Below are 56541 nucleotides of genomic sequence, written 5' to 3'. Positions count from 1 at the left end.
GTGGTTGCCGTGCCGCCCAGGGGCCGGTGTCAGGGCTTCGGTGTGCGCAGGAGCGCTCCGATGTGTGCCGCCGCCGTCGACAAGTGGCGGCGGGCGTCGCGGAGTTGGTCTGTCGTCACGCCGTGGTCCCTTGCCGCGTCGCGGATGTCGTCGCGGAAGCGGTCGAGCAGGCGGTCCAGGTCGCGGGCCGGGTCGCCGCTGGAGGGCTCGTGGGCCCAGCTGGGTTCGTAGTCGGCGGGGAAGTCCTCCGGGGTGTCGGAGTAGTCGGGATGCTGCCGTGCCGACTTGGGAGCCCCTGTGTCCTGGCGGCCGAAGCCGAAGTCCCGGCCGAACTCCTTCCCGAAGTCCTTGCCGAAGTCGCCGAACTCCTTGGCCAGTTCCGTCAGGCCCTCCCGGACGCCCGTCGGCCAGTCACCGCGCACGAAGTGGTCCTGCACGTGTTCCTGGACCCGGCGGGCGATGCGCTGGACCTCCTCCTGGGCCTGCGCCCGGGCGCGGTCCTGTGCCTCCTTGGCCTGGCGTCGGGCACGCTGGGCCTCCTCGCGGGCGCGGCGGCTCTCGTCCTTGGCGCGGCGGGCCTGTTCCTTCCACTCCTGCTTGGCGCGGCGCATCTCCTCCTTGGCGGCGCGCCACGCCTCCTTGTCGGTGTACTCCGAGAAGTCGCCGAAGGGGGCGTCCGCCTTGGCGCCGTTCCCCTGGCGGGCCTCGGACGCCGCCGCCCGCATCTCGCGCCGCAGGTCGCCCGCCGCGCCGCGCACATCGGCCCGGATCTCGGCGGCGAGTTCGGCGACCGACTCCCTGATCTCCAGCTCCAGGTCGGCCAACTCGCCGCTGCGGTCGGCAAGTTCCGCGCGGCCGGCGTCCGTGATGGCGTACACCTTGCGGCCGCCCTCGGTGGTGTGGGTGACCAGGCCCTCGGCCTCCAGCTTGGCCAGGCGGGGGTAGACGGTGCCGGCCGACGGTGCGTACAGCCCCTGGAAGCGCTCTTCGAGGAGGCGGATCACCTCGTAGCCGTGGCGCGGGGCCTCGTCCAGCAGCTTCAGCAGGTAGAGACGGAGGCGGCCATGGGCGAAGACGGGGGGCATGTCAGAGCACCTTCTTGTCGGTCGTGCCGTCGGCCGGGGCGTGGGGCGGGGCGTCGGTCGGGTGATCGCCCTGGCCGGAGACGGAATTGTCCCCCGAGCTGTGCTGTGTGCCGCTCACCGGGTCGGCCGTCGGGTCCGCGGCGGGCTCCGGCTCCTCCCATGCCTCCGCCTCCCACGGCTCGTCCTCCTTGGGCGGGCGGCGCAGCAGGGCGATCGAGCCGGAGACGGTCGTCGCCCGGAGCTTGCCGGTGCCGGCGCCCAAGCGGCCGGTGACCTTGTGGGCGCCCCACTGGCCGTGGACCCGGAGGCCCTCGAAGGCGTTGGAGATCGTCCCGCTCGCGGTGTTGGCCTCGACGTCCGCGTCCGCCGGGGCCGGCAGGCGGATGGCGATCTCGCCGGAGACGCTGGTCAGCCGGACGTCGGTCGGGCCGTCCGGGTCGAGGTCGACGATCATGGAGCCGCTCACCGAGTCGGCCTTCACGGCGGAGCCGGAGCCCTCGACGACCGTGAGATCGCCGGAGACGGAGTTGAAGCGGAGGTCGCCGGTGACGGCCTGCGCCTCCAGGTTCCCGGAGACGGTGTCGGCGCGGACCGGGCCGGAGAGCCCGACGAGAGTCGTGTCGCCGGTGACGCCCTTGACGACCGACGGGCCCTGGATCCCCGAGACCACCGCCCCGGCGCCGACCACGCCCACCTCGACGCGGGTGTCGGCCGGCACCGCCAGGGAGACCACCGCGCTGCGCCGCCAGCCCTTGCGGTCGAGCCACTTGAGGAAGCCCTTCCAGGGCAGGTCGTCGTACGCCACCGTCAGTGTGCCGCCCTGTTGGGTCACCACCAGGGGTGGGCCCTCGATCTCGGAGACCTCCAGGCGGGCGGAACCTTCGTCCGTCCCCACGACGTTCACCGTTCCGTTGACGATGCGCACCTGGAGCTCGCTCACCGGCTCGTCGAAGGTGAGCTTCCTGGGCTCTGCTACGGACCACTCGGACATGTGCGGACCTCCTGGGCGACCGGGCGCGGCCGCACGGGCCGGACCTGAACACGACACGCCATATCGCGTCTTCTGCTAAACACGATATATCGCGGACGTCCAAAGTCAAGGCACTCGTTCTGGTGATCACAAATCACGTGAGGTGGACAAACCGGCCTAGCGTGTTCTCATGTCGACGGAAGAATCCAGGACCGCCCGCCGGGGCCGCCGTCCCGCCTCGGGTGCCCTGCTGCTCTGCCGCGCGGAGCCCGAGTCCGTCGCCTCCGCCGCCCAACTGCTGCGCGAGCCCATGCTGCTCGCGCCGGCCGGCGGTGAGTGGAGCGTGCTCGTCCCCGAGGGCCGGCCCTGGCAGGAGGGCGGCGAACCGGTCGACCGCGTCCTCACCGGCTGGGCCACCGCGCTGGCCGTCGGCACCTCCTGGCCCGTCCTCGCCCTCTGGTGGGACGCCGACCGCGCCGGATACACCCTCGCCTCCGGCTTCCGCCGCCCCGTCGGCTACATCTGGCTCGCCAACGGCACCCCGGTCGGCGAGGACGAGGCCATGCGTACCTTCGCCGGCCGGCTCGGCCTCGATCCGGTCCTGGACATGCAGTCCCTCGACGAGCTGACGCACCCCGACTCCGCGGCCGACGCACGGGCACGCATGCGTGGCCTCATCGCCGTCCTCACGCGCGCGGGCGTCTCCCTGCCCGACGGCCTCACCCCCGGCGACAGCGCCGACCGCCTCCACGAGGCCGCCCGCGGCCAGCCGCACGTCCGGATCGAGTGGTCCGGCTGGCGCGACGCCTTCCGCGCGGAACTCGACGCCGTCGAGGGCGGCCGCCTCGGCCCCTGGCTCCCCTGGGCAGGCGGCCCCAAGGCCCACGCGCTCGCCCTCGCCCAGGTGGCGGCCGGCCTGCCCCTCGCGGCCTGGGGCCTACGGCACCGCAGCGGTGGCTGGATCGTCGCGGGCGCGGTCCTGCTGGCGCACGGCGCGCTGGGGCTGGCGTACGAGGCGGTGCGGCCGCTGGACTGACGGTGCGGTGACGCGTGCGCTGTCTGCTGTGCCGACGGTGCGGTGACGCGTGCCGTCCCTGGACTGACGGTGCGGTGACGCGTGCCGTCCCTGAGTTGACAGTGCGGTGACGCGTGCCGTCCCTGGACCGACGGTGCTGCGACGCGCCGTCCGTCCGCTGGACCTACCGTGTGACGACGTGTATGCCGCCGGGCGGGCATCCGGCGTGCCACGCCCGCTGGACCGTAGGCCGACCGGACAGCCGTACAACGCGAAGGGCGCCCCGTATCAGGGCGCCCCGACAGGAGACGTCCGCCAGGGACGCCTCGCGCGCGGCCCCCCTCACGCCGAGGGGCCGACGACCGGTCCGCTACACGTCGTCGTCCTCGTCGTCCAGCCGGGCCAGCCACGTCGCCAGACGCTCCACCGGTACCTCGAAGTCCGGGTTCAGGTCGACGAAGGTGCGCAGCTGCTCGGCCAGCCACTCGAAGGTGATCTCCTCCTCGCCGCGCCGCTTCTCCAGTTCTTCGATGCCTCGGTCGGTGAAGTACATGCAGTGAGGATATGTCCTGCCCGCCACGCGTGCGTGCCCGGCCCAGGACGCGCGCGAGGTGCCGTCCGGCCCGTGGAACCCTGCGACTCGGCGGTGTGGCTGGCGAGTTGGCCGTGGACGCCGGAAGGCCCGGTTCCCTGTCGCATGGACGGGGAACCGGGCCTTCCGTTCAAGCCGGTTCAGAGGCTCGAGTCCGGATCGGGGACTCAGCCCCGATCAGAGACTCAGGCCTCGAACACCTCACGCACCAGCTGCTCCTGCTCGGCCTGGTGCCGCTTGGCGGAACCGACGGCCGGGGACGAGGAGTGCGGACGGGAGATGCGGCGCAGGCGCTCGCCGTGCGGGACGTCGGCGCCGACCGCCAGGTCCAGGTGGTCGATCAGGTTGAGCGCGATGAACGGCCACGCGCCCTGGTTCGCCGGCTCCTCCTGGGCCCACAGGTACTTCTCGGCGTTCGGGTACTTGGCGATCTCGGCCTGGAGCTCGGCACCCGGCAGCGGGTACAGGCGCTCGATGCGGATGATCGCCGTGTCCGTGACGCCGCGCTTCTTCCGCTCGGCCTCGAGGTCGTAGTAGACCTTGCCCGCGCAGAAGACGACCTTCTTGACGGCGGCCGGGTCGACCGACGCGTCGCCGATGACCGGCTGGAACTGCCCGGTCGTGAACTCCTCCGCCTTCGACGCCGCGGCCTTCAGACGCAGCATCGACTTCGGGGTGAAGACGACCAGCGGCTTGTGGTGCGGGTTGTGCACCTGCCAGCGCAGGAGGTGGAAGTAGTTCGACGGCGAGGTCGGCATCGCGACCGTCATGTTGTTCTGGGCGCAGAGCTGGAGGAACCGCTCCGGGCGGGCCGAGGAGTGGTCCGGGCCCTGGCCCTCGTAGCCGTGCGGGAGGAGCAGGACCACACCGGAGGTCTGGGCCCACTTCTGCTCGGCCGACGAGATGAACTCGTCCACGACCGTCTGGGCGCCGTTGACGAAGTCGCCGAACTGCGCCTCCCACATCACGAGTGCGTTCGGCCGGGCCAGCGAGTAGCCGTACTCGAAGCCCATGGCCGCGTACTCGGACAGCAGGGAGTTGTAGACGTTCAGCCGCGCCTGGTCCTCGGAGAGGTACTGCAGCGGCGTGTACTCCTCGCCCGTCTCACGGTCGATGATGACCGCGTGGCGCTGGCCGAACGTACCGCGCTGCGAGTCCTGGCCCGCCAGGCGGACCGGGACGCCCTCGAGCAGCAGGGAGCCGACCGCGAGGGTCTCGCCCATGCCCCAGTCGATGGTGCCGTCCTCGACCATCGACGCCCGGCGCTGCAGCTGCGGCAGCAGACGCGGGTGGACGGTGATGTGGTCGGGGATGTTGACCTGGGACTCGGCGATCCGCTTGACGGTCTCCGTGCTGACGGCGGTGCTGACGGCGACCGGGAACTCGGCCTGCGGGTCCGAGGGCACCGCGGCGGCCGGCTGCGAGGTGGCCTCGCGGACCTCCGTGAAGACCTTCTCCAGCTGGCCCTGGTAGTCCTGCAGCGCCTGCTCGGCCTCTTCCAGGGTGATGTCGCCGCGACCGATGAGGGACTCGGTGTAGAGCTTGCGCACCGAGCGCTTCTTGTCGATCAGGTCGTACATCAGCGGCTGGGTGAAGGCCGGGTTGTCCGACTCGTTGTGACCGCGGCGGCGGTAGCAGATGAGGTCGATCACCACGTCCTTGTTGAACGCCTGGCGGAACTCGAAGGCCAGGCGGGCCACGCGGACCACGGCCTCCGGGTCGTCGCCGTTCACGTGGAAGATCGGGGCCTCGATCATGCGGGCCACGTCGGTGGCGTACATCGACGAGCGCGAGGACTCGGGCGCCGCGGTGAAGCCGACCTGGTTGTTGATGACGATGTGAACCGTGCCGCCGGTGCGGTAGCCGCGCAGCTGCGACATGTTCAGGGTCTCGGCCACCACGCCCTGGCCCGCGAAGGCCGCGTCGCCGTGGATCGCCACCGGCAGGACGGTGAAGTCCGTGCCGCCCTTGTTGATGACGTCCTGCTTGGCGCGCGCGACGCCCTCCAGGACCGGGTCCACCGCCTCCAGGTGGGACGGGTTCGCGACCAGGGAGACCTTGATCTGCTCGCCGTCGAGGCCGGTGAAGGTGCCCTCGGCGCCCAGGTGGTACTTCACGTCTCCGGAGCCGTGCATCGACTTCGGGTCGAGGTTGCCCTCGAACTCGCGGAAGATCTGCGCGTACGACTTGCCGACGATGTTCGCCAGGACGTTCAGGCGGCCGCGGTGGGCCATGCCGATGACGACCTCGTCGAGACGGGACTCGGCGGCCGAGTCCAGCACCGCGTCGAGCAGCGGGATGACGGACTCGCCGCCCTCCAGGGAGAAGCGCTTCTGGCCGACGTACTTCGTCTGCAGGAAGGTCTCGAAGGCCTCCGCCGCGTTCAGCCGGCGCAGGATACGCAGCTGCTCCTCGCGCTCCGGCTTGGTGTGGCCGCGCTCCACACGGTCCTGGATCCACTTGCGCTGCTTCGGGTCCTGGATGTGCATGAACTCGATGCCGGTGGTGCGGCAGTACGAGTCGCGCAGCACGCCGAGGATGTCGCGCAGCTTCATCAGGGACTTACCCGAGAAGCCGCCGACCGCGAACTCACGCTCCAGGTCCCACAGGGTGAGGCCGTGCTCGGTGATGTCCAGGTCTGGGTGCTTGCGCTGGCGGTACTCCAGCGGGTCGGTGTCGGCCATGACGTGGCCGCGGACCCGGTAGGAGTGGATCAGCTCGAAGACACGGGCGGCCTTGGTGACGTCGTCGTCGTGCGAGGCGTCGATGTCCTTGAGCCAGCGGACCGGCTCGTAAGGAATGCGCAGGGCCTCGAAGATCTCGTCGTAGAAGTTGTTCTCGCCGAGGAGGAGGTTCGCGACCTGGCGCAGGAACTCGCCGGACGCGGCGCCCTGGATGACGCGGTGGTCGTAGGTCGACGTGAGCGTCATGACCTTGGAGATGCCCAGCTTGTTGAGCGTGTCCTGGGACGTGCCCTGGAACTCCGCCGGGTAGTCCATGGAGCCGACGCCCATGATGACCGACTGGCCGGGCATCAGACGCGGCACGGAGTGCACGGTGCCGAGGCCGCCCGGGTTGGTCAGGGAGACCGTGACGCCGGTGAAGTCGTCCATCGTCAGCTTGCCGTCACGGGCGCGGCGGACGATGTCCTCGTAGGCCTGCCAGAACTCGAAGAAGTTCAGCGTCTCGGCCTTCTTGATGGCGGCCACGACGAGCTGGCGGTCGCCGTTGGGCTTCACCAGGTCGATGGCCAGACCGAGGTTGACGTGCGGCGGCTTGACCAGCGTCGGCTTGCCGTCCTTCTCACCGAAGGACCAGTTCATCGACGGCATGGCCTTGATGGCCTGCACCATCGCGTAGCCGATCAGGTGCGTGAAGGAGATCTTCCCGCCCCGGGCGCGCTTCAGGTGGTTGTTGATGACGATGCGGTTGTCGAAGAGCAGCTTCACCGGGACCGCGCGGACCGAGGTGGCGGTCGGCAGCTCCAGCGAGGCGTTCATGTTCTTCGCGACCGCGGCTGCCGGGCCGCGCAGCGTGATCAGCTCCGGGCCGTCGGCGGGCGCGGCGGGCTCGGCCTTCTTCGGCTGAGCGGGCTTCGCGGCCGGGGCGGCAGCGGCGGGCTTCGCCGGCGCCGGAGCGGCGGCCGCGGGCTTCGGAGCCGCGGGGGCCGGCGCGGGAGCGGCAGGCGCGGCCGGGGCCGCCGGGGCGGCAGGGGCCGTCTGAGCCGTGGTGGTGTCTGCGGCCCCCGCGGCCGCAGTACCCGCCGGAGCCGAGGCGGCAGCCGCCCCCGGCTTGTAGTCGGCGAAGAAGTCCCACCAGGCGCGGTCTACCGAATTCGGGTCCTGGAGGTACTGCTGATAGATCTCGTCGACGAGCCACTCGTTCGGACCGAACGCGGCAGCGGGGTTCTTGCCCGCTTGGTCTGCGTCGGTCGAGATGCTCGATGCGTTACTGGGGGACTGTGGCGACACGGCGGCAACCGCCCTCTTCCGCTTCACAAGGTGATGGACAGCGGGAATAAAGGCTACGCCTCCATGGCCGGGAAGGTGAGGCCGAGCAAGGTCATCGTCGTGTAAGTCACATCGAACTGCGTGTTTCGTGCCTGGAAATGGCGGGAAACAAGCGTGGTTCCGGTTCAGATGGCTTCAGATGGGAAGGCGCGACCGCGACCCGGTACGCCGAAGGCGCGGGCCTGTACCTGATCACACGTGTCCGTCAGCCAGGACAGACGCGGATCTTGGGGCTCCGCTTCGAACTTTACGTCAACTTGGTACGGATGGCTGCCCTGGAAGCGTGACAAGAATCCGGCAACCCCGCTCGGATTCGGCCACGCCGATCCGGCCGCCGTGCAGATCGACGGCCCAGCGCGCGATCGCCAGGCCGAGGCCCGTACCGCCGTCGCTGCCCGGCCCGTGCGGCCGGCTCACGGCGCCCCGGTTGAACCGCTCGAAGACCCGGTGCCAGTCCGACCGCGGAATGCCCGGCCCCTCGTCCAGGACCTCCAGCACCAGCGACTCCGGATAGGTTCCGCGCCGCGCCTTGACCGTCACGCGGCCGTGCGGCGGGCTGTGCTTGATCGCGTTGTCGATGAGGTTGGCGACGACCTGGTGGATGCGCTCGGGGTCGGCGTGCGCGGTCAGCTCCGGCGGCGAGACGTCGAGGTGCAGATGGACGTCCGTACGGGTGTGGCTGCCGGAGCCCGACGCCATGCCCCCGCGCGCGGAGGCGACCATGTTGGCCTCCTTCAGCACGCCGGACAGGTACGGCCACACCTCGAAGCGCCGCATGCGCAGCGGTACGACGCCGTTGTCCAGGCGGGAGAGGTCGAGCAGCGTCTCCACGAGCCGGCCCAGCCGCTCGGTCTGCTTCAGCGCCGTGCGCATGGTCTCCGGGTCGGCCTCGGCGATGCCGTCGACCACGTTCTCCAGGACGGCCCGCAGGCCCGCGATGGGGGTGCGCAGCTCGTGCGAGACGTTCGCCACGAGCTCCTTGCGCTGCTGGTCCTGGGCCTCCAGCTCGTCGGCCATGCGGTTGATCGTCTCGGCCAGGTCGCCCAGCTCGTCCCGGCGGTTCTCACGGACCCGGCGGGTGTAGTCGCCGTGCGAGATGGACCGGGCCACCGCGTTCATCTCGTCCAGCGGCGCGGTGAGCGAATGCGCCACGAACTGCGTAATGAGCAGTGTGGCGATCATCGAGAAGACCGTGATGAAGCGCAGCTCCGTCTGGGTGCGCACCGCGATCACCGACAGCCCTGTGGTGATCAGGACCGCGATGACGACCAGCGCGCCCAGCTTGGTCTTGATCGAGAACGGACGTACGCCGCCCCAGGGCTCCCCGGGGCCTCTCCGCGCGGCCGGCCCGTCGCTCATGGCGTCGGTGTCTCCAGGGCGTAGCCCACGCCGTGCACGGTACGGATCCGCTCGGCGCCGATCTTCCGGCGCAGCGCCTTGATGTGGCTGTCGACGGTGCGGGTGCCGGAGGCGTCCGCCCAGTCCCACACCTCGGCGAGCAGCTGCTCACGGGAGAGCACCGCGCGCGGGGTGTTCGCCAGGCACACCAGGAGGTCGAACTCGGTCGGCGTGAGGTGAACATCCTCACTCCGGACCCGTACGCGCCGCTGCGCGTGGTCGATCTCCAGCTCGCCGAGCCGCAGGATGCCCGACCGCGGCGTGGTGGCGGCCAGCGCGGCCCGCTCCACGCGGCGCAGCAGCACGTGCACGCGTGCCGCCAGCTCCCGCATCGAGAACGGCTTCGTCATGTAGTCGTCGGCGCCGACACCGAGCCCGACCAGCATGTCGGTCTCGTCGTCGCGCGCGGTCAGCATCAGCACCGGCACCGGCCGCTGGGCCTGCACCCGGCGGCAGACCTCCAGGCCGTCGAAGCCCGGCAGCATGATGTCGAGGATCAGCAGGTCGGGCTGCCAGGCCTCGGCCGTGTCGACGGCCGCCGGACCGTCACCCGCGGTCTGCACGAGGAATCCCTCGGCGCGCAGGCGGGCCGCGATGGCGTCCACGATGGTCGGATCGTCCTCGACCACGAGGACCCGGCGCTGAGCACCAGGGGTCGCCGCCGTGCCGTTGTGGGAGGTGTGTGTCTGCTCCATCGCCCGCCCCAAAGTTGCTTTCCGGAATCCGTGGGGTGATTCCTACTGACTGGCTATGCCTGCGCATGCTTGCGATTGACGCTTGAATGATCCGCGTCAGAGAAGCAGAGTACGGGGAGTCACCGCGCCAGGGCTATCCAGGTCGGACGGCGAGGTGCACGACGTCCGGAACGCCCCGGGCAACGGGGATCTCTTCGGTACGCACCTGTTGGAATCCGGCATTACGCAAGGTTTCTTCGAATTCCGGAGAGGGCTGGGCCGACCATACGGCCAGTACCCCGCCGGGCCTCAACACCCTTGTGCAGCCTGCCAGTCCGGCGGGTGAGTACAGGCTGTCGTTGCCCTCGGTGACGGTCCAGTCGGGGCCGTTGTCGATGTCTAGACACAGTGCGTCATACGTGGCGGATGTCTCATGTACGTACGTCACGAGATCCGTTTCCAGAATCTTGGTGCGCGGGTCGGCGAGCGCACGGGCGGAGAAGTCGGACAACGGCCCGTCGAGATGCCAGCCGATAATCGCCGGCTCGCGCTCGACGACGGTGATCCGTCCCGGGCGGGGATCGGACGCGGCGTGTGCGAGCGAGAACCCCACGCCCAGCCCGCCGATCAGCACGTCGGGCTCCGGCCTGCCGACCAGCGCGTCGAGCGCGGCGTCGACGAGCAGCCGCTCCGAACGCCCGTCGGAGGTGTCCATCAGGAAGCAGCCGTTCGCGACGATCTGGAGCAACTCGCCGTGCCGCCGCAACACGACCTCGCCATAGGGGCCTTCGCGACGGTCCAGTACTTCGGGGATGTCGTACGAAGTGGGCATCCGGCCATCCTGGCAGCTCCCGCACGGCGGGCCGAGGGAATTACCTCGCAGGGTGAGCCCGTGAAGAAGGCTGACGCGCGGGCTTCTTGAGAGGTTGCTGAGAATCGGCTTCCGCGTGGCGTCGGTCACAGACACGGCTGGGTGGCGAGTCAAGGGTGAGGGAAAGGGAAGGAGCGCCTCACCTTGAAACGGACTGCGGCTGAGGATGCGACGGGCCCGACTCCGGAGCCCGCCTCTTCGAGCGCGGCCGCTCCTTGCGCCGACGCGTGCTTCCCGGACGTCGCCGGGCTGCTGGACGCGATGCCGCGGCAGCGCGGACCACTGACCGCCGCCGCGCCGCCTACGACGCCGCCGCCGGCGCCGGTTCGCGGTGAGACAAGTGCGCTCGCGACCAGCACGCCTACGACGAGCACGCCTACGACGAGCACGCCTACGACGAGCGCGCCTACGACGAGCGCGCCTACGACGAGCGCGCCTACGACGAGTGCGCCCACGACCAGCGCGCCGAGGACCAGTGCGCCCCGAGCCCGGTCCTTCCACCCCGGGCATCTGCTCCCCGCCCCCACCGGCACGCCGTTCACCTTCGCCTACGCCGCCGTCCTGACCGTCACCTCGCTGTTCGCCACGTACGCCGACCCCGCCCTCGTCCACGCCCTGCACCAGGGCTCCAGCACCGATGTGGCGCACCTCGTGCGGACGCCCGTGCTGGTGCTGCTCGCCAGCGCGTCGTGGGTCGCGGGCGGGATCGTGGCGCCGTACACGCTGTGCTTCCTGCTCGTACTCACCGCACTGGAGCGGCGGATCGGCGGCGCCCGCACGGCCGTCGTCTTCCTGTGCGGGCACGTCCTGGCCACCCTCGCGACCGAGGTCCCCGTGGGGCTCGCGGTCCTGGCCGGCCACCTCCCCGACAGCTCGCTGCACCGCCTCGACTACGGCATCAGCTTCGGCGTAGCGACGAGCATCGGCGCGCTGGCCGGGCTGCTGCGGCCGTGGCTGCGGTGGCCGATGCTGGTGCTGTTCGGCGGGCTGCTGATCCAGGACCTGCTCACTCTCGCCGACCCGCTGACCAGTTGGGGGCATCTGATCTCCCTGGTCGTCGGGGTCGGGATGTGGCCGGTGGTGCGACGGTGGGGCGCCTCGGGGTCGGTCGCCCCGACGGTCCGCAGCAGCCGGCCGTCCTGAGACGCGCGGAGCGCCCCCGACCACGCCTGGTGCGGGAAGGTCCCCGCTCCGGCAACCGTTTCACGGGTGGCACGTCCATCCGGGCCGTCCGCCGCCGCCCTCGAAGCCCCAGGTCACAGGCCGTTGAGAGCGTGATCGCTCACAGCGAACGGCGGTCGGGGAACATTCAAGGTCTCCCGTGCATTGAGTCGGCATAACTCAACTTGACTGCCGAAGGGGAGATCATGGGTTCGACGTCCACACCGCTCACCCTGCCTGTGCTGCCGCTCGACGACGAGGTCGTGCTGCCGGGGATGGTGGTCCCGCTGGACCTGAGCGACGCCGATGTACGTGCCGCGGTGGAGGCCGCGCAGGCCGCCGCCCGCTCGGAACCCGGCAAGCCGAAGGTCCTCCTGGTGCCACGCATCGACGGCACCTACGCGAGCACCGGGGTGCTCGGCACCGTCGAGCAGGTCGGCCGGCTGGCCGACGGTGACCCGGGCGCCCTGATCCGCGGTCGCGGCCGGGTGAAGATCGGCGCCGGGACGACCGGGCCGGGTGCGGCGCTGTGGGTCGAAGGCGCGCGGCTCGACGAGAAGGTTCCCGAGCCGCTGCCCGGGCACGTCGCCGAACTGGTCAAGGAATACAAGGCCCTCGCCACCGCCTGGCTGCGCAAGCGCGGCGCCTGGCAGGTCGTCGACCGCGTCCAGGCCATCGACGACGTCTCCGCACTCGCCGACAACGCCGGTTACTCGCCCTTCCTGACCACCGAGCAGAAGGTGGAGCTGCTGGAGACCGCCGACCCGGTGGCCCGCCTGAAGCTCGCCACCCAGCAGCTGCGCGACCACCTCGCCGAGCAGGACGTCGCCGAGACCATCGCCAAGGACGTCCAGGAAGGCGTCGACAAGCAGCAGCGCGAGTTCCTGCTGCGCCGTCAGCTGGAGGCCGTCCGCAAGGAACTGCGCGAGCTGAACGGCGAGAAGGAGGGCGAGGAGTCCGACGACTACCGCGCCCGCGTCGAGGCCGCCGACCTGCCGGAGAAGGTCCGCGAGGCCGCGCTCAAGGAGGTCGACAAGCTGGAGCGGTCGAGCGACCAGTCGCCCGAGGGATCGTGGATCCGTACGTGGCTCGACACCGTCCTCGAACTGCCCTGGAACGAGCGGACCGAGGACGCCTACGACATCCAGGGCGCCAAGGAGATCCTCGACGCCGAGCACGCCGGCCTGGAGGACGTGAAGGAGCGGATCACCGAATACCTGGCGGTGCGCAAGCGCCGTAGCGACCGGGGGCTCGGTGTGGTCGGCGGGCGGCGCGGCGGCGCTGTGCTGGCCCTCGTCGGCCCGCCCGGCGTCGGCAAGACCTCGCTCGGCGAGTCCGTCGCCCACGCCATGGGCCGCAAGTTCGTCCGCGTGGCCCTCGGCGGCGTCCGGGACGAGGCGGAGATCCGCGGCCACCGGCGTACGTACGTCGGCGCGCTGCCCGGCCGGATCGTGCGGGCCATCAAGGAGGCCGGCTCGATGAACCCGGTCGTGCTGCTCGACGAGATCGACAAGGTGGGCTCGGACTTCCGCGGCGACCCGGCGGCGGCTCTGCTGGAGGTGCTGGACCCGGCCCAGAACCACACCTTCCGGGACCACTACCTGGAGGTGGAGCTGGACCTGTCGGACGTGGTCTTCCTGGCCACAGCCAACGTCCTGGAGGCCATCCCTGAAGCCCTGCTCGACCGTATGGAGCTGGTCCGCCTCGACGGCTACACCGAGGACGAGAAGATCGTCATCGCCCGCGACCACCTGCTCCCGCGCCAGCTGGAGCGGGCCGGCCTGGAAAGGGACGAGGTCGCCATCGACGAGGGCGCCCTGCGCAAGCTCGCCGGCGAATACACGCGCGAGGCGGGCGTGCGCAACCTGGAGCGGTCCATCGCGAGGCTGCTGCGCAAGGTGGCGGCCAAGCACGAACTGGGCGAGCAGGAGCTGCCGTTCACCATCATGGACGGCGACCTGCGCGGCCTGATCGGCCGGCCGCACCACGTGCCGGAGTCGGCGCAGGATCCGGCCGAGCGGCGTACGGCCGTCCCGGGCGTCGCGACCGGTCTCGCGGTGACCGGCGCCGGCGGTGACGTGCTGTTCGTGGAGGCGTCGCTGGCCGACCCGGAGACGGGCGCGGCGGGCCTGACGCTGACGGGCCAGCTGGGTGACGTGATGAAGGAGAGCGCCCAGATCGCGCTGTCGTTCCTCCGCTCCCACGGCGCCGAACTCGAACTGCCGGTGGCCGACCTGAAGGACCGGGGCGTGCACATCCACTTCCCGGCGGGCGCGGTGCCGAAGGACGGCCCCAGCGCGGGCATCACGATGACGACGGCGCTCGCGTCGCTGCTGTCGGGCCGCCTGGTCCGCACGGACGTGGCGATGACGGGCGAGGTGTCGCTGACCGGCCGGGTGCTCCCGATCGGCGGCGTCAAGCAGAAGCTGCTGGCGGCCCACCGCGCGGGCGTCACCACCGTCATCATCCCCAAGCGCAACGAGCCCGACCTGGACGACGTCCCCGCCGAGGTGCTGGACAAGCTCGACGTCCACGCCGTCACCGACGTCCGCCAGGTCCTGGAACTGGCCCTGTCGCCGGCCACCAACGGCGCGGCGCCGGAGGTTCCGGTCGCGGCGTGACGACGTAGTCCAATAGCGGGCTCCGCCCGCGGGGACCGGACAGGCAAGGCCCGGGTTTTCGTGAGGGAGGCCCGGGCCTTCACCGTGCGGCAGGCCTTGACGGCCGTCCGTCAGGCCTGTCCTGCCGCAGGTCAGCCGTTCGCCAACGCCTGCACTCGGTCCAGCGCCCCGTTGAACTTGTTGTGGTCACCGACCGTCGGTCCCGAGGACGTGTACTGCCACATCGTGTAGTAGCTCCAGCCCGCCGGCAGTTCCCCCACCGTGGAGGCGTACCTGGCGATCCACAGCGGGTTGGCGGAGGCGAAGCCGCTGTAGTTGCCGGTGCACTGCTTCCACCAGCTGGTGGCCGTGTAGATGACGGCGTCGCGGCTGGTGCGGGCCTTGTACCGGTTCAGGAAGTCGCGGATCCAGGTGACCATCGCGCTCGGGGTCTTGCCGTAGCAGTCGTCGCCGTACGGGTTCCACTCGATGTCGAGGACGCCGGGGAGGGTCTTGCCGTCGCCGGACCAGCCGCCGCCGTGGTCGACGAAATAGTTGGCCTGGGTTGCTCCATTGGTGGTGTCCGGGGTGGCGAAGTGGTAGGCGCCGCGGATCATGCCGACCTTGTAGGAGCCGTTGTACTGCTGGGTGAAGTACGGGTTCGTGTAGTACGTCCCCTCGGTGGCCTTCGTGTAGGCCCACTTGACCCCGCTGGTCCAGAGGGTCGACCAGGCGACATCGCCCTGATGGCTGGAGACGTCCACGCCTTCCGTCTGGGCGGCCAGGAGGCCGGAGGGGAGGCCGTGCACGCCGTCGTGGGCCGCGACGCCCATGCCCATGTGGGCGGAGCCGCGGACCGGGATGTCGTCGTCGGCGGATGCGGGGGAGGGCTGTGTGGCCAGAGTGAGGGCGAGGACGGCGGCGAGCAGGAGCCCGGTGAGATGCGGGCGCCGGGGGCGGAGCGGTTCGGGTCTGTGCACGGGCATAGCGTGCCTCCGAAGGCTCGGTGGTGCTCGGTGGGGAAACGCGGGGCACGGGGGGTGGCGGCTGTGGCGTGCGCATGCCAGTCAAGCCTCAGGTAGAGAAGCCAGGCAGGGAGAAGCGCAGGTGGAGGGGGGTCCGGAGGCTGCCTTTGGTCTGAGCCTGCGAAATACTGGCGGAGCAGCGGCGATGACGGCGGTCGGCGGAAACTTTCAGGAACGGGAAACGCGAGGCAGGGGCTGACGTGCACGAAGAGGGAAGCGGCGACGGGCGGCGAGTCGAATCCGGGGGCGCCCCCTCTGGGGCCGCGTCCGGTGGCGGTATGGACCAGCCTGAATTCCTCGACCTGGAGCGCGAGTTGACGGTGCTGTTCCGGCGTGCCCGGGCCAAGCAGGGCGAGATGGCGCGCGCGGTCCATCCGGACCTGGAGTCGGCGGCGTACGGCCTGTTGGTACGGCTGGGTGAATCCGGGCGCCAGCGGGCCACGGAGCTCGCGGCCTACATCGGCGTAGGCAAGGCCACGATGTCGCGCCAGCTGCGCGCACTGGAGGACCTCGGCCTGGTCGCCAGGGAGCCGGACCCCGCGGACGGGCGGGCCTGGCTGGTGCACCTCACGGAGGAGGGGCGGGGCCGGGTCGAGAAGGTGCGCGAGGCGCGGCGGGCCCGGTACGTCGAGCAGCTGTCCCACTGGGACCGGCATGAGGTCGCGGAGCTGGCGCGGCTGCTGAACCAGCTGAACCGGGGGATGGAGAAGTAGGCCTGCCGGGCCGTTCAGTCTCCTGCCGGCGGCTCACGGCGCCGCGTACACGGCGGCTCACAGCTGCGCGTACACGACCGTCGCGTCGTCGTGCGTCTTGCTCCGCCCCAGATACGTCCGCTCCTCGGCGTCGGCCAGTTCCAGCGCGCGCACGCGATCCACCAGCGCCCGCGCCCCCTCCTTCCGTACGAACGTGAAGCAGTCCCCCCAGTCCCCCTCCCGGAACTTCTCCACCCATCGCGTCGCCCCGTCCGTCAGCCCGACCAGCGTCCGCACGTCACCCCGCGCCAGCACCCCCGTGATCGCCCGCGCCGCCACCGACGGATCCGCGGCGGCCGTGAAGAAGCCGCCCTCCTTGTTGCGGATGTGCGCGTCGATCAGCGCGTCCGTGGCCAGGGACGCCCGCGGCAGGCGCGCGAGGCGGTCGTCCAGGCAGGGCGTGATCGTGCCGTCCGCCGACTCCACCAGCAGCGCCGAGTCCGACAGGACCAGGTACTCCACGGTCTCCGCCGACCACCGCGCCACAGCCACTGTTGCCTGTGGGGTGCGTGGGTGAGAAAGGTCACAGGTTTCGCCATGGGCCTCAGCGGTACGTGCGATGGCGCGGGCCAACGCGTCGGTGAGGGGAACATCAGGGAGTGAAACGGTCAGTTCGGTCAGGGCTCCGCCGAGTCGTGCGGTGAACCAGGGCACGGAATGCAGACAGCCCGTCTCACCCCTCGGCGGGGTCACTCCGTCCAGGACCACCAGCGCGCCGCCCTGTCCCGAGGCGGGAAGAGCGACACTCGCGAAGTCCTCGTTGGGGCGGACCGGATCGCCGGGCTCCGAAACAAGCTCAGTTCGCATCCGGCCAGTCTGCACGAGGCCTTCACAAGGTTCGCAAAGGGGCTCCATCGGTTGCCGAATGGGTGCAGTCGCGCAGGTCAGACGCCTGATTTGGGGTGGAATGGCTGGCTCCGGCAAGGCGTGGCGGCGAATACTGCCATCGCCTGCCGCCGACGTCCAACCGGCCCGCCGCGCAAGGTGCATGGACGCGCCAGAGGAACTTGCCCGCCAACTCCCCTCCGGGGTTCACTCCTTCGGGTGGCGGGTCAGGTGATGCGCGGCCGTTGCCCACCGGCACTGGGAGGGTCGGGAACCGGTGAGGGCACCCTCTGCTCGAGCGCTGCATCCATCAGCGAGCTCCGCTCGCGGGCGCGAGCTTGGGGGAGGGGTGTACATACGGTCGGCGGTAGTTGACGAAGCGTCATCCGGACCCATGGGTATCACGAGTCAGGAATGCGAGCACCGGTGCAGAAGATGCGGCCTCGTCGCTCAGGCAAGCAGACGGCCTCCGCAGGGGGCACCCAGCCCACTCCCGGCACCACCACCGACGTCACACCCGCCGGCAAGGGGCGCCCGACGCACGTACGGAACCGCCTGATCGTCGCCGTGGCCGTCGTGGCCGCCGCCATCGCCGGGGCCGGCGTCCCCTCGGTCGTCACCGCCTCCGGGCAACTGCACGACTCCCAGAACCTGGTGACCCTCGCCGAGCAGACCGAGGACGCGCTCACCCTCGCCCACTCCCTCGCCGACGAGCGCGACGAGGTCACCTCGTACATCGCCGCCGGCCGCCCCAAGTCCAAGGCGCCCAGCGAGCAGCGCAGCGCCCGGGTCGACCGGCAGGTCGAGGAGCTGCGCGCCGACACCGACGCCCCCGCCTCGCTGCACGACGACCTCGACGGCATCGCGGCCGTGCGCCGGGCCGCGCTCACCGGCAAGAGCAGCGCGCTGGAAGCGCACGGCGCCTACTCGGCCGCCATCACCGAACTCCACCGGCTCGCCGAGCGGCTGGCCGAGCAGATGCCGCCGCGCGCCGGTGCCGGCGCCCATGCGCTGGCCGAGCTGGACTCCGCCGTACAGCAGGCCGCCGCCGCCCGTGGGCTGCTGCTCGCCGCCCTCAGCGTGCCGACCACCACCGAGACCGTCATCGACCCGGTCACCGGCCTCCCGACCACGCAGAAGACCTCCTCGGACGCCGACGCCAAGCAGCGCGCCGCCCTCAGCGCCGCCGCCCAGCAGGCCCGGCTGCGCTCCGACGCGGCCCTCGCCGACTTCCGCGACACGGCCCCGAAGAGCGCGCGCACCTCGTACGACTCCACGGTCACCGGTCCCGAGGTCGAGACGGCCGAGCGCTATCTCACCGCCCTCACCGACCAGGCCACGCTCTCCGACCGTGACCTCGCCACCAACACGCAGCGTGCCGAGGGCGCCCTGTCGGCCCGCGTCGACGCCATGCGCGGCGTCGAGTCCGCCCTCTACGACCGCCGCACCAAGGACCTCGAACAGCTCCGCGACGACGACGTCACCGCGCTGGAGATCCGCATCGCGATCCTCGGCGCCCTCATGCTGCTCGCGGTCGGGGTCGCCACGGGCATGGCCCGCAGCCTCACCCGCCCCCTCGCCGTCCTCCGCCTCGGCTCCGCCCGGCTCGCGAAGGCCGAGGACCCGGCAGCGGAAGAGCCCGTCAAGTTCACCGGCCGCAAGGACGAGTTCGCCCAGGTCATCGACTCCGTCAACGCCCTGCACGCACACGCCGTCGCCCTCCACGAGCGCATCACCACCCTGGAGTCCGACCGCAAGCACCTCGTCGGCCAGCGCCAGAAGATGGCCGACGCCCGCGAGGAGCTGCGTGCCGAACTCGCCGCCTCCGCCGCCCAGATGGAGCGCCTGCGGGACACCATCGGGTCCACCTTCGTGAACCTCGCGCTGCGCACCCTCGGCCTCGTCGAGCGCCAGCTCGCCGTCATCGAGGGCCTGGAGGAGCGCGAGCAGGACCCGGACCGGCTCGCCACGCTCTTCAAGCTCGACCACTTCGCCACGGTCATGCGCCGGCACAGCGAGAACCTCCTCGTCCTGGCCGGCACCGAGCACGTCCAGCAGCACGCCGGGCCGGTACCGCTCATCGACGTGGTCCGTGCCGCGGTGAGCGAGATCGAGCGGTACGAGCGCGTCCGCATCGCCGCCCTCCCGCCGCACGCGCACGTGGCGGGCTTCGCGGCCGACGACCTCTCCCACCTCCTGGCCGAGCTGATGGAGAACGCGACGTCGTTCTCCCCGCCCGACCTGCCCGTCGAGATCTCCGGCTGGCTGCTGGAGAACGGCGAGGTCATGCTCTCGGTCCAGGACGAGGGCATCGGGATGACGGGCAACCGCCTGACCCGCCTCAACTCCCGCCTCGCCGACTTCGACCCCGAGGCCTCCTACGACCAGGAGGGCGAGGACGGCCTGGGCCTCGGCCTGTACGTCGTCGCCCGCCTCGCCCACCGGCACGGCATCCGCGTCCAGCTCCGCGAGCAGAAGCAGGGCGGCGTCGCGGCGGTCGCGGTCCTGCCCAAGGGCCTCCTCGCCGCGGCCCTTCCGGCCGCGGTCCCGTCCCAGGCGCCCCACCACACCGGCACCCACAGCTTCTCCCTCCCCGGCGCCGACGCGGAGGCCAACTCCAACGTCCTGCGCGGCCGCTCCAAGGGCGGGGACCCGCTGGTCGCGCTGGCGGAGAAGGCCGTACGGGAGACGGGCGACGCCGAGAAGGACGTAGCCGGCAAGGACGTACCGGAACCGGAGACTCCTGCCGAGACCACCATGGAGCTCCTGATCCCGGAGCAGTCCGCGGCACCCTCCCAGGAGACGGTGACCGAGGAGGCGCGGGCGACGGAGGAGGCGCCGGCGGCCGACCCCTATGCGATCGGCCCGGACACGCACGAGCGTGCTCGGGACGAGGGGGAGGAGCCCGAGGAGCGGGTGACCGACAAGGGCCTGCCGAAGCGCACCCCGAAGATCACCGCACCCGCCCAGGCCCCGCGACAGCGGACCGGGGGCGTCGACGCCGAAGCCCTCCGCAGAAGGCTCGGCGGCTTCCGCCGGGGAGCCGAGGCCGGCTACCGCGACGTACAGGCGGAGATCGCCGAACAGACCAGCCAGAACGAGACACCCAGCACATCCAGCAGTGAATCCGAAGCAGCCACGGGGGGCACAGTCGAGGAGGCAAGCAGTTGACCGCGCCCAGTACCTTCGGACTGAGCAGTGAAGCCCGCAACCTGCACTGGTTGCTGACGAATCTGGTCGAGGAGGTGCCGGGCATCCAGTCGGTCGCAGTGGTCTCCTCCGACGGCCTGCTCCTGCTCTCCTCGGACCACGCCCGAAACGCCCAAGCCCGGGAGGCCAGGAACGACAGGCCCACCGGCCCCCGCGGCTCCTCCGCCGACCTCGCCACCATCGTCTCCGGCATCGGCAGCCTCACCATCGGCGCGGCGAAGCTGATGGAGTTCGGCGGCGTGAAGCACACGATGATCGCGATGGACGAGGGCAGCCTGTTCGTGATGTCCATCAGCGACGGCTCCCTGCTCGGCGTGCACGGCTCCGCGGACTGCGACATGAGCGTGGTGGCCTACCACATGGCGCTCTTCGTCGGCCGCGCCGGCCACGTCCTCACTCCCGAACTCCGCAGCGAGCTACGGAAATCCCTCGAGACCGCGTCGGCAGGGAGTACCCGATGAGCAACGCCCCGAGCAGCAGGTCCCAACTCCCCGTCCGCGGCGGCGACCGCAAGCCCGCCCGCGTGCGCCCCTACTCGCTCACCGGCGGGCGCACCCGCTTCGGCCACGTCCTGCTCGTCGAAACGTTCGTCGGCAGCACCGCCGCGCTGGAGGCGCCCGAGGAGCGCAAGGAACTGACGAATGGTTCCCTCACCACCCGGGTCATGCCGGAGATGCGGGCCATCGTCGAACTGTGCCGCCGTATGCGCACGGTGGCCGAGATCGCCGCGCTGCTGAAGATGCCGCTCGGCGTGGTCCGCGTGCTCCTCAGCGACCTCGCGGACCAGGGAAAGATCCGTGTGTACGGCACCGGAACCGGCCACGGCACGGGCCGGCCGGACCGCGCTCTGCTGGAAAGGGTGCTGAGTGGACTCCGTCGTCTTTGAGAACATCGGTGAAGCCACTGATGAGGATCTGAAGTCCTGGCAGACGGACCGCACCCGAGCCCCCATCGCCACCAAGATAGTCGTGGCCGGCGGCTTCGGCGTCGGCAAGACCACGCTGGTCACCGCCGTCTCGGAGATCACGCCCCTGCAGACCGAGGCGTTGATGACCGAGGCGAGCGAGGAGACCGACGACCTCACCTCGACGCCGGGCAAGCTGACCACGACCGTGGCCATGGACTTCGGCCGCATCACGCTCGACGACGACCTGGTGCTCTACCTGTTCGGCACACCGGGCCAGCAGCGGTTCTGGTTCATGTGGGACGACATCGTCCGGGGCGCGATCGGGGCCGTCGTCCTGGCCGACACCCGCCGGCTGAAGGACTGCTTCCCGGTGCTGGACTACTTCGAGAGCTCCGGGCTGCCGTACGTCGTCGCGGTCAACCACTTCGACGGCAGTGAGCTGTTCGAGGCGGAGGACGTGCGCGAGGCCCTCACCGTTCCCGCACACATACCTGTCATGATCATGGACGCGCGCCGCCGGATCTCGGTCATCGAGACCCTGTTGTCCCTGGTCGGACACGCGCTGGACGTCACCCCGGAGTAGTCGTCCCCGAGCAGTCCCCGATCCCTGTAGGAGACACCACCCGCATGCGGAAGATACTCGTCGTCGGAGCCGGCCAGTCCGGACTCCAGCTCGCCCTCGGACTCCAGTCGCACGGGTACGAGGTCACCCTGATGTCCAACCGGACGGCGGACGAGATCCGCTCCGGCCGGGTCATGTCCACGCAGTGCATGTTCCACACGGCACTGCAGCACGAGCGCGATCTCCAGCTGAACTTCTGGGAGTCCCAGGCCCCGAAGATCGAGGGGCTCGGCGTCTCCGTGGCGGCCCCCGGTTCGTGGGGCGAGGGCCCCGCGGCCCGCGCCATCGACTGGGTGGGGCACCTCGGCGGGTACGCGCAGTCGGTGGACCAGCGCGTGAAGATGGCCGGGTGGATGGAGACGTTCGCACAGCGCGGCGGACAGCTGGTCATCCACGGCGCGGCCGTCGGCGACCTCGACTACTTCTCCCGTACGTACGACCTGGTGCTGGTGTCGGCAGGCAAGGGCGAGCTGGTCCAGATGTTCGGGCGGGACCCGGAGCGGTCGCCGTACAGCGAACCGCAGCGCGCCCTGGCCGTGTCGTACGTCCACGGACTGGGCCCGCGCCCGGAGCACCCGGACATGGAGGCCGTCCGCTGCAACCTCGTCCCGGGCGTCGGCGAGCTGTTCATCATGCCGTGTCTGACGACCTCCGGACGGGCGGACATCCTGTTCTGGGAGGGCATACCCGGCGGCCCGCTCGACGTCTTCGACGGCGTGAAGGACCCGGCCGAGCACCTCTCCCTGACCCTGGGCCTCATGGAGAAGTACACGCCGTGGGAGCACGCGCGGGCGACCAAGGTGGAGCTCACGGACGCCGGCGGTGTGCTGAGCGGGCGGTACGCGCCGACGGTGCGCAACCCCATCGGCCGGCTCCCGGGCGGCGGGCTCGTGCTGGGTGTGGCGGACGTCGTCGTGGCGAACGACCCGATCACCGGGCAGGGCTCCAACTCCGCGTCCAAGTGCGCCGCCGCCTACCTCGCCTCGATCCTCGAGCACGGGGACAAGGAGTTCGACGAGGCGTGGATGCGCGCCACCTTCGACCGGTACTGGGCCACGGCACAGCACGTCACCAAGTGGACGAACGCCATGCTGGCGCCGCCGCCGGAGCACATCCTGAACCTCATCGGCGCGGCCGGCCAGCTGCCGCCCGTCGCCGACCGGTTCGCCAACGGGTTCAACGACCCGGCCGATTTCGAGAACTACTTCTATGAGCCGGAGAAGACCGCGGCTTACCTCGCTGAGGTTTCCGGTTCCTGACCTCCGGGCGTACGGCGCCCAGGACCGGGTTCGACGCGATCGGGGAGATCTTGATCTTCTCCCCGGTGCGCGGCGCCTGGATCACCTTGCCCTTGCCGAGGTACATGGCCACGTGGGTGGCGTCCGGGAAGTAGACGACCAGGTCGCCGGGGCGCAGTTCGGTCAGCGGGATGCGGTCGAGCTGCGCCCACTGCTCCTGGCTCGTGCGGGGGATGCGGGCGCCGGCGTGGGCCCAGGCCTTCGACGTCAGGCCTGAGCAGTCGTACGTCCTGGGGCCCTCAGCGCCCCACTGGTACGGCTTGCCCAGCTGCCGCTTGGCGTAGCGCATGGCCCGGCGGGCCTCGGGGGACGGCTTGTGGTCCTCCTTGGCGAGGGCGCCGGACGCCATGAAGGCCCGTTGGGCTTTCCTGGTGTCCTTCTTCTCGAACTCGGCCAGGGCCGTGAGCTGTTCGGCGGTGAGCGAGGCCAGCAGCTCCTCCACCTTCTTCAGGCGCTTGTGTACGGTGTCCCGGTCCTTCTTCTGCCGTTCAGCGAGGGCGAGTTGGTGGTCCAGGGCCCTGCGGGCCTTGCGGGCCAGCTCGTCGGCCTTCCGTTCGGTGCCGGTCAGGCGGCCGACCGTTTCGGCGCGCTCGCGGGACAGCCGGGAGATGACGTGACCCTGCTCCAGGGCGCGCTGGGGGTCGCGGGCCAGGAGCAGGCGGACGTACGGGGAGACGTCGGTGGTGTTCTGGTACTGCTGGCGGGCCAGCCGGCCGGCCGCGCCGCGGCTGTCGTGCAGGGAGAGGCGGGCGCGGGCCAGAGCGGCGTCGAGGCGGGTCACCTCGGCGCGCTGTCTGCGCAGCTTCTCCTCGGTGGCGTTGTAGGTCTCCGTGGCCTGCTCGGTCTCGCGGTACAGACGCTGAAGATCCGTCAGAAGCGCGGCCGTGGATCGCTCTTGTGGCTCCTGCGGTTCGGGGGCCGCCGTTGCGGGTGTCGGTGCGAGGAGCGTGCAGGCCGTCGTCGCTGCCGTACACGCCAAACGCCATAGCCTTCCTGACACGTCATCACCTCCGGTACGGAGAGGCTCTCTGCTCCGCACCGCGAGCATCAGGCGGGCGCGCCGGGTTCGCGCGGCAGGTGTGCGCGGGTCGGCGTAACGGGGTCACCCGTCGGTGTCGTCCGGCTTGCCCTGCGGCGTGGCGTCCGGCTTGTCCGGCTTGGACCACGGCCAGTTCAGACGGCGGCTGTGCCTGCCTTCGGGGTCGTAGGCGTATTTCCAGCGCTGGGTGAGGCCCGTGAGGCCCGCGGGGGCGCCCTGCGTCCGGGGGACGCGGCGGTAGACGAGGACCGTGGGCGGGCCGCCGTGCGGGTCGGGGACGGGGATGCGGTACGTCTTGGGCGGATGGCCCGTGATGCCCAGGAGCACCGGGAGCACGCGGCCGTCCATGGGGCCGCCCTCGAAGGGGGTGTCTTCGCTCTTCACGGGACCAGTGTCAGCCATCCGCCGCGAGCTTCTCGGCCAGCGCGGCGGTCTGTGGATCCCGGGAGGCCGTGACCGAGAGGACGGCGATGAACTGGTCGACCAGCCAGTCCCGCAGTTCCTGTACGGGGGGCTGCTTGTCCTCGTCGAGCCAGATCAGGGAGGCCGCCTCCACCGCGGTGATCCACATCCGTACGGTCATGCGCAGGCGGAGGCCGGGATCGGTGACCTCCAGGTGGCTGAGGATGTGTTCGGCCGCGGCGCGGCGCACTCCGTCGACGATGGCGGTCGTGCGGGAGGTCTCCACGACGCTGCCGCCCTGGAGCAGGGCGCTGAAACCCGCGTCGTGCTCGTCCACGAAGGCGAGGTAGCGGTCGAGGGCACGGGAGAGGCGGGCGAGGAGGGGGCCCTCGCGGGGCTCGTCGAAGCACTGCTGGAGTTCTTCGGCGGCGGACCTCAGGGCAGCCTCGTACAGCTGCTGCTTGCCGCCCGGGAAGTACCGGTACACCAGGGGCCGTGACACCCCGGCCGCCTCCGCCACGTCGTCCAGGGAGACGTCCTCGGGGGCGCGGTGCGCGAAGAGGGTGAGCGCGGCGTCGAGGAGCTGGATGCGGCGTTCCTCGACGCTGAGGCGGCGGTACGCGGGGGCGGCGGACATGGGATGAAGCCTAGTCGCCGTGGGGGGTGCGGGGATCTGGCGGCTGCGGGTCCGTCGTGGCTGGTCGCGCAGTTCCCCGCGCCCCTCAGGGCGCTGCAGCGCCGTCCGCCGTCCGGCTCACGCCAGCAGTCCCGACGACCTCCACAACCGCCGTCCCACCCCCCGCAGCACCCCGATGTCGTCCAGGAAGTCCGTCAGCTTCTTCGCCCCCGTCTGCATGACCTCCCGCCGATGCCCGCTCGCCTTCACCTGCGCCATGGCCTCCCGCTTGTCCAGCCCCACGTTCGTGTAGACCTCGGGATTCACGAAGGCCACGGAGAACACCCGCGCGAACTCACCGGAGGTGACCCGCGTGAACTCCTGCGACCACTTCGGCGCCGTCACCATCTGGCGGCGCAGCTCCTCACGGGCGTAGCGGACATGGCGGGCCTCCTCCACGACGTGGATGCGCGTGACGCCCCGGATCAGGGGCTGCACCCGCTCGTCCGGGAACGTCAGCCGCTGCATCCAGTCGAGGACCTCCTCACCGAGCAGGGTCGCCGTGAAGGAACCGGGGGTGGTGGAGATCGTCTTGAACAGGCGGCCCAGGTTCTGGTGGACGCGGCTGACGGGGTACCAGGGCGTCCCGCCATGCGAGATCAGGCGCGCGAACATCTTGGAGTGCCGGCACTCGTCCTCGATCTCGGTGAGCGCGTAGCGGACGTGGGCGCTCGTCGCCGCCTTGTCGTAGATGTGCCGGACCAGCAGCTGCATGAGGATGATCTCGAACCAGATCCCGAGCGAGGCGAGCGCCGCGGCCTCGTGCTGGGAGAGGAGGATCCGCTGTTCCTCGCTCATCCGCTTCCACAGCGGGGTGTCGTAGAGCGAGACCAGTTCCGGCGGCCAGAACCACTTGCCGTCCTCGAAGGGCGCGTCCCAGTCCAGTTCCTTGTCGGGGTCGAAGGAGTGCTTGGCGGAGGAGGCGAGGAGGCGTTCGGCCACCTGTTCGCGGTCCTTGAGCAGGCCGAGTGCGTCGCGCAGGCCGTCCAGCGCGTCGGCTTCCGTCAGGGTCGTCATCGGTCCTTCACCTCGTTACCGGGGGTACGTCGTCCGGTCTTATGAGACTGCTTGTCAGCAAGGTCGTCAATCCCTCGCGCAAGACTTGTTGACCGCGCGTCTACTACGTGTGAGCCTGCGGAACATGCCGACTTTCGACCTGTACGCCACAGATCCGGGAGACCCCCTCTGGCAGGTGCCGGCGACCGGCGCGGCACGTTTCGGCTGGGAGTACGACGACGGCCGCGACCGGCTGCTGGCCCTGTACCAGAAGGGCAAGGACAAGCAGTGGGACGGCCAGAAGCGCATCGACTGGGAGCTGGAGGTCGATCCGTACGACCCCCTCGGCACCCCCGACGAGTCCATGTCCCTGTACGGCACCAGGTACTGGGCCAAGCTCACCGACGACGACAAGGGCGAGCTGCGGCAGCACTACGCCTCCTGGCAGTTCAGCCAGTTCCTGCACGGCGAGCAGGGCGCGATGGTCTGCGCCGCGCGGATCGTCGAGTCCGTCCCCGACCTCGACGCGAAGTTCTACTCGGCGACCCAGGTCATGGACGAGGCCCGGCACGCGGAGATCTACGGCCGCTTCCTGCACGAGAAGGTCGGGATGCTGTACCCGATCAACGACAACCTCCAGTCGCTGCTGGGCGACACGCTGCGGGACAGCCGGTGGGACATGCCGTATCTCGGCATGCAGGTCCTGATCGAGGGCCTGGCGCTGGCGGCCTTCGGCATGATCAGGGACACGACCGACAAGCCCCTGCCGAAGCAGATCCTGGCGTACGTCATGCAGGACGAGGCCCGGCACGTGGCCTTCGGGCGGATGGCGCTGCGGGACTACTACAAGCAGCTCACCGACGCCGAGCTCCGCGAGCGGGAGGAGTTCGTCATCGAGGGCTGCTGTCTGATGCGCGACCGGCTTCGGGGCGTGGAGGTGCTGGAGAACTTCGGCATCCCGACCGCCGAGGCCGAGGAGTACAGCGAGCAGTCCGAGTTCCTCGCCCTGTTCCGCCGGCTGCTGTTCTCCCGCATAGTCCCCTGCGTCAAGGACATCGGGTTGTGGGGCAAGCGCCTTCAGCAGGCCTATGTCGACATGGGCGTGTTCGAGATGGGCGACTCGAATCTGGACCTGCTGATGGCGCAGGACGAGGAGATCGCCGAGCAGCTCGACGCCGAGCGGTTCGCCGTGGAGGAGCGCGAACGGGTCGCGGAGGTCGCGGACGCCATCGAGGCGGGGGCGGAGAGCTGACCGGCCGACGGGGCTCCGAGTCCTGCCCGGAGCCCCGGTTACCGCCGGCCCGGTCCTCCTAGACCGAGCAGCCCAGCCCGTCCGGCACCTCGCCCAGCACGGGCTCCGCCCCCTGTGGCGGGAACGACGTGCGCAGGGTGAAGGCGTACGGGGTCGGGCCGTTGGTGCGGAGGTGGAGGAGGCGGGACTCGGCCTCCGCGACCGTCGGGCGGTGGCCCGCCGGGACCCACCACAGGGCCGTCATCGCTTCCTGCACCCGTTCGAACCACTCGCGCCGGCGGGCCAGCATCTCGCGGTGCCGGCCCTGGTACATGAAGGCGGTCAGGGCGTTCGTGTCACGCCACATCGTCAGGTTGATGATCAGCCAGGAGTCGCCGAAGACGGAGATCTCCGTGGCGTCGCCGGAGTCGTCCTGCAGCCGCCAGACGTAACCGTCCGCGGCCTCGGCGTCGGCGTTCACCGGGTCGAGGTTGTCGACGAAGTCCTTCAACTGCGGGGAGTCCAGAGGGGCCTTGAGGCGGGCGATGTTGACCTGGGCGAGTTCGTAGGCGGCTTCCGGTGCGGTCGATGACGTCATGGCCCGAACGATAGGTCGGGCGCGGGCGGCAGGCCCAGGGGCCGTCTCAGTACGTGGGCACATGTCCCCTTTCACAGGGGGGACGGCGACGTCGTGAGTACCTGTCCACGGCTGTCTTACGTAGGGGAAACCGTGCCCTGACCGGCCCGCCCGTAGCGTCGTGGGGCATGACGGGGAATGTACTGACCACCCTCCGCTCGACCGTCCGCCGCCCTGCCGCGCTTCCCGGCTGGCACTCCATCCGTGGCCGTATGGCCATCGTGCTGGCCGTTCCGACCTGCCTGCTGCTCGCCCTCATCGGGCTCGGCGTCGCCGACCGGGCCGCCGACTGGTCCGCCGCCCGGGGGACCGAGGCGCATGTCGGGGTGCTGTTGCGGGCACAGGAGCTGGTCCGGGAGGTGCAGCGCGAACGCGGGCTGACCAATGGGCTGCTGGGCGGCGAGAAGGAGTATCGCGACGACGTGGTCGCGCAGCGCGGCCGTACCGACGCGGCGCGAGAGGCGCTGAGTACCGCGCTCGACGAGGAGGGCGGTGCGCTGCCCGGTGCCGCGGTCTTCGCCCTGCGGGCCGCCGACGGCCCCCTCGCCGCCCTCACCGCGACGCGTGAGGACGTCGACGCCGGTACCGCCGACCGTGCCGCCACCCTGCGGACGTACACCAAGGCCGTCACCGCCCTCGTCGACGCCGAGTCGGCCGGTGCCCCCGACGGCGACCGGCGAATCGCCCAGGGTGTGCAGGCGCTCCAGGCGCTCGCCCGGGCGACGGAGGCCGTCGCGCTCGAACGGGGTTCGCTGAACGGGGTGTTCGCGGCCGGGCGGTTCCGGTCCGGGGAGTACCTCGACTTCACGGAGGTCCGGGCGACCCGGGTGGCCGCTCTGGGGCAGTTCCGGCAGCTCGCCGGTGCGGGCGAGGAGGCCGCACTGGACGACGCGTTCGGTACGGGCGCCGCGCGCCGGGTCGCCGGGTACGAGGCGCGGGCCGAGCGGGGTGCCGACGGGTCCGCGCTCGCCGTGGCCCCGGCCCGCTGGTGGGCCGACATGACGACCCTCGTCGACGATCTGCACGCGGTGCAGCGGGCCGTCGGGGACGACGTCCGGGCGCGCGCCGCCGACGCCGGTTCGGCCGCCACCCGGCAGCTCGGCGGCTTCCTCGCCCTCGGGGTGCTGATCCTCGGTGTGGCCGTCGCGCTCGCCGTCTTCTCGGCCCGCTCCATCACCCGGCCGCTCGGCGCCCTCGCCGACGAGGCGGACGCCGTCGCCGGGACCCGGCTGCCCGAGGCCGTCCGGCGGATCCAGCAGGCCGACCCGGACAAACCGTTCTCCGACGAGGCTGAGCGGCCGCAACTCCCCGGCGGCGCACGGGAGATCAGCCGCCTGGCCGCCGCCCTGCGCAACGTCGAGGACACCGCCGTGGGCCTCGCCGCCCAGCAGGCCGTCCTGCGCCGCACCAGCACCGAGTCCCTGGCCAGCCTCGGCCGCCGCAACCAGAGCCTGCTCAACCGGCAGCTCGGCCTGATCACCACCCTGGAGAGCCAGGAGCTCGACCCGGACGCCCTCGCCGAGCTCTTCGAACTCGACCACCTGGCCACGCGGATGCGCCGCAACGCCGAGTCGCTCCTCGTGCTCGCCGGTGAGGAGTCGCCGGCCCGGTCCTGGAAGGGCACGGTCGCCGTCGCCGACGTGGTGCGGTCGGCCGTGTCGGAGGTCGAGCAGTACCGGCGGGTGGCCGCGGTGGACATCCAGCAGTGCGGCGTCCGCGGCCACTGTGTCGCCGAACTGTCCCATCTCCTGGCCGAGTTGGTGGAGAACGCGCTGATGTTCAGCCCGCCCAAGCAGCCCGTGGAGATCTACGGCTGGCGGGACGGCACCGAGTACTGCCTGGCCGTCGTGGACCGGGGGATCGGCATGACCCCGCAGCGCCTGGCCGAGTCCAACGCGGTCCTGTCCGGCAGGGGCGACTCCCTGCACACCGCCCCCACCCGGTTCCTCGGCCACCACGTCGTCGGCGCCCTCGCCGCCCGCCTCGGCGCCCACGTCGAACTCCGGCCCACCCAGGGCACGGGCGTCACCGCGTACGTCGCCCTGCCGGCCGCCCTGATCCAGGAGCCGACGTCAACGGCCGTCGCCCGAGGGTGACTTCAGCACCGACTCCATCACCGCCCGGGCGATCGGCGCCGCGTCCCCGCCCCCGCTGATCTCCCCCCGGTCGGCGTCCGCGTCCTCCACCACCACCGCGACCGCGACCTTGGGCTCCAGGTCGTGGTCGCCCCGCGCCCAGGAGACGAACCAGGCGTATGGCGTCCCGGAGTTGCCCAGGCCGTGCTGGGCCGTGCCGGTCTTGCCGCCCACCGTCGCGCCCGGGATCCAGGCGTTCGTACCGGTGCCCTCCCGCACCACGTCCACCATGAGCTCCTTCAGGCGAACGCTCGTCGATGGGCGCATCGCCTGCCGCATCGGACGCGACCCGGCCGTCGCCACCGTGGAACCGCCCGCCCGCATCGTGCGCTCCACCAGATACGGCGACCGCACCTGCCCGCCGTTGGCCACCGCCGCCGCCACCATCGCCATCTGCAGCGGGGTTGCCCGCGTGTTGTACTGCCCGATCGACGACAGGGCGAGCTGCGCGCGGTCCACCTTCGAGTCGAAGGTGCTCTCGGCGACCGAGAACGGGATCCTCAGATCCGGGTCGTTGAACCCGAAGGCCTTCGCCGTCGCCGCCATCCGCTCCGCCCCCACCCGCACCCCCAGCCGGGCGAACACCGTGTTGCACGACCACTCGAACGCCTTGCGCAGTGGAACGTCCTTGCAGCCCTCGGACGGGTTCGTCAGCTTGGTCCTGGTCCCTGGCAGGCGGTACGGATCCGGGGAGCGGGTCGGCTCGTCCAAGTCCTCGACCACGCCCGCGTCCAGCGCCGCCGCCGCGGTCACCACCTTGAAGGTCGACCCCGGCGGATACGTCTTGCGCACCGCGCGGTTGAGCATCGGCTTGTCCGGATCGCGGTTCAGCGACTCCCAGGACCGGGGCACCGACGAGCCGTTCCCGGACAGCACGGACGGGTCGTACGACGGGGCGGACACCAGGGCCAGGATCCGCCCGGTCGACGGCTCCACGGCCGCGACCGCGCCCTTGCGGCCGGCCAGCCCTTCGAACGCCGCCTCCTGCGCACCCCGGTGCAGGGTGGTGACGACATCGCCGCCGGGGTGCCGGTCGCGGGCCGAGCCGTTCCACACCGGGAACGGCGACAGCAGCGGATCGGTGCCCGACAGGATGGCGTCCTCGGCGTGCTCCAGGAAGGTCGTGCCGTACGTCTGCGAGGCGAAGCCGGTGACGGGGGCGTACATCGGGCCGTTGGTGTACGTCCGCTCGTAGCGCAGGTGCTCGCCGGTGTCCCGGGATCCGGTCACCGGTTCGCCGCCGACCAGGATGTCGCCGCGCGGCTGCCCGTAACGGGCGATGGTGGTGCGGCGGTTGGCGATGTTGTCGTCGTAGGTCCGGGCCTGGAAGACCTGGATGCGGGTGGCGTTCACGAGCAGCGCGACCAGCAGCAGGGCGCAGAAGAAGGCGGCGTGCCGGATGTGCCGGGTCATCGGGCGGCCTCCGCACGGTCGTCGTGTCCCGTCACCACGGCGGGCTCCCCGTCCCTGGCGGCCTCCCCGTCCTCGGGCAGGTCACCGGGAACGTCCTTGGGGATGCCGAACCGGCTCCGCGCCCGGTCGCTCAGCCGGATCAGCAGCGCCACGATCGCCCAGTTGGTGACCACGGACGAGCCGCCCTGCGCCAGGAACGGCATCGCCATGCCGGTCAGCGGGATCAGGCCCGTCACCCCGCCCGCGATCACGAACACCTGCAGCGCCACGATCGAGGCGAGCCCCACCGCGAGCAGCCGTCCGAAGGGGTCGCGCAACGCGAGCCCCGCCCGGAAGCCGCGCTCCACCAGCAGACCGTAGAGGAGGAAGATCGCCGACAGCCCCGCGAGGCCCAGCTCCTCCCCGGCGGTCGCCAGGATGAAGTCCGACTTGGCCGCGAAGCCGATCATGATCGAGTGGCCGACGCCCAGTCCCGTGCCGAGCATGCCGCCCGCCGCGAAGGCGAACAGCGACTGGGACAGCTGGTTGGGGCCCTGGCCCGCCTCGATCGACGCGAACGGATGCAGCCAGTCCTCGACCCTGCTGTGCACATGCGGCTCCAACTGCCCGACGGCCACCGCACCGACCGCCGCGAGCAGCAGGCCGACCGCGATCCACCCGGTGCGGCCCGTGGCGACATACAGCAGCACCACGAACAGCCCGAAGAACAACAGCGAGGTCCCCAGGTCCCGTTCGAGGACCAGCACCCCCACGCTCAGCAGCCAGATGGCGACGATCGGCCCGAGCACGCGCCCGGTGGGCAGTTGCAGCCGGGACAGTCCGAAGACCCGACGGCCCGTGTACGCCAGCGCACTGCGGTTGGCGGCCAGATACGCCGCGAAGAACACCGCGAGCAGCACCTTCGCGAACTCGCCGGGCTGGATGGAGAATCCGGCGATCCGGATCCAGATGCGGGCGCCGTTCACGGACGGGAAGAAGATCGGCAGGGTGAGCAGCACCAGAGCGGCGACGACACACACGTAGGCGTAGCGCTGGAGCACGCGGTGGTCGCGCAGCAGCAGCACGACCACGATGAACAGGCCCACCCCCAGCGTGGACCACACGAGTTGGGTGGGCGCCGCCAGGTCGTCCGGCGTCTCCAGGTCGAGCCGGTAGATCAGGACCAGGCCGAGGCCGTTGAGCAGCACGCCGATCGGCAGCAGCAGCGGGTCAGCGCAGGGGGCGCGCACCCGCACCGCCAGATGCGCGACCAACGCGAGCACGCCGAGCCCGGCGCCGTAGCCGGCGGCGCCGGGCGGGACGGTCCCCTGCCGGGCGATGCCGACCGCGCAGTAGCCGTACACGGAGAGCATTACGGCCACGACGATGAGGGCCAGTTCGATGCCACGGCGCCGGGGGAGACGTACGACGGGAGCGGGCGTGTCCGCTGCCACCAGGGTGGTTCCGGCCTTGGTCATGTCCGGAACTTACCCAAATAGCCCGTCTTGTGCGCATTGCTTACATCTCAGCACAAGCGCGGTGGCCGCTTCGTCTCGATGAACCGGGCCGACCCCCAGGCCCAGGTGCCGTCCGCGAGGAGGTACCAGCGGTTGTTGCCCTGGACGCTCTCACCGAACCACTGGCAGAAGATCCTGACGACTTCCCCCCGGCTGGCGGTCCGGATCACCTGACTGCCCCGGTTGGGCGCACTGCGCAGCAGCAGCGTGCTCGCGGTGACGACCCCCCTTGTGAACTGTCGGTCATGGCCACCGCCTTGACCGAACTCGTCATCGGCGACAGCGGGCGTGGCGAAGGCCGCGACGGCGACGGCGCCGGCGGCCAGGGATATGGGGATGCGGGAGCGCAGGGTCATGGGGGTACCTCCATCAGAGTGGGGCAAACCTGACTAACCGCCACATTAGGAGTAATGGAGGAGAGCCGCGCGCGGTGCTGGGCCATAGGAGCGCCCTAGGGGCGCGGGGCTGTACTGATATGCGGCTCCGCCGCGCGCGATCAACCCCCACAACCCGCATCCGGCCAACAAGCTGTAGTCCCGGGCTCTTGGTTCTGGACCTCGCTAGCGCAGCGTCAACGTAGCCACCGCGCCCCCGTCCACCGCGTTGGCGAATGTCAGCCGAGCCCCCAAGACCTCCGCCTGCCCCAAAGCGATGGTCAGACCGAGACCGTGCCCCTTGGCACCGCCCTCCGTACGGAACCGCTGCGGCCCATGCGCGACGAGATACTCCGGATAGCCCACCCCGTGATCCCGCACGGTGACAACAGGCCCGTCCACGGTCAGCACCACCGGCCCCCGCCCGTGCTTGTGCGCATTGGCGACCAGGTTGCCGAGAACCCGCTCCAGCCGCCGCCGATCCGTCTCCACCACAAGGTCCCGCACGACAACGACCTGAGTCTCGGTCCCGGACGCCCGAACCACCCGCTCGGCCAGCGCAGCGAGGGGCTCGCTGTCCAACTCCACCCGTTCACGCCCGGTGTCCAGCCGCGAGATCTCCAGCAGATCCTCGGTCAGCGTGCGCAACGCGGCCACCCGGTCCCGCACCAGCTCCGTCGGCCGCCCCGGCGGCAGCAGCTCGGCCGCCGCATGCAGCCCCGTGAGCGGCGTCCGCAGCTCATGCGCCACGTCCGCCGTGAACCGCTGCTCGGCGAGCAGCTTGCCCTGCAGCGACGCCGCCATGGTGTCCAGCGCCGCGGCGACCGCGGCCACCTCGTCCTGCGGCCGGCTCGGATCCTTCGTACGGGGATCGTCGACCCGTGCGTCCAGGTCGCCCCCGCTGATCCGCCGGGCCACCCGGGCCGTGGCGTGCAGCCGTCGCGTCACCCGCGTCACCGCGAACGCGCCCACCAGCACCGTCGCCCCGATCGCCAGCCCCGACGACCACAGGATCGCCCGGTCGAGACCGTCGATGGTGCGGGCCTGCTGCGAGTAGTCGATGTGGACGGCGAGGACCCGCTCGTCGTCGGCGGGTCCCGCCGCCCACATCGTGGGGCGGCCCCAGTGCTCGGCGACCATCGTGCCGCGGTCCCCGGCCAGCGCAAGCTCCCGCAGCGACGGGGGCAGACCGGGCGGATCTAGCGCGACGCCGTGCCCGACGGTGTCCCCGGCCTCGAACGCCGCCGTCGCGTCGGCCAGGCGGGACAGGGCGCGGTCGCGGGCCTGGCCGACGGTCTGGTTCGTCACCGAGACGTGCACCAGGATGCCGAGCAGCGCGGCGAGCGCACAGCACATCACCGTGATGAAGACGGCGGCCTTCACGGCGAGCGTGCCGGACCACCGGGGGAGCGCGAGCCTCATGGGGTGCTCGCAGCGGGCGAGCCCCCGGAGGGAGAGGCGGAACGCGAAGGCGATACGGAAGGCGAGGGCGAGCGGTGCGACGGCGACGGGTGCGGCGTCTTCTTGTGCGGGCCGGTGCGCAGCATCTCGTCGTGCGTCAGCAGCATCGCCTTCTGGTCGGCGTCCCAGGTCCACTGCAGCCGGTACTCGTACCCGGCGACCTCGGACGGCGAGCGGATGATCACCGACCGCCCGGCCAGCTCGACGCCGCTGATGGCGTCGTCCCACTCCATCACCTGCACCAGTCGGCGTTTCTCGACCGTGTAGACGCGCACCGCGGTCTGGTTGCCGGGCATCAGCCGGAAGCCCACGGTCAGGTCGGGCTGCCCGTCGCCGGTCAGGTCCCGGTAGTACGGCTGCAGGACCGGGCACCTGCCGCGCCCGGCGCCCTTGGCGCACTCGGCCATCAGCCGGCCGGTCGTCCGGTACTGCGCCTTGGTGCCCTCGTAGTCACCGGGGGACTCGGCGATCTCCTTGTGCACGACGGCGACCGGATCCACCTCGCGTATGTCGCCCCCGGGGACGGCGACCCCCTTCACGACCTCGCGGTTCACCTCGCCGATGACATAGGCCGGGCTGGACGCCGGCGTCAGCTGCGGCCAGAGCTTGTCCGGGCTGACCGCGGTCTCGGTCGGACCCGCGCCCTGGAGCCCCCCGGCGTCACCGCAGGCCGTGCCGCCCGCCAGCAGCAGTGCGGCGAAGGCACCGAGCGCGGCGACGCGCGTGGGGCGGCTGCGGGGCACGGTTCTCCTGGGGCTGAGGACGGTTGTCGGCCCGTACACCCTATTCGTACGGAAGTCCTTTTTGCGCACCCCGGTGGGCGGACGGGCGAAACGGCTACTCGGCGAGTTCCTCCAGCAGCCGGGCCGTCGGCAGGCCGGCCCGGAGGTACTCGACGAACAGCTCGTTGTGCAGCGCCCACGGAGAGCGGCGGGAGCGTATCAGCCGGATCGCCCGCTCCGCGGAGTGGTTCCGCCGGATCAGGGCGTGGGCGATCACGAGCCCCGAGCGGTTGTATCCGTGGTAACAGCGGACGAGGACCCTGCGGCCCTCGTCCAGCGCCTCGCAGGCCGCCTCGGCCAGCCGTATCACTCCCGCGAGCTGGGTCCCGTCCAGCGGCCCGTCCGGGATCGGCCACACATGGTGCCGGACGCCGGGGTCGGGCCCGTGGCCGGGCAGCCGCAGCAGAGTCTGTACGAGATCGAACTCGTCCCGGACGACCGCGAACTCCAGTTGCCCCGACTGCCCCCGGAACTCGTGCCCGCCCATCCACAGGCCGGGCACGATCTCGCTCCACGGGCTGTCCGGAGCCGGTACGTCGGGTTGCTTCCTGCGGGTACGCAACGGCGCCTCCCCAACCACCCTTCCCGGGTGATCTGCCCAACTCCTCTCAAAGGTAACCGGGTTCTTGCCCGCGCAGCACCCTGCCTGTTCCCATGGTCAGTGGGGTGATGGTGCATGAGCGGACTGCGCGTCATACCGACCTGGCGGCACGGCCAGGAACGGCTCTACGTCTGCCTCACGGACGGGCGGAACATCGCCTGGTACGACCGTGAGGCGGCACGGATCAACCTGCTCAGCGAGGACCGCAGGGACGAGGTGCTGGAGGCGCTCGGCCCCTTCGTCACCGGCCCGGTGACGGTGGGCCCGCCGCCGGTCCCGACCCCCGCCGAGCTGGCCCGGCTGACCCTCCACCCGGACGACGACCTGGCGCCCAACCGCCCCGGGGAGGCGCTCCTGGTGGCCCTCGACCGGGATCCGGGACCGCCCCACCGCCTGCGTCCGGACCCGCGCCGCCGGGCCCTGACGGCCGAACAGACGGTCGGCGAGGCCCTCGACCGGCTGGACGGCGCCGGCTGGCACGCGCTGCACTCCATCCCGCTGCCCGGCGGCGACCGCATCCACCACCTGGTGATCGGCCCCGGCGGCCTGTTCGCGCTGCACTCCCTGTACGCCCGTAAGCAGCAGGTGACGATCGCCGACCCGATGGTCTCCCTCGGCCGCCGCGAACCGCACCCCCTGCTGCGCCGCGTCCGCGCCGACGCCGACCGCGCCTCCTACGCCCTCACCGCCGAGGTCCACCCCGTCCTCGCCCTGGTCGCCCCCGCCGACGTGACGATCCCCGGGCCGCTGCGGGAGGTACGGGTCCTCAGGGACACCGAACTGGACGGGCTGGCCCGGCTGGGCGGAGTGCTGAAGCCGGCGGATGTGGAGGCGCTGCATGCGATGGCTCGGGACCGGCGGGTCTGGGGTACCGCCGGTTGAGTGTGCGCTGGGTCGGTCAGGGCAGCGTGCCCGCCCGGCTCGGGTCGAGCAGCGGAGCCAGTAGGTCGCCGTAGTCCTGGAGTCGTGGGGCGAGGTCCGGCGCGCGGAAGGTCAGGCTGCTCGGGGAGCGGCAGTCCTCCACCTCCTCCCAGGTGACCGGTGCGGACACCGTGGGCTCGCGGCGGGCGCGCAGGGTGTAGGGCGTGGCCGTGGTTTTGCGGGCGGCGTTCTGGCTCCAGTCGACGAAGACCTTTCCGGGGCGCAGGCTCTTGGTCATCCGGTGGATCACGAGCCGGGGCATGGCCTTCTCGGCCTCCACTGCGAGCTCCTTGGCGTACTCGGTGGCCTGCTCGGAGGGGGCCGGCCGGATGGCCGCCGTGAGATGCAGGCCCTTCGAGCCGGAGGTCTTGGCGTACGCCTCGATGCCGTCGGCCGCCAGGCGCTCGCGCAGCCAGAGCGCGACCTCGCAGCACTCGACCACGGTCGCCGGCGAGCCGGGGTCGAGGTCGAAGACCAGCCGGTCGGCCTCGCCGGGCGCGTCGATCACCCACTGGGGCGTATGGAACTCGGTGACCAGGTTGGCGGCCCACATGAGGCTCGCGAGGTCCTGCACGAACACCATCCGCGCCGGTCCCTCGATACGGGGCACCTCGGCGGTCGTGACCCAGTCGGGCGTGCCCGGCGGGACGTTCTTGGCGAAGAACACCTGGCCGTCCGGGCCGTCGGGATAGCGCAGGAAGGACAGCGGCCGATCCCGCAGATGCGGCAGCAGGGCGTCGGCCGTGGTGGCGTAGTAGTGCAGCATCTCGCCCTTGGTGAAGCCGGTCGCCGGATACAGCACCTTCTCCAGGTTGCTGAGCGCGAGCCGTCGCCCCTCCACCTCTGTGATCGGCGTCATACGATGAGAATTCCAGAAATTGTGGTGGATGTCCGGGTGAACCTCGGTGAATCTCGCGAACCGACCGAAAGGGTGCTGCACGTGCGATCCATATGGAACGGCGCCATCTCGTTCGGCCTGGTCAGCATCCCGATCAAGGTGGTGAACGCGACGGAGAGCCACTCGATCTCCTTCCGTCAGATCCACACGGAGGACGGTGGCCGCATTCGCTACCGCAAGGTCTGCGAGCTGGACGACCGTGAGGTCAGCCAGGCGGAGATCGGCAAGGGGTACGAGGACGCGGACGGCACGATCATCCCGATCACGGACGAGGACCTGGCCCACCTTCCGCTTCCGACGGCGAAGACGATCGAGATCGTGGCCTTCGTGCCGGCCGACCGTATCGACCCGCTGCACATGGACAGCGCGTACTACCTCGCGGCGGGCGGGGCGCCGGCCGCGAAGCCGTACACGCTGCTGCGGGAGGCACTGAAGCGGAGCCAGAAGGTGGCGATCGCGAAGTTCGCCCTTCGGGGCCGCGAGCGGCTGGGCATGCTGCGGGTGGTCGGCGACGCCATCGCCATGCACGGGCTGCTGTGGCCGGACGAGGTGCGGGAGCCCGAGGGCGTCGCGCCGGACACGCGGGTCACGGTGAACGACAAGGAACTGGACCTCGCGGACGCCCTGATGGACACCCTCGGCGAGGTCGACCTGACCGAACTGCACGACGAGTACCGCGAGGCCCTGGAGGAGGTCGTCGCCGCGAAGGCCGCGGGCGAGGCGCCGCCGGAGGCTCCCGAGCCGGCGGCGGGTGGCAAGGTCCTGGACCTGATGGCGGCCCTGGAGAACAGCGTGCGGGCGGCCAAGGAGTCCCGGGGCGAGGCGCCGGCCGAGGAGAAGGGTGAGGTCAGACGCCTGCCGCAGCGCAAGACCGCGAGGGCGGCGCCCAAGCAGGCGGGGGGTAAGAAGTCGACGGCGGCGTCCAAGAAGACCGCCGCGAAGAAGACGGCGGCCTCGGCCAAGAAGTCGACGGCGAAGGGGGCTCAGGGGGCGAAGAAGACGGCGGCGAAGAAGACCGCCGCGAAGAAGACGACCGCCAAGAAGACGGCGTCCCGTAAGCGGACGGCTTGATCGGCGTTGTGAGCGCCTGGGCGTCTGCGTGGCGCTGTCGTCTGGCGGGTGCGGGGTGGTGGGTGGTTGCTCGCGCAGTTCCCCGCGCCCCTTTGGGGCGCTTCAGCGACGGCGTCGTAGTGCCAGTACCGCGTTGTGGCCGCCGAACCCGAACGAATTACTGAGCACCAGGTCCCCGTCCTCCGGCAGCGCCCGCGCCGCCCCCCTCACCACATCCAGGTCGATCGCGTCGTCCACCTCCCGGCATCCCACGGTCGGCGGCACCACCCCGTGATGCAGGGTCAGTACGGCCGCCACGGCCTCGACGCCGCCCGCGGCGCCCTGGAGGTGGCCCAGGTGTCCTTTGAGCGCGGTGACCGGTACCGCGCGTCGCCCGAGCACCGCGCGCAGCGCGCCTGCCTCCGCGAGGTCGCCCTCGATCGTCGCCGTGGCGTGGGCGTTCACGTGGACGACGTCCCCCGGGCGGCCGCCGGCGTCCCGCAGGGCGCGGCGGAGAGCGAGGGCGACCCCGTTGCCGGACGGGTCGGGGGCGGCCATGTGGTGGGCGTCGGCGGAGAGGCCCCATCCGGCGGCCTCGCAGTAGATCCGCGCTCCACGGGCCCGGGCGTGCTCCTCGGCCTCCAGGACGAGGATGCCGGCGCCCTCGCCGTTGACGAACCCGCCCCGGTCCTTGGCGAAGGGCCGGGACGGCGAGCCGTCGGCGAGGTCCTCGTCGGCCAGCGCCCGCATCGCGGCGAAGGACGCCATGATCGCCGGCGTGACGACGGCTTCGGCGCCGCCCGCCAGAGCGACGTCGATGCGCCCGTACCGTATGCGGTCGATCGCCTGCCCTATGGCCTCGGTCCCCGACGCGCACGCGCTCGTCACGGTCCGGGCCTCGCCGGTGATGTGCAGATCGAGGGAGACCTGGGACGCGGCCTGCGAGGGCACGGTCATCGGGGTGGTGAGCGGTGAGACGGCCCGAGGTCCCTTGTCCCGCAGCCTCCGGTCCCCGCCCACCAGCACGGACGCGTCGCCGAGGATGGCCCCGAGACTCACCCCCACCCGCTCCGGATCGACCCCGCTCTCCCGGGTACCGCCCTCGGTGAACCCGGCGTCGGCCCATGCCTCCCGCGCGGCCAGTACGCCCATCTGCGCCGCCCGGTTCATCCGCCGTGCCACCGGCCGGGGCAGCAGCCGTGCGGGATCCTCGGGGACCACTCCGGCGATCCGCACCGGTAACCCGTCGAACTCCGCCCCTTCCAACTCCCGTATCCCGTGCCGCCCGTCCAGCAGCCCCTGCCACAACGCCCCGACCCCGGCGCCCAGCGGCGTGACGGCCCCGAGTCCGGTGACGACGACCCTGCGGGGCGCGGACACGGCGGCGTCGCTCATCTGGCATGCCCCTTACGGTCGTTGAAGTTGAAAGGGAAACATGCCCAGATTTCCCCTGTCCTGCACGTCCGTTCGACACGTCGTCTCATGCCAGTTGTGCGGTGATGAGAGCCAGCAACTCCTCTTTCCGCGGACCGAGATAGAAGTGGCCCCCTTCGAAGACCTCGATGTCCAGCCCCTTCGTCGTGACGTCCGACCAGGACGAGAGGTCGTCCGGCGGGCAGGCGGGGTCACGGTCGCCTCCGCACGCCGTGACCGGGATCCCCAGCCGGTGCAGGCGAGCCGGGCGGTACGCGGCCAGGAGACGGAAGTCCGCCCGCAGCGCCGGCATGATCATGGGCCGCAGTTCGGGGTGGTCGTAGACGGCGGCGCCCTCGGGGTCCAACTGGCGGACGCGGGCCAGGATCTCGCTGTCGGTCGGGGCCGGGCGGGGCGCCTGCTCCTGCGGGGTGCGGGGCCTGGCCCGGCTCGACACGAACAGGCGGGCGAGGGTGCGGCCGGGGACGTCCTCCAGGCGGCGGGCCACCTCGTACGCCACGGACGAGCCCATGCTGTGGCCGAAGAGCGCCAACGGCAGGTCATCGGCCGTCTCGTGCAACAGCGCCTGCGTGATCGCGTCCGCCAGTTCCGCCATCGTGGCCGGGCACGGGTCGGCCAGGCGGTCCTGGCGGCCCGGGTACTGCACCCCCATGACCTCGATCTCCGGCGGGGTCAGCGTCGCCCAGCCGTGGAAGTGACTCGCCGCGCCGCCCGCGTGCGGGAAGCACACCAGCCGGATCTTCGCGTCGGGCGCGCGCACGCCCCTGAACCATCGGGTCCGTATGTCCAAGACGGGCATGACATGTCCTTCAGTGTGGTCGGTCATCGGTTCGAGGGGGTGGCCGGATCGGTGGGTGCCTGTGTCACCCGGCAAGGGTGGCAATCATCCGACGGTTGACCGATGGACTGGCCCCACCAACTTCCGCCTCCCTAGGATGTGTTGTCGGCGAGGTGATCTCCTCGGCCGGCCTGCCCCTGGGGGGAACCATGGAACCTGGAAAGCAGCTGTCCACGTCGATCGATGCCACGGTCCCGACAGCCGCGCGCATGTACGACTACTACCTCGGCGGCAAGGACAACTACGCGTCCGACCGCGCCGCCTGCGAACAGTTGGACAAGGTCGTCCCCAGCACCCGCGCCCTCGCGCTGAACAACCGGCGCTTCCTGCAGCGGGTGGTCCGGACGCTGGCCGAGGACTACGGCATCCGGCAGTTCCTCGACCACGGTTCCGGCCTGCCCACCCAGAACAACGTCCACCAGGTCGCGCAGGCCATCGACCCCTCCTCGCGCGTGGTGTACGTCGACAACGACCCGATGGTCCTGGTCCACGGCCGCGCCCTGCTGGAGCAGAACGAGAACACCGCCGTCATCCACGCCGACATGCGCGACACCGACGGCATCTTCTCGCACGCCGACACCAAGCGCCTGATCGACTTCTCGCAGCCGGTGGCGGTGCTGTTCAACTCGGTGTTCCACTGCATCCCCGACAGCGAGACCGACGGCCCCCTCGCCGTGGCCCGCCGCGTGGCCGGACGGCTCGTGCCCGGCAGCTACATGGTGATGTGCCAGTTGGTCAGCGAAGACCCCGAGGTCCGCGACTTCGTCACCAACTTCATGGACCAGGCCACCCAGGGGCACTGGGGCCGGGTGCGCGAGGAAAAGGACGTCGCCCAGTTGTTCGAGGGGTTGGACGTCCTGGAGCCGGGGCTGGTGGAGGTCTCCACATGGCGGCCGGACACCGAGGTCGCGCCCCGCCAGGCCACCCAGGAGTGGATCGAGTTCGGCGGTGTGGGCCGGCTCCGGTAGTCAGGGAGCAGGCGCGTAACGGGCCTTCGTCTCGCGCAGCCGCTTGAGCGACTCGCGCGGGTCGAGGGCCTCGTCGCCCAGCCGGTCCAGGGCGATCCGGTACTCCTCCGTCTCGTCCTGGTCCTCCAGGAAGGCGGCGCTCTTGATGTGCTCCAGATAGACGATGTCGGGCAGATCGACGCCGCCGAAGCGCAGATACGTGACGGGGATGGCGGGCGCCGAGGCGTTGGTGACGTCCAGCGGGACGATCTGCACCGTCACATGGGGGAGCCGGGCCATCTCCTCCAGGTACTCGAGCTGCTCGCGCATCACCTCGCGGCTGCCCAGCACCCGCAGCAGCACCGACTCGTCGACGATCGCCCACAGCCGGGGCGGATCCTGGCGGTGCAGCAGCTCCCGCCGGCGCATCCGCAGCTCCACCCGCCGCTGGACTTCACGGGCCGGCGCGGTCGGCAGCCCGCGCTCCACCACGGCACGGGTGTAGGCCTCGGTCTGCAACAGGCCCGGGATGTACTGGAGTTCAAAGGTACGGATGGCCGTGGCGGCCTCCTGCAGCCCGACCAGCCGGTCGAACCACTCCGGCATCAGCCGCTTGTCGTACCGCTGCCACCATCCCGGCTCACCGGCACGCCGCAGCAACTGCAGCAGAACCGAGGCCTCGTAGTCATCGGCACGGTAATGCTCCAGCAAGGCGCGCACGTCGGCCTCCGTGGGCGGCCGACGGCCCTTGCCCGCCTCGATGCGCGACAGCTTCGCCGGACTGAACCCCACGGCACGCGCCGCCTGGTCCTGGGAGAGACCGACGTCCTCGCGGATACCCGCCAGTTGGACGCCGACCAGCATCTTGAGCAGGGTCGGCGCGGGTTCGGTGCGGCTCAGATACGGCTCGAGGCGGGAGATGCGAGGTGACTCGGCGGACATCCTGACTCCCGGTAGACCGGCATACGACAGACCGCATTATCGCATCCCGCCGCCTCATGCCGCCGAAACCGCGGGAAGTAGAGAACTCAACTTCCGCTTCCCGGCAGGCTTCTGACTCCGCGTAGGAGTCGTATAGCCCTCGGAGTCCGGGTTCGGGTCACACCAGGTGGTCGAACTCCCCCTCCTTGGCGCCCGCCAGGAAGGCGGCGATCTCGGCCGGTGTGTAGACGAGGGCCGGCCCGTCGGGGTGGCGGGAGTTGCGCATCGCGACACTGCCGTCGCCCAGGGAGGCCACCTCGACGCAGTTGCCCTCGGCATTGCTGTGCCGGCTCTTGATCCAGCGGACGCCCAACGAGCTTGCCCGTACGCCGTTCTGTGCTGTTGGCACTGCACTCTCCTTGCTCACGTTCCGCCACGCGCACGCCCCGCCGCCCCAGGGGCCCGGACCGCACCACGTGCTCAGGGTCGACACCGCTCGCGCAATTTCCCGTGAAATTGCACGGAGACGCCGTCGGCGTGGATAATAGTGCGTGGCGTCAACTGCTGCGCAGCCGCCTCGTCCTGACCATGTATCAGGGAGACGTTGTGTCCTTACCTGCGTACGAAGGGCTTCGAGTGCCCGGTAGCGCCGCGCCACCTGCGGGGTTGGCCGTGACGCCGGAAGCGCTCCCCGGCACCCCGGACCGACGCCCTGTCGCCAGGCCCGAACCCCCGCGCATCCCGCCCCGCTCGGCCGCCCTGCGGCTCACCGGCGCCGAACGGGAATGCGGTCAGGCCCGCGACTTCGTCCGCCGCACCCTCGGCGACTGGGCACTCGACCACTGCAGCGCCGACGCCCTCATGGTGGTCACCGAACTGGCCGCCAACGCCGTACAGCACGGCGTACGGCACTCCGCGGCGCACCTCTCCTCCGCTGCCGCCCACGGCGAGGCCGAGATCTGGCTGAAGCTCAGCCTGCGCCGCCCCGCCCACCTCGTCTGCGCCGTCACCGACCCGAGCGACAGCCCACCCGTGTACCCGCACACCAGCGACCCCCTCGACCTCGACGAGCACGGTCGCGGACTGCGCATCATCGACGCCCTGTCCGAGCACTGGGGCTGGACCCGCCGGCAGCCCATGGGCAAGACGGTCTGGGCGATGCTCCCGACCGACCACCAGGTCTGATCCGCCGACCACCCTCGGGCCCCGGCACCCACGGGACATTTTCACGATGGGCGCATCGGGGCTACGTTTCCTCCCCAAATACGATCCTTCGGCTGTGTTGAATTTGTGGGCCGGGCAGGGCACCTGTCCGGCTCGACAGGGCCTTACGGCAACAACCAGCGGAAGGATCGGCACTGTGACGCGCAGTACCGCCGGAAACGATCACCCACCGATCTACGAGGACCTGGTGCGTGAACGCGGAGACGTCGTGGCGGAGGCCCAGATGGCGGCCGCACACACGCAGAACCAGGCAGCGGAGCTGCTCAGCGGCGGGGAGCCGCACAACTGGGACGGGCCGACGGGGCAGGAGCGTACGTCCGACTTCGGGTGAGCGGGCGGTTGTGGGCGGATCAGGCCGCCCTTCCCGCGCGGGTGACGAGGCCCAGCGTGAATGAGAGCGCGATGAGGATGCTGCGGGTGGCCGGCCCGTAGCGGGCGGAGGCCGTCCCCGGGTGGCGCAGGCAGCTGGAACAGGCGCCCGCGTTTCGCTGAAGCCGGACCATGTCCCGCTCGGCCGGCCGTGGATCAGTATGGCCTGCGGCCCGCTGCCGTGATCACGCGAAGACGGGCGTGAAGGCGACGTCCAGGCCGGTCAGCCCGCGGAAGTTGAGGCTGCGCTGCCACTGCGGCGCGGCGCCGTCGAGCCTCAGGTCGGGGAGCCGGGTCAGGAGCGCTTCGAGGACGACGGCGCCCTCCAGCCGGGCCAGCGCCGCGCCGAGGCAGAAATGGGGCCCGTACCCGAAGGCGACGTGCCGTCCACCGGGCCGCTGGAAGTCCAGCACGTCCGGGTCGGGGAACACGGCCGGATCCCGGTTGGCGGCGCCGCACACAAGGAGCACCACCTGCCCGGCGGCGATGGTGCGGCCGGCCAGCTCCAGGTCGTGCCGCGCCCGGCGCAGCATCAGTTGCACCGGGCTGTCGTAGCGCAGGAGTTCCTCGACGGCGGCGGGGATCAGGTCGGTCCGGCGGCGCAGCTCGTCGGCTGCCTGCGGGTGGCGCAGCAGGGCGAGAGCGGCGTTGCCGATGAAGTGGGTGGTGGTCTCGTGGCCGGCGATCAGGAGCAGGGCACAGTTGGCGAGGAGCTCGTCGAAGTCCTGGTCGGTGCTCTCGGCCCGCGTGGTCAGGAGTGCGCGCAGGGTGTGGGGCGCGGGCGGGGTGTCGCGGCTGGTGAGGAGTTCCCGCAGGTAGGCGAGCGTGCGTTCCATGCTCTGGGAGGCGGCACGGCTGTCGTCCGCGTCGAGCCGGGAACTGCCGATGGCCGCGGCGATCGGGTCGGACCAGGAGGACAGGGCGGGCCGGTCCTGCTCCGGCACACCGAGGAGATCGCAGATGACGTTCAGCGGCAGGGGCTCGGCAAGGTCCGCGACGATGTCCATCCGTCCGGTCGGCGCCGCGCGGGTGATGATCTGCTCGACGGCCTCGGAGATCCGGTCGCGCAGCGCCGCCACTGCCCGGGGAGTGAAGGCTCTGCTCAACAGGGCCCGCAGACGGGGGTGGTCAGGGGCGTCGCTGTAGAGCATCTGCCGGCTGAGGACCCGGGCCAGCGGCCGTAGTTCCTCGGAGACGGCCTCGATGTCGGGATAGCGCACCGAGGAGAACCGAGGGTCACCGGCAGTGCTGCTGACCACGGCATGACTGGTCGCGATCCAGGCGTCCAGACGGCGGTCCCAGAAGAGGTCGTCGGTGCTCCGCAGCTCCTTGTAGAAGTCGTAGAGCCGATCCTGGGTCCGGGGCCTCAGCGCAGACAGCAGGGACGCGGGCGACGCGTGGGTTTGCATCGGCCCAAGCTAGCGGTGCGGGGGAGCACTTCCATCGCATTGTCGGTTTTCCGCCCGCACCTCAGGCCGGGGTGATAGCGCACGTCATCGCTCGGCTGCCCCCGACCTCTGCACGCACCTCAAGACGACCTCGGAGCCTCTCGATCACGTGGAGTGCTACGCGGCCACCGCATGATCGCTGCCATGGGGCCGCGGGGGCCTCACCCTGCCTGCACACGCGACAAGACCCCGCACTCAGCAAATGCGCTGATGGCGGGGTCGTCAGACACTTCAACCGAAGTGCCCCCGGCGGGGGACCCAGAACATGGGAACGGGGGGAGCCGCCGGTCGGGGGCGGGCAGTTGGTGATCCAGACGGTCGTCGGGTTGAGTCGGTAGGCCGATGTCGCTTGGCCGCAGGTTCGAGTCCTGGGCTGGAGCCACAACACATGGCTGGTCGTGCGCGGGGCGCTGACCTGAGGATTTGCGTGATGGTAGCGGTTGAGGGAGGGGTTCGGCTGGTGCCGCCTTCGCCGGGGACGGGCTCGGCGGTCGCCGAACTCGCCGAACTCCCGCGCGTGAACAAGAAGACCCGCCTCGCACGGGCGTTGACCGATCGCGGTGGCGTGCGCGTCCGCCGGGGTGGTGAGCACGAGCGCTCCTGCGGCAGTCCAGAGCGTGGTGCGGCGCGTGACGTTTTGCGTGATCAAGCAAAACGTAAGCTGACCAGTAGAAGCGTGCGCCGACACAGTCCCGAGCCAATAACGCCCTGAAAGCGGTTCAGGCCGTGGACTCACAGGACCGGACCGGTGCCGATCTTCGTAGCCTCGCCGTCCGCTCCTCAGCCCACGGCGACGCCCTGGTCACAAAACGCTCATGGCGCTCTACCCTCACTTGAAGGACGGGGTGAGGAGGATCCTCATGTCGGGCGTGGGGTCGGGTGCCGCACCATTCGCGGGCACGCCTCGGCGGAACCAGAACGTGCGGTCGCTGGCGGACATCCTTGCTGTGGCACCGTGGACCGATCTCGAAACTCATCTGGACAGGCTCAGGGAACGCGTTGACACGGCGGTGCGCCACGCGCATGAGCGCCGCCATGACCTGAGGACTGAAATCCTCAGGGAGCGTCCCGACATACGAGAGGCAATCTGCCGGCCCACGCATGATGATCTGAAAGCCGCGACGACTCTGCTTTCTACGCAGACCGTGGCAGCGGCGGATGGCACGATCGCGGCCGTCCCTCTGCTCTCCGGAACGAAAGTTCAGGTCGGAGTCGCGATCGTGACGAACACGGGGGGGTCGTTCAAGGTCGTAACCCGGGTCTTCGAGCACGACTTCACCGCAGAAGGCGCTTCCGCGAGAGAGTTTTTCGAAAATCTGCGCAAGACTCACGGTGCATCAAATCTCGCGTCTCGTGCACTGATGTTGCTGGGCGAACGGCAGCAGTTGTGGAAGCATCCGGCGGACTGGCGCATGATCCATGGCGAGCTGGTGCCGTACGAACTCCGCACGGGTGTCGGAATGCCAGAACGCAATCTTCCGCCTGTCTTCGACCTGGTTGGGGACTACATCGCTGATGGTCGATTTATTGCGGTCAGTGAAGGGCCAGAGGACCTGGAGATCCTGAACGCGGCGGTCTTGCTCGAGCCCGGGGAGTACATCGTGGTCCGAAGCCTCGCCGAGGACCTGACACGTTTCCTCGACGGAGACCAATCTACCGGAACGGCGCGCGCCGGGTTCAACACTGCCGACCGTAGCCGTTTCAGGAAGTTTATAGAGAAGGTCGGGCCAGAGGTGGCCATTGTTCTCATCAAGGCCGGACCTCGCCCGTATCTAATGGAATGTCATCATCGGCGGATTCCCCAGGCGGTGTCGCTTTTTCTGGCCGATGCCCTCTGGACCACGGGTATTGGGCTTGAACAAACGGGTTCGGCGGTGCGTGGATTCCCCTTTCATCTCGACCTGGCCGATGCGGTGGCACGCCGAATGTTCAAAGGGTCCGAGTTCAGGGGATTCGTCGAGACCCGTCTGATGGAACTGGGCGTTCAAGACGGAATCACCGACCTTGATCCGCGGAGGACTCGCGCATGAGCGACCAGCTTCCCTTTCCCGAACACCCGGGTAGGCTCGGGGCCGCGCGCCCGGACAGTCCAGACCACGGTCTGATGCCTGAGGCGGCGGCAAAGGAGTCGGCCGAAGCGGCTCTACCAAGGCATGGTGGCCCGGATGCCGACATGCTTTCCTCTGCGGAGAGTGTGACTTCAGCCCTGCGGGCAGGGCAGGCAGTCCAGGGCGACTTGGTGACGCTCGGGTTCATCGCCTTCGACGGGAATGGTGCCGCCAACACGAGCAGCGACCTCATGGTGCGCCATGAGTTTCGGCATGTGTTCGCCCGTGACGCCTACGTGGGAATCGAGGACGCGGATCAGGGCAAGACGTTCCTTGGCCGAGTGGTTGAAGGGCCATTCCACATCCCACACGAGGTGGCGGCGGAGTCGGCGATCACCCGCACGACACTGCTCAATCCGGAACGGACGCAGTTCCGTCCTGCCTACTACGCGAGCGGAACAATAGAAATCCTGGGCGAAGTAACTGCCGACGAAGCCGTCCTGCCGACCAGCAGCCGCCCTCGCCCCTATGCACGTACATACCTCTACCCACCGGACCGACTGCGACGGATGCTCGGTCTGGAAGGTGATCTGCAGATGGGCACCTTGCTCGGCTACGACGAGGTGGCTGTCCAACTGGACTCTCGGGAGAAAGGCCTGCTGCCGCGGAACATCGGCATCTTCGGCACTGTCGGCTCTGGAAAATCCAACAGTACGCAAGTGCTGATGGAGGAGGCGGTACGGCAAGGGTGGGCAGTCGTTGCCGTGGATGTCGAGGGCGAGTACATCGCCATGGACCAGCCCTGCCGTGATCCCCGTCTCTGCGCTCTGCTTGCTGAACGTGGTGAGCGGCCTGAGGGCGTGCAGGACTTCCGAGTCTATGTGCCCAATGCCGGCCTCACGGACCACCCGGCGCCTGAAATCTTCAAGATCCCGATCAGCCGCATTCCGGATCAAGTGCTGTCGAACATCTTGGAGTTCACCGAGGCACAGAGCAGGATGTGGGGACTGATCACCGAGCGAGCCGACTTTCTTGCGCAGCGGCAGCAGCGCCCCCCGTCCGCCTGGGGATCGCTGGCCAGTCCACCTGCCGACGACGACCGTCCTTCCCGGTATACCCTCGGCGATCTTGTCGACGGACTGCGCGAGGACCAGAACGGGAACATCCCCCTTCTGGGCTCCAACCTCATGTCGTACGACAAGGCCGCAGCCCGCACGCTGCGCAGCAAGCTTTATCAACTGGGCCAGTCCGACATGCTCGACTGGCGCCGGACCGAGAAGACGCCTTACCTCAGCGTGTACGACCTGCTGGTGCCCGGCCGTCTGTCCGTCCTCGACGTGAGCGAGACCAACGACGCCGCTCGGAACATCGCGATCTCCTACCTGCTGCAGGCGCTCTTCGACGTCGTCTGCGCGGTACCCAAGGGGCACCGCCTGCCAGGAGGCATGGCGCGACCGCCGGTTCTCCTGGTGATCGAAGAAGTGCACACATTTGTCTCTCGCGCTTCCTTGTCCAGGATGCGAGCGGTTCTGGACCAGCTTCAGATCATCAGCCGGCGAGGACGAAAGCGCTGGATGGGGCTCACCTTGGTGTCACAGCAACCGGGCCACGTACCTGACGAGCTTTTTGAACTGGCCAATACCAGGTTCGTCCATCAGCTCAAGTCGTCTGCGAACCTGGCTCCTGTCCAGCAGAGCACCGGCGGCGTCCATGAAGCCCTGTGGGGCACAGTTCCGGCACTCGCTCCGGGACAGTGCCTGATGACCGGTCCTACCCTGCGCAACCCCGTCTTTGTACAGATGCGGCCCGCACGGTCGCAGCGTCTTCACACAGCGTGACTGAAGGGATCGCATGGCGAGCGACATCGTTGCGGCGTCGACCGGTTGGCAAGGTGGCACGCTGCCCGCCTGGCGATGGTCTGTCGGACATCAACCCGGCCACGCTCCACGTGCCGTCCCGTGGCGTCCTCGGCCACAGAGCCACGACCCGGGGGAGATCACTCTGGGTTGGTTTCATCGCTATCCAGGCCGATTCGCGGCCGAGGTCGCGGTCACGGTGATCGAAGAGGGCCTCGCCAGGGCACACCGCCCTGTGCGGCGAGTCCTGGATCCCTTTGCCGGCACCGGGACGGTTGGTGCTGTGTCACTTCAGCTCGGCATCGAAGCCATGGGCCTGGAGATCGGCAAGCTGGGCGTGACCGTTGCGCAGCTCCGTACCAGACCACCGGACGATCTCGACGAGGCTGCCGCCGAGTTGATACGGCTCGCACGGCTTACGCCTCGTGCGGACCATGACTTGCCGCCCGAACTCGTGGAGTGGCTCGGCGAACCGAACGCCGAGCGGGCTGCTGCCTGGCTGGAGAAGATCCAGCAACTCGACGAAGGGCCCCTGCGGACCTACTTGACCGTTGCGGTCTCCCAGGCACTACGCCCCGCTTCGCACTGGCTGATCGGCTCGGTCAAACCGACGCGTGATCCGGTGCGGACACCTCCGCCTATCGACCGGATACTGCTCCGCTATGGTCGGCGGATCACCGCGGACTGTGCTGCCGAACAGGCCGCATTTCGGTTCAGTGGCCCCGTGTGCCGTTCGCGCGCGACGCATCTTCTGGCGGATGCACGGCGGTTGCCCCTCGCCGATCACAGCGTCGATGCGATCGTCACCAGTCCGCCGTACCTGACAACCTGTGACTACTTCGGAGCGCAACGGCTTTCCTACCTTGCGTTTGGATGGCCCCAGCCACGTGACCGACAACTTGGTGAACGCTACGGTCATCCGCCGGCCGAAGGACCGCTGAACCTGCCCGGTGCGGTGCTACCCGCCTGGTACGAGCGGTACGGGCATGAGTCGACTGCGCAAGGGCGTGCCGTGCGCGCATACGCCGACGGATTGTTCCGCCATCTTGAGGAAGCGCGGCGCGTATTGGCTCCCGGCGGCTCGGCCACGTACGCCGTCGCGAACAGCGTGCGCTCGGGCAAGGTGTTCGAACTGGCCTCCGCAGTAGCGGAGCTCATGCGGACAGCCGGTTTCGAAGACGTCCAGGTGCGGACTCGGGCGCAGCGCGGTCGACGTATCCTCCCGGCCGGGAGGGATCGGGTGACTGGACGCATCGCTCGGGGCCCTGCTCCTGCCGGGGTCCGCGAATACATTGTCTCGGCCGTGGCGCCATGACGAGGCAAGAGAACCAGGCACCTGCGCCTGTGATGCATTCTTACTGCGCCGTAGGCATTGAGGGCTCCGCAGGAATCCGAGGGCCCTGAGGGGCGCGGGGAACTGCGCGACAAGCTCCAACGACCCGCACTGGTTGGCAGACACCGGAGGTGAGTGTCCTCACGGGAGATGCACGCACCCGCACGCTGGCCACGTGTAGCCGTATTACAGGATCAGGTGCGCCGAGACTCCGCTGAGGTCAGCTCCGGTGCAGTGGCCGCGTCAGGCCAAGGGGCGCGGAGGCGGATCGTCTGGCATGCCTTCGGCGCCTTCGCCCTCTTGGCCGTTCTTGCGGCCGCGTTCACTCGGGCCGGAGTACCGGGCGAGTGCGCGACTCCCATCCTTCTCGCGCTCGGCGGCGCTGTCGGCGTGCTGCTGCCATGGGCGCGGTGACATCATTGAGGGAACCCCGTCGTGCGGTATGGCTACGGGCCGTCGCCCCGTCCGGCTGGACGGAAATGCTCAGCGGGCACACCGGCAGCGACCGGACACCTACGGCCGCGAACTGCCCGACCGCCGCTGCCGCGGGTCGGGCCGGGGGAGGGTGGGCGAGCAGGCCGCGGGCGGGGACCAGGTTGTGTGCAGCGCGACGTCCTCCCATGCGGCGGGCCGGATCAGGTCATACCAGGCCGCGAATGGGTCCCTCGCCGTACAGCGCTCCGACGTCGACCAGGAGGACATCACGGCGCCGCCCGGCGGCTTCGATGACGTCGGGATGGAAGCCGTGCAGGGAGAACAGCGCCAGGACCGCGTCATCGGGTCGATGTCCCTGGTCGGCGAGGAGGGTACGGACGTGTTCGAGGCGCTCGAGGTCCTTCAGCCCGCGGGGCTGGACGGTGGCCTTGGCCTCGCCGATCAGGGTGATGGACGCCCGGGGGCTTTGCGGGCGTTCACCGGGGGCCAGGGCGAGCAGGTCGACCTCGTGCTTGGTCCGGGCGGCCGGGTCGGCGATCTCCGCCGTGCCCACCGCACCGAGCGACAGCTCTGTCTCGTCGATGGCGAAGGAGCGGGCCCATTCGCGCGCGGTCTCCTCGAAGTGCGGGCCGAGGATCTTCGAGTGGTATGTCGGCCGGGACGACTGCCACACCTGGGCTCCGCGTCGCCGTTCCACCAGGTCCACCATGGGCAGCGTGATCAGCTGGTTGAAGCGGATCACTGGATCCGCCACGCTGATGACCGGGTGCCGGGCCTTGAGCAGGTCCTGTTCCTTGCGGAGGTAGCCGGTGGATTCGAGCACCTCCAGGGGGGCGACCATGGCGGAGCGGGAACGCTCCAGCATGGAGCCGACCTTCGCTGGGGTCGAGGCGCCCCGGGCTACGGCGGACAGTACGTCGTAGTACAGCGTGCGGTGGGTGATCCGCGGGTCCTCGCGCAGCAGGAATTCCGCCTCCACCCGCGAGTACAGGGCCCGCCCCGGGTCCAGCAGGGTGCGCTCCACCCAGGGGCCGAACTCCGTCTCGCTCTGCGGCGCGGGCCCTGCGGCCAGCGGCCGGTAGCCGGGGGCGCCGCCCAGCACGGTGTCGACCTGCAGTGCCACCGCTGGATCCTCGATCCCCCAGTGGGTGCGGGCGGTGCGGTAGTCGAAGGCCGGCAGGCGCAGGTCCAGCACGGCTCGGCCGCGCAGTGGCTTGGTGCCGGACAGCAGCTCGGACATCACGCTCATCGCCGAGCCGCACAGGACGATCCGGCCGCCGGGTGCCTTGCCGGACTGCGACTGGTCGTACAGCAGTTGCAGGAACCCGGGGATCTCCGGGGAGTGCTGCATCAGATACGGCAGCTCGTCGATGACGATCAGCGGCGCCCCTGAGGCCCGGTTCACCACCTCCAGCGCGGCGGTGAGCACATCCCGCCAGTCGTCCAGCCGCATCGCCCCGGGCCGCACCCCTGCGTGTGCGGCGATCGCCTCGGTGAACCGGTGCAGTGCGGGCACCCGGCCCTCCTCCTGCACGGCAGTAAGGTACAGCCCGCCCACCGCCTCCGTGAGCGCCTCCAGCAGGAACGACTTCCCGTTCCGCCGCCGCCCCGAGACGATGGCCAGCCGCAGCTCGGCGGCTGGGTCGTCGAGGAAGTCGTTCAGCAGTGCCCACTCGTGATCACGGTCCAGCAGCCGCTCCGGCTTGCCAAGCTGTCCAGGCATGCCTTCTCCACCAATGTTCAGGTCAACCTTAACGAAATCCGTATAGCCACACCTTACCTACGTGGTGGCTGTGAGCGTAATGCTGCGGTGGGTCACACACGGATTGCTTCTCGCTGAGAAGGTCGCGGCTCCTGGCGGGCTCCGGCCCGGAGCCGCCGAACCAGGACTGCACCGCCATCTGCCTGCACGAGGCCGACGAGGTGCAGCGGCAGCCTCGGTGCGTCCGGCAGGCCGGGCGCCTGACGGAGCTGGTGGGCTGCGAGAGCCAGAGCCTCGGGTCAGCCGCCGTACTCGGGGCGGGCAGCCGAGGGCCGTGAACTCCACGAGGCCCGGGGGAGGGAGAGTGACCGGCTGACCACCCCTGGCATTGGGCGAGTTGAGGGTCAAACCCACCGAAGCCGTCGGCTTGCAAGCTTCGGCCCCCTAGGCTGGCGGAGCATCGGCGTCACCATCACAGCAGGGCGGAAGAGAATCATGCGCGGCCTCACTGAGGCGAACCTCAAGACGCTGGCCGGCGCCCGTTCCTTCGAACGCGCCCTCGGGTATCTCGACGCGGTGTCAGGGGTCGAGGTGGGGGACGGCTGGATCACCGCGAGTGTCTACGGGACGGAGCGGTACGAGGTGGAGCTGACCCTGGACGGGCCCGGCGGGCTGTCCGGCGCATGCGACTGCCCGTACGGCCTGGAGGGCAACTTCTGCAAGCACCTGGTCGCCCTCGGTCTGACCGCGCTTGCCCAGCGGGAGGGCCTGCCGCGACAGCGGAAGGCGGCCCGGGAGCGCGCGCAGGACCTCGACACGTGGCTGTCCGCCCTGTCCAAGGACGAGTTGATCGCCCTGCTGCGGGAACGGATCGACGAGGACCGGCAGTTGCGGCACCGCCTGGAACTGCGGGCCGCGAGCGCCCGCGGGGACCTTGCCGCGGTCCGGTCCCGTATCCGCGATCTGCTCGACATCGGCCCCTTCGCGCGGCATGGCTATGTCGAGCACGCCGATGCCCGTTCCTACGCCGACCAGGCTGGGCAGGCGCTGTCCGCGATCGGCGCGCTGACCGGCTCGGGTCGGGCCACCGACGCGATCACCCTGGCACGGGAGGCGATGCGGCTGCTGGCTGAGGCGGTGGAGAGCGTCGACGACTCCGACGGCCGGCTCGGGCAGATCGGCGCAGACCTCGCCGACGCCCACCTCGACGCGTGCCGCGCGGCACGCCCCGACCCCGAGGAGCTCGCCCGTTGGCTGGTCGGCCATGCGCTCGGCGACATCGACGACGGCCTGACGGACATCGATCCGCTCGATTACGACGATGTCCTCGGCGAAGAAGGCATGGTCGTCCTTCGAACACGGGCTGTCGAGGCGTGGCGGCGCAACCGTCGCGGCTGGGCGGAGAAGTACCTGATGGAGCGTCTGGCCAAGGCCGGGGGAAACGTCGACGCGGTGATCGCCGTGCACGCGGCCGATCTCGCACCGAACGGCCATACGCACCTGGTCGTCGCCCGCGAGCTGGATGCCGCCGGGCGTTCCGACGAGGCCCTGAACTGGGCTGAACGCGGTATCCGGGACGCCCGGGAACTCTCCGCGGTAGACACTGCCCTGGTCGACTGTCTCTGCGACCGCTATGCGCAGGCGGGCCGGAGCGCCGACGCTGTCGCCATGCGCCGCGACCACTTCGGTGCCCGCCGCTCGCTGCTCGCGTACCAGCAGCTGCGCGCCGCCGCGACGACCGCGGACAGCTGGCCCGCCGAGCGCGAGGGAGCCCTCGCCCTCCTGCGCGCTGACGCGGAGCGGCGGCAACAGAGCTGGTACGGCGGCCCCGTCCTGGTCGATGCTTTGCTCGACGACAAGGACGTCGACGCCGCCTGGCAGGCCGCTACCCGGAGCGGCGCCCATGACCGGCAGTGGCTCACCCTTGCCGACCAGGCGCGGGCCACCCGTCCCGCCGACGCACTCGGCGTCTACCTGCGCCTGGCTGAGCCGCTGACCAGGCAGACCGGCAACACGGTCTACGAGCAGCTCGTCGGCCTGCTGCTCAGCATCCGCGACTGCCATCGCCGCCTGGGCACCGAGGACGAGTTCGCCCGGTACGTCACCAATCTGCGCACCGCCCAGAAACGCAAACGGAACCTGATGCGCCTGATGGACGAACATGGCCTGTGAGCCGGACGGTGTCTCGCACCCCTCCCGCCAGATCGGCAAACCGCCGTATGTGGTCGCAGACCGTCCACCGTCCTGTCGGCGTCAAACACATTCCCGAAGCGCCGCGACTCTTCCAACTCACGCGAGCGGGCATCGCACAGTGCAGAGTACGAAGAGTGAGCCGGAGAGAACCGCCCAAGGTCGTCATCGAGTACGTCGTTGTGGATGGGCCCGAAGGGGAGGAGCTGGGACGGCGTCAGGCAGCAGCGATCCTGGACGTCCTTGAGTGCCTCGCTGAACAGCAAGGGCTCCATCAGGGAGTCGAGGAAGAACCGAGCCGCACAGGCACGTCGTAGCACGTTCCGTTCCCAGGTTCTGGGTGTCGGAGAGGGCCCACACCTGCGCAAACCTCACGTCCAATGCGGCGAGCGCCATATCGGGCGGCCGACCTGCAAGTTTGCGCGGACAGCTGTCGGCCAGTGTCCGAGAAGGAAGCATCGCGACATATATCGCAAAGGCCCGTCTCCTGCTGAAGGAAACGGGCCTGGGCACCCTGACCTGCGGCAAAGCAAATCGTATGGGTGCCCCCGGCAGGATTCGAACCTGCGCACACGGCTCCGGAGGCCGTTGCTCTATCCCCTGAGCTACGGGGGCGTGTCGGGCGCCTTGCTCGGCGGCGACGGGTAGAACCCTACCAGCTTCGGTGGG

At 70.3% G+C, this 56541-nt stretch carries 46 protein-coding genes, 1 tRNA gene and 1 pseudogene; 20 read left to right on the top strand and 28 right to left on the bottom strand.

Going from position 1 to position 56541, the window contains the following annotated elements:
• Positions 1–29: 29 nt before the first annotated feature.
• On the bottom strand, positions 30–1085 hold the full coding sequence (locus ACZ7L6_RS10785; protein WP_471922121.1) for a PadR family transcriptional regulator: 1056 nt from the start codon (positions 1083–1085) through the stop codon (positions 30–32).
• Between the two features lies 1 nt (position 1086).
• A complete protein-coding gene (locus ACZ7L6_RS10780) occupies positions 1087–2076 on the bottom strand; it encodes a DUF4097 family beta strand repeat-containing protein (protein ID WP_471922118.1) in 990 nt (329 codons plus the stop codon).
• Positions 2077–2245: 169 nt separating this feature from the next.
• On the opposite strand from ACZ7L6_RS10780, the gene ACZ7L6_RS10775 reads away from it, so the two are divergent.
• Positions 2246–3091: a hypothetical protein gene (locus tag ACZ7L6_RS10775; protein ID WP_471922115.1), complete on the top strand. Its 846-nt coding sequence runs from the start codon at positions 2246–2248 to the stop codon at positions 3089–3091.
• A gap of 349 nt (positions 3092–3440) precedes the next feature.
• Here ACZ7L6_RS10775 and ACZ7L6_RS10770 read toward each other — a convergent pair whose 3' ends face one another.
• The 5 genes from ACZ7L6_RS10770 to ACZ7L6_RS10750 all read right to left on the bottom strand — a co-directional run bounded on the left by ACZ7L6_RS10770 (position 3441) and on the right by ACZ7L6_RS10750 (position 10576).
• On the bottom strand, positions 3441–3623 hold the full coding sequence (locus ACZ7L6_RS10770) for a DUF6104 family protein (RefSeq protein WP_003997970.1): 183 nt from the start codon (positions 3621–3623) through the stop codon (positions 3441–3443).
• 224 nt (positions 3624–3847) lie between these two features.
• Positions 3848–7633, bottom strand: a complete 3786-nt coding sequence (locus ACZ7L6_RS10765) for a multifunctional oxoglutarate decarboxylase/oxoglutarate dehydrogenase thiamine pyrophosphate-binding subunit/dihydrolipoyllysine-residue succinyltransferase subunit (RefSeq protein ID WP_471922111.1) — start codon at positions 7631–7633, stop codon at positions 3848–3850.
• Positions 7634–7924: 291 nt separating this feature from the next.
• A complete protein-coding gene (locus ACZ7L6_RS10760) occupies positions 7925–9031 on the bottom strand; it encodes a sensor histidine kinase (protein WP_433047535.1) in 1107 nt (368 codons plus the stop codon).
• Positions 9028–9765, bottom strand: coding sequence for a response regulator transcription factor (locus ACZ7L6_RS10755; RefSeq protein ID WP_003997964.1), 738 nt, complete (start codon positions 9763–9765; stop codon positions 9028–9030). The genes ACZ7L6_RS10760 and ACZ7L6_RS10755 overlap by 4 nt, the downstream gene beginning before the upstream one ends.
• A gap of 133 nt (positions 9766–9898) precedes the next feature.
• Positions 9899–10576 carry a spermidine synthase family protein gene (locus tag ACZ7L6_RS10750; protein ID WP_471922108.1) on the bottom strand — a complete coding sequence of 226 codons (678 nt, stop codon included), beginning with the start codon at positions 10574–10576 and terminating at the stop codon, positions 9899–9901.
• Positions 10577–10759: 183 nt separating this feature from the next.
• On the opposite strand from ACZ7L6_RS10750, the gene ACZ7L6_RS10745 reads away from it, so the two are divergent.
• Positions 10760–11758 carry a rhomboid-like protein gene (locus ACZ7L6_RS10745; protein ID WP_471922106.1) on the top strand — a complete coding sequence of 333 codons (999 nt, stop codon included), beginning with the start codon at positions 10760–10762 and terminating at the stop codon, positions 11756–11758.
• A gap of 224 nt (positions 11759–11982) precedes the next feature.
• Positions 11983–14397: an endopeptidase La gene (gene lon, locus ACZ7L6_RS10740; protein ID WP_471922103.1), complete on the top strand. Its 2415-nt coding sequence runs from the start codon at positions 11983–11985 to the stop codon at positions 14395–14397.
• 131 nt (positions 14398–14528) lie between these two features.
• Here lon and ACZ7L6_RS10735 read toward each other — a convergent pair whose 3' ends face one another.
• Positions 14529–15362 carry a lysozyme gene (locus ACZ7L6_RS10735; RefSeq protein WP_471922100.1) on the bottom strand — a complete coding sequence of 278 codons (834 nt, stop codon included), beginning with the start codon at positions 15360–15362 and terminating at the stop codon, positions 14529–14531.
• Between the two features lie 239 nt (positions 15363–15601).
• Here ACZ7L6_RS10735 and ACZ7L6_RS10730 point away from each other — a divergent pair, with 239 nt between their 5' ends.
• Positions 15602–16114 carry a MarR family winged helix-turn-helix transcriptional regulator gene (locus ACZ7L6_RS10730; RefSeq protein WP_471922098.1) on the top strand — a complete coding sequence of 171 codons (513 nt, stop codon included), beginning with the start codon at positions 15602–15604 and terminating at the stop codon, positions 16112–16114.
• A 57-nt stretch (positions 16115–16171) separates the two neighbouring features.
• On the opposite strand, the gene ACZ7L6_RS10725 is transcribed toward ACZ7L6_RS10730, so the two are convergent.
• Entirely contained in the window at positions 16172–16960 is a 789-nt protein-coding gene (locus tag ACZ7L6_RS10725; RefSeq protein WP_471922096.1) for a hypothetical protein, read from the bottom strand.
• A 432-nt stretch (positions 16961–17392) separates the two neighbouring features.
• On the opposite strand from ACZ7L6_RS10725, the gene ACZ7L6_RS10720 reads away from it, so the two are divergent.
• The 5 genes from ACZ7L6_RS10720 to ACZ7L6_RS10700 are packed head-to-tail and all read left to right on the top strand — an operon-like array spanning position 17393 to position 22976.
• Positions 17393–20149 (top strand): sensor histidine kinase, encoded by a 2757-nt coding sequence (locus ACZ7L6_RS10720; protein ID WP_471922094.1) that lies wholly within the window; start codon positions 17393–17395, stop codon positions 20147–20149.
• On the top strand, positions 20146–20649 hold the full coding sequence (locus tag ACZ7L6_RS10715; protein WP_471922091.1) for a roadblock/LC7 domain-containing protein: 504 nt from the start codon (positions 20146–20148) through the stop codon (positions 20647–20649). Before ACZ7L6_RS10720 ends, ACZ7L6_RS10715 begins: the two co-directional genes overlap by 4 nt.
• Positions 20646–21074 carry a DUF742 domain-containing protein gene (locus tag ACZ7L6_RS10710; protein ID WP_471922089.1) on the top strand — a complete coding sequence of 143 codons (429 nt, stop codon included), beginning with the start codon at positions 20646–20648 and terminating at the stop codon, positions 21072–21074. Before ACZ7L6_RS10715 ends, ACZ7L6_RS10710 begins: the two co-directional genes overlap by 4 nt.
• Positions 21055–21678: a GTP-binding protein gene (locus tag ACZ7L6_RS10705; RefSeq protein WP_471922087.1), complete on the top strand. Its 624-nt coding sequence runs from the start codon at positions 21055–21057 to the stop codon at positions 21676–21678. The genes ACZ7L6_RS10710 and ACZ7L6_RS10705 overlap by 20 nt, the downstream gene beginning before the upstream one ends.
• 44 nt (positions 21679–21722) lie before the next feature.
• On the top strand, positions 21723–22976 hold the full coding sequence (locus tag ACZ7L6_RS10700; protein ID WP_471922086.1) for a styrene monooxygenase/indole monooxygenase family protein: 1254 nt from the start codon (positions 21723–21725) through the stop codon (positions 22974–22976).
• On the opposite strand, the gene ACZ7L6_RS10695 is transcribed toward ACZ7L6_RS10700, so the two are convergent.
• The 4 genes from ACZ7L6_RS10695 to ACZ7L6_RS10680 form a co-directional block, all read right to left on the bottom strand.
• A complete protein-coding gene (locus ACZ7L6_RS10695; protein WP_471922084.1) occupies positions 22894–24015 on the bottom strand; it encodes a C40 family peptidase in 1122 nt (373 codons plus the stop codon). The genes ACZ7L6_RS10700 and ACZ7L6_RS10695 overlap by 83 nt on opposite strands.
• 102 nt (positions 24016–24117) lie before the next feature.
• Positions 24118–24438, bottom strand: a complete 321-nt coding sequence (locus tag ACZ7L6_RS10690) for a hypothetical protein (RefSeq protein ID WP_471922082.1) — start codon at positions 24436–24438, stop codon at positions 24118–24120.
• A gap of 10 nt (positions 24439–24448) precedes the next feature.
• Positions 24449–25093 carry a TetR/AcrR family transcriptional regulator gene (locus tag ACZ7L6_RS10685; protein ID WP_471922080.1) on the bottom strand — a complete coding sequence of 215 codons (645 nt, stop codon included), beginning with the start codon at positions 25091–25093 and terminating at the stop codon, positions 24449–24451.
• A 117-nt stretch (positions 25094–25210) separates the two neighbouring features.
• The gene (locus ACZ7L6_RS10680; protein WP_471922077.1) at positions 25211–26149 is read right to left on the bottom strand and encodes an AurF N-oxygenase family protein; all 939 of its coding nucleotides are present in this window, start codon (positions 26147–26149) and stop codon (positions 25211–25213) included.
• A 124-nt stretch (positions 26150–26273) separates the two neighbouring features.
• Between ACZ7L6_RS10680 and ACZ7L6_RS10675 the strand changes: the two genes are divergently transcribed.
• Positions 26274–27380: a ferritin-like domain-containing protein gene (locus tag ACZ7L6_RS10675; RefSeq protein WP_471922075.1), complete on the top strand. Its 1107-nt coding sequence runs from the start codon at positions 26274–26276 to the stop codon at positions 27378–27380.
• Between the two features lie 58 nt (positions 27381–27438).
• Here the strand turns inward: ACZ7L6_RS10675 and ACZ7L6_RS10670 are convergent, their stop codons facing one another.
• Positions 27439–27957 carry a DUF3291 domain-containing protein gene (locus tag ACZ7L6_RS10670; RefSeq protein WP_471922073.1) on the bottom strand — a complete coding sequence of 173 codons (519 nt, stop codon included), beginning with the start codon at positions 27955–27957 and terminating at the stop codon, positions 27439–27441.
• A gap of 167 nt (positions 27958–28124) precedes the next feature.
• Here ACZ7L6_RS10670 and ACZ7L6_RS10665 point away from each other — a divergent pair, with 167 nt between their 5' ends.
• The gene (locus ACZ7L6_RS10665; RefSeq protein WP_471922071.1) at positions 28125–30092 is read left to right on the top strand and encodes a sensor histidine kinase; all 1968 of its coding nucleotides are present in this window, start codon (positions 28125–28127) and stop codon (positions 30090–30092) included.
• Here the strand turns inward: ACZ7L6_RS10665 and ACZ7L6_RS10660 are convergent.
• The 6 genes from ACZ7L6_RS10660 to ACZ7L6_RS10635 all read right to left on the bottom strand — a co-directional run bounded on the left by ACZ7L6_RS10660 (position 30069) and on the right by ACZ7L6_RS10635 (position 36219).
• A complete protein-coding gene (locus tag ACZ7L6_RS10660; protein ID WP_471922068.1) occupies positions 30069–31544 on the bottom strand; it encodes a penicillin-binding transpeptidase domain-containing protein in 1476 nt (491 codons plus the stop codon). The genes ACZ7L6_RS10665 and ACZ7L6_RS10660 overlap by 24 nt on opposite strands.
• Positions 31541–33001: an FtsW/RodA/SpoVE family cell cycle protein gene (locus tag ACZ7L6_RS10655; protein ID WP_471922065.1), complete on the bottom strand. Its 1461-nt coding sequence runs from the start codon at positions 32999–33001 to the stop codon at positions 31541–31543. The genes ACZ7L6_RS10660 and ACZ7L6_RS10655 overlap by 4 nt, the downstream gene beginning before the upstream one ends.
• Positions 33002–33048: 47 nt before the next feature.
• Positions 33049–33396 (bottom strand): SH3 domain-containing protein, encoded by a 348-nt coding sequence (locus ACZ7L6_RS10650; protein ID WP_471922063.1) that lies wholly within the window; start codon positions 33394–33396, stop codon positions 33049–33051.
• 204 nt (positions 33397–33600) lie between these two features.
• Positions 33601–34836, bottom strand: coding sequence for an ATP-binding protein (locus tag ACZ7L6_RS10645; RefSeq protein WP_471922060.1), 1236 nt, complete (start codon positions 34834–34836; stop codon positions 33601–33603).
• Positions 34833–35618 carry a hypothetical protein gene (locus tag ACZ7L6_RS10640; RefSeq protein ID WP_471922056.1) on the bottom strand — a complete coding sequence of 262 codons (786 nt, stop codon included), beginning with the start codon at positions 35616–35618 and terminating at the stop codon, positions 34833–34835. Before ACZ7L6_RS10640 ends, ACZ7L6_RS10645 begins: the two co-directional genes overlap by 4 nt.
• A 94-nt stretch (positions 35619–35712) precedes the next feature.
• Complete coding sequence (locus ACZ7L6_RS10635) at positions 35713–36219, bottom strand: protein-tyrosine phosphatase family protein (RefSeq protein WP_471922053.1); 507 nt, start codon at positions 36217–36219, stop codon at positions 35713–35715.
• A gap of 114 nt (positions 36220–36333) precedes the next feature.
• Between ACZ7L6_RS10635 and ACZ7L6_RS10630 the strand changes: the two genes are divergently transcribed.
• Positions 36334–37140 (top strand): nuclease-related domain-containing protein, encoded by an 807-nt coding sequence (locus ACZ7L6_RS10630; protein ID WP_471922050.1) that lies wholly within the window; start codon positions 36334–36336, stop codon positions 37138–37140.
• A gap of 16 nt (positions 37141–37156) precedes the next feature.
• On the opposite strand, the gene ligD is transcribed toward ACZ7L6_RS10630, so the two are convergent.
• Entirely contained in the window at positions 37157–38038 is an 882-nt protein-coding gene (gene ligD / locus ACZ7L6_RS10625) for a non-homologous end-joining DNA ligase (RefSeq protein WP_471922049.1), read from the bottom strand.
• An 81-nt stretch (positions 38039–38119) separates the two neighbouring features.
• Between ligD and ku the strand changes: the two genes are divergently transcribed.
• Positions 38120–39148: a non-homologous end joining protein Ku gene (gene ku / locus ACZ7L6_RS10620; protein ID WP_471922047.1), complete on the top strand. Its 1029-nt coding sequence runs from the start codon at positions 38120–38122 to the stop codon at positions 39146–39148.
• A gap of 102 nt (positions 39149–39250) precedes the next feature.
• On the opposite strand, the pseudogene ACZ7L6_RS10615 reads toward ku, so the two are convergent.
• Together ACZ7L6_RS10615 and ACZ7L6_RS10610 are read right to left on the bottom strand one after the other, a co-directional pair.
• Positions 39251–40504, bottom strand: a pseudogene (locus ACZ7L6_RS10615) (beta-ketoacyl-[acyl-carrier-protein] synthase family protein); the annotation flags it as partial.
• Positions 40505–40607: 103 nt separating this feature from the next.
• Complete coding sequence (locus ACZ7L6_RS10610) at positions 40608–41360, bottom strand: thioesterase II family protein (RefSeq protein WP_471922045.1); 753 nt, start codon at positions 41358–41360, stop codon at positions 40608–40610.
• A gap of 188 nt (positions 41361–41548) precedes the next feature.
• Here ACZ7L6_RS10610 and ACZ7L6_RS10605 point away from each other — a divergent pair, with 188 nt between their 5' ends.
• Complete coding sequence (locus tag ACZ7L6_RS10605) at positions 41549–42367, top strand: SAM-dependent methyltransferase (protein WP_471922042.1); 819 nt, start codon at positions 41549–41551, stop codon at positions 42365–42367.
• Here ACZ7L6_RS10605 and ACZ7L6_RS10600 read toward each other — a convergent pair whose 3' ends face one another.
• Entirely contained in the window at positions 42368–43288 is a 921-nt protein-coding gene (locus ACZ7L6_RS10600) for a helix-turn-helix domain-containing protein (RefSeq protein ID WP_471922040.1), read from the bottom strand.
• Between the two features lie 157 nt (positions 43289–43445).
• Positions 43446–43676, bottom strand: coding sequence for a DUF397 domain-containing protein (locus ACZ7L6_RS10595; protein WP_471922037.1), 231 nt, complete (start codon positions 43674–43676; stop codon positions 43446–43448).
• Positions 43677–43939: 263 nt separating this feature from the next.
• Between ACZ7L6_RS10595 and ACZ7L6_RS10590 the strand changes: the two genes are divergently transcribed.
• Both ACZ7L6_RS10590 and ACZ7L6_RS10585 read left to right on the top strand, forming a co-directional pair.
• Positions 43940–44452, top strand: coding sequence for an ATP-binding protein (locus tag ACZ7L6_RS10590; protein WP_471922035.1), 513 nt, complete (start codon positions 43940–43942; stop codon positions 44450–44452).
• A 175-nt stretch (positions 44453–44627) separates the two neighbouring features.
• The gene (locus ACZ7L6_RS10585; protein ID WP_471922032.1) at positions 44628–44822 is read left to right on the top strand and encodes a hypothetical protein; all 195 of its coding nucleotides are present in this window, start codon (positions 44628–44630) and stop codon (positions 44820–44822) included.
• Positions 44823–45045: 223 nt separating this feature from the next.
• Here ACZ7L6_RS10585 and ACZ7L6_RS10580 read toward each other — a convergent pair whose 3' ends face one another.
• Positions 45046–46269, bottom strand: coding sequence for a cytochrome P450 (locus ACZ7L6_RS10580; RefSeq protein ID WP_471922030.1), 1224 nt, complete (start codon positions 46267–46269; stop codon positions 45046–45048).
• 854 nt (positions 46270–47123) lie between these two features.
• Between ACZ7L6_RS10580 and ACZ7L6_RS10575 the strand changes: the two genes are divergently transcribed.
• The 3 genes from ACZ7L6_RS10575 (at position 47124) to ACZ7L6_RS10565 (ending at position 51527) form a co-directional block, all read left to right on the top strand.
• Positions 47124–48338: a DNA double-strand break repair nuclease NurA gene (locus ACZ7L6_RS10575; RefSeq protein WP_471922027.1), complete on the top strand. Its 1215-nt coding sequence runs from the start codon at positions 47124–47126 to the stop codon at positions 48336–48338.
• Positions 48335–50194: an ATP-binding protein gene (locus ACZ7L6_RS10570; protein WP_471922025.1), complete on the top strand. Its 1860-nt coding sequence runs from the start codon at positions 48335–48337 to the stop codon at positions 50192–50194. The genes ACZ7L6_RS10575 and ACZ7L6_RS10570 overlap by 4 nt, the downstream gene beginning before the upstream one ends.
• 301 nt (positions 50195–50495) lie before the next feature.
• The gene (locus ACZ7L6_RS10565) at positions 50496–51527 is read left to right on the top strand and encodes a hypothetical protein (protein ID WP_471922023.1); all 1032 of its coding nucleotides are present in this window, start codon (positions 50496–50498) and stop codon (positions 51525–51527) included.
• A 658-nt stretch (positions 51528–52185) separates the two neighbouring features.
• Here ACZ7L6_RS10565 and ACZ7L6_RS10560 read toward each other — a convergent pair.
• Positions 52186–53703: an AAA family ATPase gene (locus tag ACZ7L6_RS10560; RefSeq protein WP_471922021.1), complete on the bottom strand. Its 1518-nt coding sequence runs from the start codon at positions 53701–53703 to the stop codon at positions 52186–52188.
• A 474-nt stretch (positions 53704–54177) separates the two neighbouring features.
• Here ACZ7L6_RS10560 and ACZ7L6_RS10555 point away from each other — a divergent pair, with 474 nt between their 5' ends.
• On the top strand, positions 54178–55854 hold the full coding sequence (locus tag ACZ7L6_RS10555) for an SWIM zinc finger family protein (RefSeq protein ID WP_471922019.1): 1677 nt from the start codon (positions 54178–54180) through the stop codon (positions 55852–55854).
• Positions 55855–56415: 561 nt separating this feature from the next.
• Here the strand turns inward: ACZ7L6_RS10555 and ACZ7L6_RS10550 are convergent.
• Positions 56416–56487 (bottom strand) — tRNA-Arg (locus ACZ7L6_RS10550).
• Positions 56488–56541 lie beyond the last annotated feature (54 nt).

The organism is Streptomyces sp. NPDC107522 (assembly GCF_055657525.1).
This window is presented reverse-complemented; position numbering and strand designations above follow the sequence as displayed.

Coding starts and splice junctions, on each gene's coding strand:
- ACZ7L6_RS10570 (WP_471922025.1), top strand. CDS start 48,335: ATGAGCGACCAGCTTCCCTTTCCCGAACACCCGGGTAGGCTCGGGGCC.
- ACZ7L6_RS10610 (WP_471922045.1), bottom strand. CDS start 41,360: ATGCCCGTCTTGGACATACGGACCCGATGGTTCAGGGGCGTGCGCGCG.
- ACZ7L6_RS10670 (WP_471922073.1), bottom strand. CDS start 27,957: ATGACGTCATCGACCGCACCGGAAGCCGCCTACGAACTCGCCCAGGTC.
- ACZ7L6_RS10785 (WP_471922121.1), bottom strand. CDS start 1,085: ATGCCCCCCGTCTTCGCCCATGGCCGCCTCCGTCTCTACCTGCTGAAG.
- ACZ7L6_RS10605 (WP_471922042.1), top strand. CDS start 41,549: ATGGAACCTGGAAAGCAGCTGTCCACGTCGATCGATGCCACGGTCCCG.
- ACZ7L6_RS10700 (WP_471922086.1), top strand. CDS start 21,723: ATGCGGAAGATACTCGTCGTCGGAGCCGGCCAGTCCGGACTCCAGCTC.
- ACZ7L6_RS10735 (WP_471922100.1), bottom strand. CDS start 15,362: ATGCCCGTGCACAGACCCGAACCGCTCCGCCCCCGGCGCCCGCATCTC.
- ACZ7L6_RS10750 (WP_471922108.1), bottom strand. CDS start 10,576: ATGCCCACTTCGTACGACATCCCCGAAGTACTGGACCGTCGCGAAGGC.
- ACZ7L6_RS10710 (WP_471922089.1), top strand. CDS start 20,646: ATGAGCAACGCCCCGAGCAGCAGGTCCCAACTCCCCGTCCGCGGCGGC.
- ACZ7L6_RS10725 (WP_471922096.1), bottom strand. CDS start 16,960: ATGCGAACTGAGCTTGTTTCGGAGCCCGGCGATCCGGTCCGCCCCAAC.
- ACZ7L6_RS10775 (WP_471922115.1), top strand. CDS start 2,246: ATGTCGACGGAAGAATCCAGGACCGCCCGCCGGGGCCGCCGTCCCGCC.
- ACZ7L6_RS10575 (WP_471922027.1), top strand. CDS start 47,124: ATGGCGCTCTACCCTCACTTGAAGGACGGGGTGAGGAGGATCCTCATG.
- ACZ7L6_RS10580 (WP_471922030.1), bottom strand. CDS start 46,269: ATGCAAACCCACGCGTCGCCCGCGTCCCTGCTGTCTGCGCTGAGGCCC.
- ACZ7L6_RS10630 (WP_471922050.1), top strand. CDS start 36,334: ATGAGCGGACTGCGCGTCATACCGACCTGGCGGCACGGCCAGGAACGG.
- ACZ7L6_RS10660 (WP_471922068.1), bottom strand. CDS start 31,544: ATGACCCGGCACATCCGGCACGCCGCCTTCTTCTGCGCCCTGCTGCTG.
- ACZ7L6_RS10555 (WP_471922019.1), top strand. CDS start 54,178: ATGCGCGGCCTCACTGAGGCGAACCTCAAGACGCTGGCCGGCGCCCGT.
- ACZ7L6_RS10770 (WP_003997970.1), bottom strand. CDS start 3,623: ATGTACTTCACCGACCGAGGCATCGAAGAACTGGAGAAGCGGCGCGGC.
- ACZ7L6_RS10675 (WP_471922075.1), top strand. CDS start 26,274: ATGCCGACTTTCGACCTGTACGCCACAGATCCGGGAGACCCCCTCTGG.
- ACZ7L6_RS10760 (WP_433047535.1), bottom strand. CDS start 9,031: ATGAGCGACGGGCCGGCCGCGCGGAGAGGCCCCGGGGAGCCCTGGGGC.
- ACZ7L6_RS10685 (WP_471922080.1), bottom strand. CDS start 25,093: ATGTCCGCCGCCCCCGCGTACCGCCGCCTCAGCGTCGAGGAACGCCGC.
- ACZ7L6_RS10560 (WP_471922021.1), bottom strand. CDS start 53,703: ATGCCTGGACAGCTTGGCAAGCCGGAGCGGCTGCTGGACCGTGATCAC.
- ACZ7L6_RS10650 (WP_471922063.1), bottom strand. CDS start 33,396: ATGACCCTGCGCTCCCGCATCCCCATATCCCTGGCCGCCGGCGCCGTC.
- ACZ7L6_RS10600 (WP_471922040.1), bottom strand. CDS start 43,288: ATGTCCGCCGAGTCACCTCGCATCTCCCGCCTCGAGCCGTATCTGAGC.
- ACZ7L6_RS10645 (WP_471922060.1), bottom strand. CDS start 34,836: ATGAGGCTCGCGCTCCCCCGGTGGTCCGGCACGCTCGCCGTGAAGGCC.
- ACZ7L6_RS10755 (WP_003997964.1), bottom strand. CDS start 9,765: ATGGAGCAGACACACACCTCCCACAACGGCACGGCGGCGACCCCTGGT.
- ACZ7L6_RS10780 (WP_471922118.1), bottom strand. CDS start 2,076: ATGTCCGAGTGGTCCGTAGCAGAGCCCAGGAAGCTCACCTTCGACGAG.
- lon (WP_471922103.1), top strand. CDS start 11,983: ATGGGTTCGACGTCCACACCGCTCACCCTGCCTGTGCTGCCGCTCGAC.
- ACZ7L6_RS10655 (WP_471922065.1), bottom strand. CDS start 33,001: ATGACCAAGGCCGGAACCACCCTGGTGGCAGCGGACACGCCCGCTCCC.
- ACZ7L6_RS10665 (WP_471922071.1), top strand. CDS start 28,125: ATGACGGGGAATGTACTGACCACCCTCCGCTCGACCGTCCGCCGCCCT.
- ACZ7L6_RS10680 (WP_471922077.1), bottom strand. CDS start 26,149: ATGACGACCCTGACGGAAGCCGACGCGCTGGACGGCCTGCGCGACGCA.
- ACZ7L6_RS10720 (WP_471922094.1), top strand. CDS start 17,393: ATGCGAGCACCGGTGCAGAAGATGCGGCCTCGTCGCTCAGGCAAGCAG.
- ligD (WP_471922049.1), bottom strand. CDS start 38,038: ATGACGCCGATCACAGAGGTGGAGGGGCGACGGCTCGCGCTCAGCAAC.